This window comes from Streptomyces sp. NPDC101194 (assembly GCF_044767885.1).
Classification (GTDB): Bacteria; Actinomycetota; Actinomycetes; order Streptomycetales; family Streptomycetaceae; genus Streptomyces.
In genome coordinates, this window is record NZ_JBIWOS010000001.1 from 57,672 (window position 1) to 115,342 (window position 57,671).

The window sequence follows — 57,671 nt, forward strand, 5'->3', positions numbered from 1 at the left end:
GCCGTCCGCGGGTTCGGGCCCGTCGGGCTCGACGGGCAGGCCGCGCCGGCCGCGGTGCTCGACGCACGCGATCGGGAGCACGGCGACGGATCCGGCCGCGGCGAGGGTCTGGACCGCGTACATCCGCTCCCCGTGCCGCCCCGGTCCGAAGACCAGCTTCTCGCCCTCGTGAAGAGCGCGGCGCACGGCGCGGTTCCAGGAGACCGGTGCGATGTCCAGGAGCACGGGATGCCCGGCGAGGGTGAGCCGCTTCTCGGGCAGCGCGCGGAGCAGCTCCAGTGACCGGGACGGCCGGGGGCGGCCCCGGAACGGCCGCCGGTGATGACCGAACAGCAGCAGTTCGGGATCACCACAGGCCTCCAGCCGGTCGGCGACGGCCCGCAGGGCGCCCGGCAGCAGGACGAAGTTGCCCTCCAGGAAAAGGAGATAGTCGCCGACGGCCCGCTCGGCCCCGGCGTTGCGCCGCCCGTCCTGGCCGGCCCCCGGCGGCAGATGGACGGCCTGCACCCGGTGGTCCCGTGCGGCGAACTCGTCGAACAGCAGCCCCGATCCGTCCGGCGCGCCGTCGTCGACCCCGATCACCTCGATGTCCGTGAACGACTGGGTGAGCACCGATTCCAGGCACTCCCGCAGCTGCCCTCGGGCGCGACGGACGGGGATGACGACACTCAGCCGGGTCATGCGGGCTCTTTCTCGGATTCGGTTCTCGGGGTGGGCAGGGGAACGGAAGTGGGGCGGTCAGGGAAGGTTGGTGGGCCGTGTCCCTGCGAGACCGAGGCCCGTGGAGGCCTGCCGGTCCCCGGGGAGCGCGGCGCGGGCGGGGGCCGGGACCGGGACCTGAGCAGGGTCGCCCGCCGCCGGTGCGGGCCGCCGCAGCGCCGGAGGGACCACCGGCGGATGCGCGGTCGTCTCGCCCAGGAACACCCGGCGCACCACCCGCTCCGCCGCGTACCCGTCGTCGTACGGACAGAAGCGTTCCCGGAACGCCTCGCGCCGCTCGGCGGAGCGGGTGCCGCACCAGTGGCCGGTCGTGAAGACGTCCAGCAGTTCGGCCTCGCTGTACGCGATCGCGCCGGGCGGGCAGGAGTGCAGGTCGAAGTAGGTGCCGCGGGCCGCTTCGTACGCCTCGCGGTCGCCGCAGTGGATGACGACGGGCCGGTCCAGATTGGCGTAGTCGAACATCAGCGACGAGTAGTCCGTGATCAGCGCGTCGGAGGCGAGCGCGAGGGCCTCGACGGACGGGTGGCCGCTGACGTCGACGACCCGCGGATGCGGCTCGCGGATCGGCTGGGCCCCGTACGAGTAGTGGGCGCGCGCCAGGATCACGAAGCCCGGACCGAGGTCCCGCGCCACGCGGGCCAGGTCGAGCACGGAGTGCTGATCGCGCCGGTAGTCGCGGTGCGTGGGCGCGTACAGCAGGGCCAGGGTGCCCTCGGGGACGCCGATCGACTCGCGCAGCCGCGCCACGTCGTCGGCGGTGGCCCGCTGGTAGATGTCATTGCGCGGACAGCCGTACTCCAGTGTCGCGCAGCTCGCGGAGGCCGACGGATACGCCTTCTCCCAGACGAGGGTGGAGTGCCGGTTCGCGGAGAGGGAGAAGTCCCACTTGTCGACGTTGGCGAGCAACTGCCCGAAATCGGTCCCGCGGGCCGCCGCCGGACGGTTCTGCAGGTCCAGGCCCATGGTCTTGAGCGGGGTGCCGTGGTGGGTCTGGAGCAGCACCTGGCCGCGCCGCTTGACCAGCCGCCGGTCGAAGTTGACGTTGTTCACCAGATAGCCGGAGCGGGCCAGCGCCCGCCAGTAGCCGTACGTCCCGGGGGTGATGCTGCGCGTCCCGGTGGGCACGGTGTGCGCGTCCTCGGGACGGCAGATCCAGGCGGTCCGCAGACCGGGCACCAGCTCGCGGGCCTTCGCCTCGATCGCCGCGGGGCTGCAGGCGTAGCCGCGGTGCCAGTACGCGGCGAACACCGCCAGGTCCCTCTGGACGGGCAGCCGCAACTGGACGCGGTAGTACGCCTGGAGGGCGGCGGCCCGCAGTACCCGGCGCACGGCCGCGGTGACCCTCCGCAGCCTTCTGTGCAGCAGCTGCGCCGCCCACAGCGCGCGGTAGGTACGGCGCGCGCCCAGCCGGATCAGGCCGTGGCGCAGCCGGGCGCGGTGCGGCGCGGGGGCGCCGGGGGTGCGGTAGCGGCCGCAGTGCGCGCGGGCACGGCGGAAGAATTCGGCGTGGCTGCCGCGCGGCAGCCTGCCCCGGGTGGTGAACAGCGTGCAGAAGTGGTCGAGCATCCTGCGGTGGATCACCGGCCGCCAGGGTGCGAGCCGGGGGCGGCAGTCGATGAACGCGAAGACCCGGTCGTACTGTTCGAAGATGTCGAAGTGCTTGCGACTGGTGGTGGCCAGGATGTTGCCCTGGCGCCGCTGCCGGTAGCCGACGCACACCCGGTCGAGCACCGCGATCGAGCGGGCGGCCATCAGCACCGGGTAGGTCCAGGGCGTGTCCTCGTAGTAACCGGCGGGGAAGGCGAACTTCTCGGCCTCGACGAACTCGCGGCGGTACGCCTTGTTCCAGACGACCATCAGGACCTTCAGTAGCCCCGGCCGGTCGGCGAGCGTGAAGGTGGTGGGGCCGGTCTGGGAGAGGTGCTCGGCGAAGGTGTTGCGCACGCTCTCGCCGGTCCAGTACGTACGGGCGTAGTCGTAGACCAGGACGTCGGGTTCCCCGGTCTCCTCGATCCGGTCGGCGACGGCCCGCAGGGCGCCGGGGGCGAGGGTGTCGTCGCCGTCCAGGAAGAGCAGGTAGTCGCCGGTGGCCTGCGCGATCCCGGCGTTCCGGGCCCGGCCCAGGCCCACGTTCTCCGGCAGGTGCAGGGCCCGCACCCGGTCGTCGCGGGCCGCGAACTCGTCGATGACGGCGCCACAGGCATCGGGTGAGCAGTCGTCCACCGCGAGGAGCTCGAAGTCCTCGAACGACTGGGTCAGCACCGAGTCCAGGCTCTCGTGCAGATACGCCTGAACCCGGTACGCGGGCACGATGACACTGAACCGGGGCACAACACATCCATGGGTCGTTCGCAGCGCGGGCGGGCGGTCCGCAAACGGCCGATGGAGTGACGGAGTTACGTCAAAACGTGGCAAACCTGTGAAAGTGCAGGTGGGGTGGCCCTGTTGCGGTGAACAGGACCACCCCGTGTTGACGTACGACTGTGCGGCGTACTACTTCACCGCACCCGCCATCACGCCGGAGACGAACTGGCGCTGGAAGGCGAAGAAGACCGCCAGCGGAATCACCATCGACACGAAGGCGCCGGGCGCCAGCACGTCGATGTTGTTGCCGAACTGCCGCACCTGCTGCTGCAGGGCCACGGTGATCGGCGGGGAGCCGGAGTCCGCGAAGATCAGCGCGACCAGCATGTCGTTCCACACCCAGAGGAACTGGAAGATTCCCAGAGAGGCGATCGCCGGGCCGCCGAGCGGCATCACGACCCGGGTGAAGAGCCGGATCTCGCCCGCTCCGTCGAGCCGGGCCGCCTCCAGCAGTTCCCTCGGGATCTCCGCGAAGAAGTTCCGCAGCAGGAAGATCGCGAAGGGCAGGCCGAAGGCCGTGTGGAAGACGACCACGCCGAAGGTCGTCTCGAAGATCCCGACCGCGCCGAAGAGCTTGGACACCGGGACCAGAGCCACCTGGACCGGCACCACCAACAGCGCCACGACCACCAGGAACCACCAGTCGCGACCGGGGAAGTCCATCCAGGCGAAGGCGTATCCGGCCAGTGAACCGATCACGACGACCAGGACGGTCGCCGGGACGGTGATCATGACCGTGCTGAGGAGGGAGTGGGTGATGGTCGAATTGTCCAGCAGCCGGGAGTAGTTGTCGAGGGTGAGCTGGGAGGGGGCCGTGAAGATCTTCCACCAGCCGCTCGACGCGATGTCGTCCGCGCCGCGCAGCGAGGAGAGCAGCAGCCCGACGGTCGGCATCAGCCAGAACAGGCCCACCAGGACGAGGAAGACCCGCATCGCACCGCCGCCGGCGCGGGCGGCGATGCGTGCTCCGAGGGACCGCTCGGCCTTCACCGGTGCGGTACCGGCCGTCGTGCTCGCGGTCGTGGCCGAGGCTGTCGTCATCGGCGCCCCTCCTTCCGGATCCGGCGGATGTTGACGTACATCACCGGGAGTACCAGCAGCAGCAGGAGTACGGCGATGGCGCTGCCGATCCCGAGGTCGGCGTCCGTGCCGAACGACGAGCGGTAGAGCTGGAGCGCCAGCACGTTCGCGTCGGCCAGCGAGGAGCCCGGGGAGATGATGAAGACCAGGTCGAAGACCTTCAGGACGTTGATCATCAGCGTGACCAGTACCACCGAGAGGACGGGCGCGAGCATCGGCACCGTGATCCGGCGGAACACCTGCCACTCGTTCGCGCCGTCCACCCGGGCCGCTTCGAGGAGTTCACGCGGCAGGCCGGCCAGGCCCGCGGCGATCAGCACCATCGCGAAGCCGGCCCACATCCAGACGTAGGAGCCGATGATCGCCGGTGTGACGAGCGTCGGGCCGAGCCACTCGACCCCGTTGTACGGCTCCTTGAAGTTCGATGCGGGCAACCGGAGCAGGGCGCCGTCGGCCGAGGCGGGCAGGGTGAACGTACCGTCCGCGCCCGCGGTCGCCGAGGCGACCACCTTGCCGTCCACGACCGCTTCGACCTCGATGCCCTTGAGCCCCAGCTCCTTGGCGTCGATGACGTTCGGTCTGCCGCCGCCGCCCTTGGTGAAGTCCAGCCACGCGGTACCGGTGATCTTCCCGGACTCCGTCGCGGCGGCCTTCGCCGGCTTCGCGTCCGCCGGCATCTTCGCCGGTGCCACACCGACCAGCGGCAGTTGGACCGGCTGTCCGGCCCGCACCGGGGCCTTGGTGACGAACGAGCCGCCGCCGCCCGCCTTGAGCGGATGGACGGGCAGCGGATGCGCCTTCGGATAGCTCGCCGACTCGGCGAACGTGTCGTGTACACCCACCCATACGGCGTTGGCGACCCCGCGTTCCGGGGCCTGGTCGTACACCAGCCGGAAGATGATGCCGGCGGCGAGCATGGAGATCGCCATCGGCATGAAGACGATCAGTTTGAACGCCGTGCCCCAGCGGATCCGTTCCGTCAGCACCGCGAAGATCAGCCCGAGGGCCGTGGAGACCGTCGGCGCGAACACGACCCAGATGGCGTTGTTCTTGATCGCCGTGCGGATGGTGTCGTCGGTGAACAGCGCCTTGTAGTTGTCGAATCCGGCGAAGCCCGTACCCGCTTGGTCGAAGAACGACCGGTACACGGAGTACACGATCGGATAGACCACGAGCGCGCCGAGCAGCACCAGCGCGGGCGCCAGGAAGAGCGCGGCGATGATCCGGCGGGTGCCGGTCACACTCCTGCGTCCGCGTCCAGGGCCACCGGCCGGCGCATCGGACGGCTTCCTGGGCGCGGGTACCGACGGCTGTCCGGACGGATGCTTGTCGGCGGGGGGCACCGCGTCGGCGCCCCCCGCTGCGGCTGTCGTCATCCCGTCAGCTCTTGTACGCCTTGGCCGCGTCGGACTCCAGCTTCGCTTGGGTCCCCGCGATGTCCTTCGGGTTCTTCAGGAAGTCCTGGAGGGTCTTCCACTCGCCCTTCCCGGGCGTCCCGCCGAAGGACTGCGGGGCCTGGTCGGACATGTCGAACCGGACCGCGTCACCCGCCGAGATCAACGCCTTCGCCATCGTGCGCTGCACCTCGTTCGGATACGCGGCGGCGTCCAGGGACTTGTTCGGCGAGATGAACCCGCCCTGCTCGGCCATGATCTTCGCCGCGTCGGTCGAGGCCAGCCAGGTCAGCAGGGCCTGGGCGCCCTTGCCGTCCTTCAGGGCCACCGCCGCGTCGCCGCCCGTCACGACGGGGGACTCGGCTCCGACCGCCGGGAACGGGAACACCTTGGCGTCCGTCCCGATCTTCGCCTTCGTCTGCGCGATGTTGACGGCCACGAAGTCGCCCTCGTAGACCATGGCGGCCTTCGGCTGATCGCCGCCGGTGAAGGTCTGGGTGACCGAGGCCGGGAACTCCGTCTGCAGCGCGCCGTCGGCGCCGCCCGCGATCAGCGACGGCTTGCCGAAGAGCTGCGCGAGCGTGCTCAGCGCGTCCTTGACGGAGGGGTCCGTCCACTTGATCTTGTGCTGGGCCAGCTGGTCGTACTTCTCCGGGCCCGCCTGGGAGAGATAGATGTTCTCGAACCAGTCGGTGAGGGTCCAGCCGTCCGCGCCGCCGACCGAGACCGGGGTGACACCCGAGGCGGAGACCGTCTCCGCCGTCGCCAGGAAGTCCTTCCAGGTCTTCGGCTCGGACGCGCCCGCGTTCTCGAACGCCTTGGCGTTGTACCAGATCAGGGACTTGTTGGCGGCCTTGAAGTAGACGCCGTACTGGGTGCCGTCCACCGCGCCGAGGTCCTGCCAGACCTTCGAGTAGTTCTTGTCCAGCTGGGCCTTGGCCTCGGGGCCGACCGGCTTGGCCCACTTCTTCTGCGCGGCCTGCTGGATCGCGCCGACCTGCGGGATCATCGCGACGTCCGGCGGCTGACCTCCCGCGATCTTCGTACCGAGGAAGTTGACGATCGGGTCCTGCGCCGGAACGAACGTGACCGTCGCCCCCGTGCGGTTCTCGAACTCCTTGAGGACCTTGACGAAGTTGGCCTGCTCGGCTCCGGTCCAGACCGCCGCGACCGAGAGCTTCTCGCCGTCCAGCTTCGGCAGGGCGACGCTCGACGAGCCCCCCTTGCCGTTCCCGGAGCTCTTTTCCGGCTTGCCCTTTCCGTTGCCGCCGTCGTCGCTGCAACCGGTGAGGGCCAGTGCGCCGATGGCGCTGAACACCACGGCGGCCCTGCTGATCCGAAGGGTTGTGCGCATAGCTTCCCCGTCTCTCACATCGTCGTGTGCGCACAGTCCTACGCCCGGTGCACGGGTGCCGCAATACCGTTCCCTGCGTCAACTCCTTGATCGTAATGGGCTCGTGACGTGATGTCAGTGCATGTCCGGACCAGGCACACCTCAGGAGCGGACGGGCCCGAACGGGGCTATCGGCTCCGCGCCGACGGACCGGGCGGCCCGCTCCAGCGCGCTGGCGAGCAGCGCCAGGTCCGTCGGGCCGTTGCCCAGCTCCCGGACCGGCCGCCGGGTGGGCGGATCGCCCATCCGCTCCCACTCCAGCGGCACGACGGTGGGGCGCAGCGTCGCCGTACGCGGAATGCGTCCCGTCACCCGGCCGCCCTGGAACGGCGTCACCCGCCCGTCCGGATGACCGAGGCGCCCACGGCCGGGTGCCGGGTCCTCGGGCGAGGGCGGGACGACCGGCGCGTCCAGCACGATGCGCAGCCGGGCCCCGTGGGTCAGGTCCGTGTCCTCCGTACGGTCCGGGCGGGCGGATGTCGCGACCAGGTGGACGCCGAGCCGGCCGCCCTCCCGGGCCACGGCTTCCAGAGCCCGCACGACCGAACCGGCGGCCGGCCGGCCGGGACTGCCGAGCGCCGGTGCGACCAGCGCGTCGAAGTCGTCGACCAGGACGACGAGCCGGGGCAGCGGGGAAGGCCCGGGTGCCGCGGGCCGCGCTGCCGCGGGCCGCAGCCGGAGCGTCCCGCTCATCGGCGAGTCCACGTCGCCCCGCTGCTCGGCGGCCGTCGGCGGCCGCTGACCGACCGTCCGCTGCGCCACGGCGTGCCGGTGGTGCCACTCGGTGAAGTCGTACGAGCCGAGGAGCTCGGCCCGCCGCTTCAGCTCACCGCCCAGCGCCTGCGCGAACTCGCGCATCCGTACCGGATCGGAGGCCACGAGGTGGGTGAACGCGTGCGGGAGTTCGGCGCACGGGCCGAGGCTCTCGCCGCGCTCGCCCCCGGCGCCGTCGACCAGCAGTATGCCCAGCAGGTCGGGGCGGGCGGCCGCGGCCAGCGAGGCGGCGACGGCCCGCAACAGCTCCGTACGACCGCTGCCGGGCGGCCCCTCGATGAGGAGATGGGGGCCCTCCTGCGCGAGATCCACACCGACCGGGCCCCGGGGACCGGCCCCGAGCACCACGAACGGCCGCCCGGCGGCCACCGGGGCGGTGCCTTCGGCGGGGGCGGCGGGGGTGCCCGTGCCGGCGTCCGCGGTCACGGCGGTGCGTCCGGCCGCCGCCGCGCCCTCGGCGGTCCGCGCCGCGATCCGGGGCGTGTCGCCGCCGCGCGGTCCGCTCACACGGTTCGGGGTGCGCTCGCCCCCGGCGGAACGGAGGCCGTCGGCCCCCGGGGCATCTCCACCGCCACGGAACTCCGGCCCGGCAACGGCGCGGGAGCCCGGGACGTCCCCGGGCGGGCCGCCGTAGTGCCCGCCGCTGACCCGGGGGGCGGCGGTGCCGGGGTACGGGGCGCGCCCCGGGCCACGGGTGTCGTGGGCGTCGTCGCGCGCCAGGCCGTGGCCCGGTACGCCGACGTGGGTGACGGTCTCGCTGCCGGGATACGGGGTACGGCCCGAACCGGGGACGTATCCGCCCGCACCGTCCGGTGCCGAGCGCTGGGCGCCCACGCGGGGGGTCGCGCCCCGCGAGTGCTCCGTACGGCCCGCACCGCGGGCGTCCGCGTCCGTTCCGCCACCGGCCGCGCCTCCCGGCCCGCCCGTCCAGCGACCCGAACCGCGGACCGTGGCGCCGGGCTGGTCGTCCGCGGTGGAGGCCCAGCGGGCCATCAGGGAGGCCGGGGTGGCACGCGCCAGGCCCAGCTCGTCCAGCAGCCGGGCGGTCGGCGGGAGCGCGGCCGACGCGGGCCGGCCGTGGGACGTGGCCGAGCCCTCCGTGCGCAGCGGGGCCAGCGCCCGGCCGAACCGCTCGGCCCAGTGCGCCGACACCGCGTCCACCGCGGCGACCGTGCCGCGGCCCGCGGCCCGGCCGTCCGCGGTGCGCAGCAGTCGCAGGGCCGTCGCCACATCGCCGCTCAGCATCGCCACCGCCCCGCACTCGCGGAACGCGATCGAGGCGTGGCAGGCGGCCTCGTACGTCGCCGCGACCGGCGAGGTGGGTGTGGCGGCAGGGGTCTCCGCCAGACAGATCAGATGGATCCCGGCGGCCGAGCCCGCGGCGGCCAGCCGGGCGGTGGTCTCGCGCAGCGCCGCCGAGCCGGGGTCGCCGTCGACGATCACCACGGTGTAGGGCCCGGTGTACTGCCCGGCGGCCTCGGCGACCGTGCTCCGGTCGAGGCTCGCCCAGCCGGGTCCGAGCGGCCCCTCGTCCAGTCGGCGCACCAGCTCCGTCGTACGGGCGACGGCCTGTTCGCGGTCGTACGCGAGGAGCAGCCGGCAGTCCTGGCCGTGCATCGGCCGCAGATGGGGCAGCCAGCCCAGCCAGGCCCACTCGCGCCTGCGCTCGTCCGCGCCGCGCGCGCGGTCCGTGCTGATCAGCACGATCTCCAGATCGGCGGGGGAGTGCAGTGCGGCGAGCTGCGCCACCGTCGAACGGGCGAGTCCGGCCAGCCGCGTGCGCGGCCCGGCGAGCCCGAGGGAACCGGCCTCCCGCAGCCCCACGGTCACCGGTACGGCGGGCAGACCGGCCCGGTCCGTGGTGCCCAGGCGCACCACGAGGGCCTCCGGGTGCGCGGTGCCGCGCTCCCAGAGCCGGGGGCCGGGGCCGAGCGCGGTGAGCAGTACGGCCGCGGGGTCGGGCCAGCTGCTGGACGCGGCGGACCCCGGTGGCGCCAGGGGGCCGGTGGACGGATACGGCCCTGCCTCCCCCGTGCCGTCGGGTGTCGCCTCGTGGACCGGCTCGCCCTTGTTGCCCGCGAGTCTGCGCGCCCAGGCGCCTATCCCGCCCCGCCGGGGCGATTCCTCGCCCGCGGACCGGGGGGAAGGCTCGGCGGGTGACCGGCGGCGGGCGTCGGCGTGCCCGTCGTCGCCGTTCCCGTACGCGTGAGGGTCGTCGGCCCCTTCCCGGGGGGTGGGTCCGGAGCCGGGGGAGGCGGCCCGGGCGTACGCATGACCGGAGCCGTGCGCCTCGGGGTCGCCATCGGCGGCGGCCGCGCCCGCCGTGCCGGACACCCGCAGATGCCCCTCGCCGTCCGGCGCCGTCGCCAGCGTCGGCGTACGGGCGCCGGAGGTCAGCCGGAGCGTGGACTCACCGAGCCGCAGCAGCGCGCCGGGATCCAGGCGGACCGGGCGGTCGCGGACCTCCGTGCCGTCGAGCAGGGTGCCGTTGGTGGAACCCAGGTCCGCGACCGAGACCAGGCCGTCCGCGGAGACCGTCACCGCGCAGTGCAGCCGGGACACGTCGGGGTCGTCGAGCGGGACGTCCGCGTCGGCGGAGCGGCCGATCCGGATCCGGCCGCCGTGCAGCAGGTGGACGCCGCCCGCGTCGGGCCCCGCGACCACGTGCAGCTGCGCCGGGACGGCGTCGTCCGCCACCTCGTCCTCGCCCGGGACCTGGAGCGAGAGCACCGCTCCGTCGACCAGTGGGGGCTCGCCCAGCGCGCATCGTTGTGCGTCCAGCCGCTCACGCCCGGCGAACAGCACCACCGCACCGCTGCCGAGCGAGCCGTCGGGCCCGGAGACCGCCGCCGCCAGGGGGGACGCCACCGTGGCGAGCGCCGTCCCCGACGGGGCGGTGACCAGCACGTCGCAGGCGCGCGCCGGGGTCTGGCCGCTGCGCGGCGCGAGGACGGTCAGCCGGATCTGCATCGCCGTCAGCGGTCCCTTCTGCGCGGGGCGCCGGGCAGGGGAAAAGCCCTGTGATTCCCCCCACCCGACACGGACGCGTCGTCCGGTACAGGTTCGTCACGTGCCGCAGGGCTCCCGACCCCACAGTCCCGTGCTGAAGGCATCCTCGCACCTGCCACTGACAACACGCCCGGGGGTCACCGCTAAGTGATCTTGAAACGTCTGCTGTGCGCCCATAAGTGCCTGCTTGGAAGGCTCTCCGGGACGGAACCGTTCCGGGAGAGTGTCCGAAACGATTCGTCGTACAGGTGTGCGGCAACCATCGGCCCGATGTGGGCGTCTTGTTCCCCGATGGGTCCTCATACCTCCCCCGGAGGCATCCGGGCCCGGCGGGCGCAACCGGCGGTGAGCGGCGGGCGGACCGGCGCGACCCCGCCGGCCGCCCCACGCCAGGGCCCGCCGACGGACCGCCGTCCGTCGCGCGGGCCGGGCGCCGCACGGCAGCCCTCCGGGCGGCGACGGCAGTTTGACGACAGGCCCTAGAGTGGGCCGGAACTCCCGGGCCGATCCGGGAGCACCGCAAGCACCACGATCAGCAGGGAGCGCATGACGTGCGGCCGGTAGGCAGCAAGTACCTGCTCGAGGAGCCGCTGGGACGCGGCGCCACGGGCACCGTCTGGCGTGCCCGCCAGCGGGAGACCGCAGGCGCCGAGGCGGCTGTGGCCGGCCAGCCCGGCGAGACCGTGGCGATCAAGGTCCTGAAGGAGGAGCTCGCCAACGACGCGGACGTCGTGATGCGATTCCTGCGCGAGCGTTCCGTGCTGCTCCGGCTCACCCACGAGAACATCGTGCGCACCCGCGACCTGGTCGTGGAGGGTGATCTCCTCGCCCTCGTCATGGATCTGGTCGACGGCCCCGACCTGCACCGCTACCTCCGCGAGAACGGCCCGCTCACCCCGGTCGCCGCCGCACTGCTCACCGCCCAGATCGCGGACGCGCTCGCCGCCAGCCATGCCGACGGCGTCGTCCACCGCGACCTGAAGCCCGCCAACGTCCTGCTCGACGAGCGCGACGGCGGGATGCGCCCGATGCTCACCGACTTCGGCATCGCCCGACTGGCCGACTCCCCGGGGCTCACCCGGACCCATGAATTCGTCGGCACGCCCGCCTACGTGGCGCCCGAGTCCGCCGAGGGCCGCCCGCAGACCTCCGCCGTCGACATCTACGGCGCCGGCATCCTGCTGTACGAGCTGGTCACCGGCCGCCCGCCGTTCTCCGGCGGCACCGCCCTCGAAGTCCTGCACCAGCACCTCAGCGAGGAGCCCCGCCGCCCCACCACGGTCCCGGCACCGCTCTGGACGGTCATGGAGCGCTGCCTGAGCAAGGACCCGGACCAGCGGCCCAGCGCCGAGAACCTGGCCCGCGCGCTGCGCACCGTCGCGGCCGGCATCGGGGTGCACGCCAGTGCCGCCCAGATCGCGGCGGCCGACGGCGTGGGTGCCCTGCTCGCACCCGACCCGGCGCCCGCGGCCGTTCCGCAGACGCCCGGTGCGGCCGACCCGACGCAGGTGCTGCCGAGCAACGCGGGCTCGTACGATCCGAACGCCGCGACCAGCGTCATGCAGCACGCCCCCGGTCAGGGCCCGGGCGGGCACGCCGACCCGACCTCGGTCATGCCGCCCGTACCGCCGCGCCCGGACGGCGCTCCGCAGTCCGAGGACCCGCACCCCTGGCAGTCCCAGCTCCAGGCGGCCCGTGACCGCAACGAGCAGACACAGGTCCAGCCCCTCGACCCGAACCAGGACCCGCTGCGCCGCCGCCCCCAGCGGCCGCAGCCGCAGCAACGACAGCAGCCGCAGCAGTACCAGCAGCAGCCGCAGCGGCAGTACCCCCAGCCCCAGCGGCAGCAGTATCAGCCGCAGCACCAGCCTCAACAGCAGTACCAGCGGCAGCAGTACGCGCCCCCGCAACAGCCGCCGCCCCCGCAGCCTGCCCCGAGGCAGCCCCGCGAGCCCAGGCAGCGCAGTGCCAACCCGATGAGGATCCCCGGACTCGGCTGCCTCAAGGGCTGCCTGTTCACGCTGGTCCTGCTCTTCGTCGCGGGCTGGCTGATCTGGGAACTGACCCCGCTGCAGGACTGGATCGGCCAGGGCAAGAGCTACTGGCAGGCGATCACCGGTGCCGTCTCCACCGTGACCGACTGGGTCTCGAAACTGGGTGGCAGCGGCGGCTCCTGAGCAGTCGACGCATCATCAACTCTGTAGCCAAATCGACTTCTGCGGGCCAGTTTCCATCTCATTTCGCCCGCAGAAGTGAGGGTTGGCGCCATCCCGGGCACTCAACACCCCGATCGACGCGTAACTTTGTCGACCGGGGGTCATGAGCGACGGTCCATCGCCAGCCGCTGAGGGAGCAGTCTTGGCACGGAATATCGGCAGCCGGTACACCGCCCACCAGATCCTGGGGCGCGGCAGCGCCGGCACGGTGTGGCTCGGCGAGGGGCCCGAGGGCCCGGTGGCCATCAAGCTGCTCCGCGAGGACCTCGCGTCCGACCAGGAGCTCGTGGGCCGCTTCGTCCAGGAGCGCACCGCGCTGCTCGGCCTGGACCACCCCCATGTCGTCGCCGTCCGCGACCTCGTGGTGGACGGCAATGATCTGGCACTGGTCATGAACCTGGTCCGCGGCACGGACCTGCGCAGCCGCCTCGACCGTGAACGCCGCCTCGCCCCCGAGGCCGCCGTCGCGATCATCGCGGACGTCGCCGACGGCCTGGCCGCCGCGCACGCCGCCGGGGTGGTCCACCGCGACGTCAAGCCGGAGAACATCCTGCTCGACATGGAGGGCCCGCTCGGCCCCGGCGGCTCGCACCCCGCGCTGCTCACCGACTTCGGCGTGGCCAAACTGATCGACACCCCGCGCCGCACCAAGGCCAGCAAGATCATCGGCACGCCGGACTATCTGGCCCCCGAGATAGTCGAGGGCCTCCCGCCCCGCGCCGCTGTGGACATCTATGCCCTCGCCACGGTCCTGTACGAACTGCTCGCAGGCTTCACGCCCTTCGGCGGCGGACACCCCGGCGCGGTCCTGCGCCGCCACGTCACGGAGACCGTCGTCCCGCTCCCGGGCATCCCCGAGGAGCTCTGGCAGCTCCTGGTCCAGTGCCTGGCCAAGGCCCCGGCCTCCCGGCTGCGCGCCTCCGAGCTGGCGGCCCGGCTGCGCGAGCAGCTCCCGCAGCTGGCAGGCATCCCGCCGCTCGACGTGGACGAGCCGGACGCCGAACCGGAGCCCCGGGCATACGACGAGCAGCAGTACACCCCCGTGCCCGAGGAGCCCCGCCGCCGCGGCGCGGTACCGCTGGTTCCCGGATCGTCCACGGACTCCAACCGGGACACCCACACGAGCATGCGTGTCCCGGCCCCCGACGAACTCTCCGGCGGTCCCCGGGGTACGGCCAGGGCCCCGCGCGCTCCGGGCAGGCCCCGCCCCGGTTCGGCCCGCAACAAGTCCGCGGCGGTCCGCAAGCGCCGTCTGACGCTGGGCGCCGCGGCGCTGGTGCTGGTGGTCGCCCTCGGCGTCGGCGGCTGGCTGGCACTGGGCGACGACGGCGCGGACGCACCCGCACAGGACACGAAGAGCTCGGCGCCGGGAACACCCTGACCGGGGTGCCCCCCCACGGGGCACCCCGACGGCTTCCCGGGCCGGGCGGCTCCCTCGGCAGCCCTCCGGCGGCAGGGTGCGCGGAGGCCCCGCGCACCCGGTCACCGAGTCGTGATCATGCGGCCCGAGGAATGTCCGCGCCGACAGCCGTTACGCTGGACCCGTGGCAGTCGTCGATATTTCCGAAGAGCTGAAGTCCCTCTCCTCGACCATGGGGTCGATCGAGGCCGTCCTGGACCTGGATGCGCTGAGGGCGGACATCGCCGCGCTCGAGGAGCAGGCGGCCGCTCCCTCCCTCTGGGACGACCCGGAGGCGGCGCAGAAAATCACCAGCAAGCTTTCGCACCTCCAGGCCGAGGTCCGCAAGACCGAGGCCCTCCGCGGCCGGATCGACGACCTCGAGGTCCTGTTCGAGCTCGCCCAGGACGAGGGCGACGCCGATGCCCTCGCCGAGGCCGAGTCCGAGCTGGAGTCGGTCAGGAAGGCGCTGGACGAGATGGAGGTCCGTACGCTCCTCTCCGGCGAGTACGACGCCCGCGAGGCCCTGGTCAACATCCGGGCCGAGGCCGGTGGCGTCGATGCCGCCGACTTCGCCGAGAAGCTCCAGCGCATGTACATCCGCTGGGCCGAGCGGCACGGCTACAAGACCGAGGTCTACGAGACGTCGTACGCGGAAGAGGCCGGCATCAAGTCGACCACCTTCGCCGTCCAGGTGCCGTACGCCTATGGAACGCTCTCCGTCGAGCAGGGCACCCACCGGCTCGTCCGGATCTCGCCCTTCGACAACCAGGGCCGTCGCCAGACGTCCTTCGCGGGTGTCGAGGTGCTGCCCGTGGTCGAGCAGACCGACCACATCGAGATCGACGAGTCCGAGCTCCGCGTCGACGTGTACCGCTCGTCGGGTCCGGGCGGTCAGGGCGTCAACACCACGGACTCCGCGGTGCGCCTGACCCACCTCCCGACCGGCATCGTCGTCTCCTGCCAGAACGAGCGCTCGCAGATCCAGAACAAGGCGTCCGCGATGAACGTCCTCCAGGCGAAGCTCCTTGAGCGCCGCCGCCAGGAGGAGCAGGCCAAGATGGACGCCCTCAAGGGCGACGGCGGCAACTCCTGGGGCAACCAGATGCGCTCGTACGTCCTGCACCCGTACCAGATGGTCAAGGACCTGCGGACGGAGTTCGAGATGGGCAACCCGGAAGCGGTCTTCAACGGCGAGATCGACGGCTTCCTGGAGGCGGGCATCCGCTGGCGCAAGCAGCGGGAGAAGTAGGCGGGCGGCAGAGGCCGGTTCCTGTTCTCTGCTCCTCGGTTCTGTTTCTTACGGCGGTGCCGGAATCCCCACGGGTTCCGGCACCGCCGTTCTCGTCGGGGGCGGTACGGAGCGGCTCCGAAAGGGAGTTGGGCCTCCGAGTTGCGCAGGCGCCGTGGCGAGTGCGTCACAGTCGTGATGCTGAATGAAGGTCAACTACGAGCAAACCGGTTCACATTGCCCGGAACGGCCTTGACGTAGTCCTTAACTCTGGACAGGGTGCTAGGGCAGCATGCGTATGTCTGGGACGGGTGTGAACGGGGGCGGGCGGCATGGCCACGACTCGATGTGGCGCCGTTCGGAGCGAACCCCGCAGAGCCGGGGCCCGCATATGGCTGCTCCACTGACGAGAACAGCTACTGGGGGTAGCAGCAGATGACCAAGAAGACGCGAGTACGCGTCGCGCGGATAGCCGCTGGTGCGGTGATCGCCGCGGGCGCCTCGCTCACCGCTGCCGGTGTGGCATCGGCCGTCGGTGTCGATGTCAACGTTGCCGGGCTGTCGGCCAACGCTCACGTCGACGAATCCGGTCTGGGGATCGACGCCGGTCTCAACGGGCCGTCGGGCGAGTCCCAGGGTGGCACCGAGGGCGGCGACCCGGGCGGTGTCGACCAGGGCGGCACCACAGAGGGTGGCGACCAGGGTGGCGCGGGCGACCAGGGTGGCGCGGGCGACCAGGGTGGTGCCGGTAACCAGGGTGGCGCGGGCGACCAGGGTGGCGCGGGCGACCAGGGTGGTGCCGGTGACCAGGGTGGCGCGGGCAATCAGGGTGGCGCGGGCGACCAGGGTGGCGCGGGCAATCAGGGTGGTGCCGGTAACCAGGGTGGTGCCGGTAACCAGGGTGGCGCGGGCGACCAGGGTGGCGCGGGCGACCAGGGTGGTGCCGGTAACCAGGGCGGCGCCGGTAACCAGGGTGGCGCGGGCGACCAGGGTGGTGCCGGTAACCAGGGCGGCGCGGGCAACCAGGGTGGTGCCGGTAACCAGGGCGGCGCCGGTAACCAGGGTGGCGCGGGCAACCAGGGCGGCACCTCGGACAACGGTGCTACCACCGGTAACGCCTCCTCCGGCACCACCGGTGGTGACGCCAACACCTGCACCGTCGACCTCGACGGTGCGAAGTGCGCGGACAACACCACTCCCGACTCGGCGGGCAACCAGCCGGTCGAGCAGGGCAAGGGCAAGGACGAGCTCGCCGAGACCGGTGCCGCCGAGACCACGTTCCTGCTGGTCGGCGCCGCGACGATGATTGCCGGAGGCATCGGCTTCCGGATCCTGCCGCGCCTGATGAACGGCCGTACGGTCGCCTAAGGGCCAGATGCGCACAGAGGGGCCCGGGACGCCTGTCGGCATCCCGGGCCCCTCCGCGTACATGTACACGCTTTCGCAGGCGGACGGACGGTCTCGACTGCGCGGTCCGGTGCTACACGGTCTGGTGCGCCAGCAGTGCCAGCGCCCCCAGCAGCACCACGAGCAGGGCCACCAGCGTCACAGGGCTCAGGCCCGCGAAGGCGCCCTGTTCCTGCTGCAGCCGCTCACGGCTGGCCCGGCACACGGGGCAACGGCCCTCGTTCACGGGCGCCGCGCAGTTTGCGCACACCAGTCGGTCATAGGTCATGCGCTTTCCTCCTCCCGCGCGGCGGAGCCGCATACGCCTTCACTCCGCACAACGCTCATGGAAACGCATCCGTTCCCCCTACCACTGTGCCAGCTCGCGCGGATTTCGGCGCGGCCCGCCGGACATCGCCCGATCTGTAGTGCTTCGGCCCTGCTGCCGACCAGTGTCGTTCCGCCATAAAACGCCCATCCCCGGACGCGCGCCTGCACGCCTCAGTCCGCTTCGCGTATGGTCACGCACACCTACTCCCGGCCGACCGTGGTGCATCCGTGATCCGATTCGACAACGTCTCCAAGACCTACCCGAAGCAGAGCCGTCCCGCTCTACGGGATGTGTCTCTCGATATCGAGAAGGGCGAGTTCGTCTTCCTGGTGGGCTCCTCCGGCTCCGGCAAGTCCACCTTCATGCGACTCATCCTCCGTGAAGAGCGCGCCAGTCAGGGCATGGTCCATGTTCTGGGCAAGGACCTCGCGCGCATGTCCAACTGGAAGGTGCCGCACATGCGCCGCCAGTTGGGCACGGTGTTCCAGGACTTCCGACTCCTCCCCAACAAGACCGTCGCGGAGAACGTCGCGTTCGCGCAGGAGGTCATCGGCAAGCCGCGCGGTGAGATCCGCAAGGCGGTGCCGCAGGTTCTCGACCTGGTCGGCCTCGGTGGCAAGGAGGACCGGATGCCCGGCGAGCTCTCCGGTGGTGAGCAGCAGCGAGTGGCGATCGCGCGAGCGTTCGTGAACCGCCCCATGCTGCTGATCGCGGACGAGCCGACCGGCAACCTCGACCCGCAGACCTCCGTGGGCATCATGAAGCTGCTGGACCGGATCAACCGGACCGGTACCACCGTGATCATGGCGACCCACGACCAGAACATCGTCGACCAGATGCGCAAGCGCGTCATCGAGCTGGAGCAGGGCCGTCTCGTACGCGACCAGGCCCGCGGCGTCTACGGCTACCAGCACTGAGCATCGAGCACTGAAAGGACGCCATGCGCGCCCAGTTCGTCCTGTCGGAGATCGGCGTCGGCCTCCGTCGCAACCTCACGATGACCTTCGCCGTCGTCGTCTCCGTCGCCCTCTCGCTCGCCCTGTTCGGCGGCGCGCTGCTCATGCGCGAGCAGGTCAGCACGATGAAGGACTACTGGTACGACAAGGTCAACGTCTCGATCTTCCTCTGCAGCAAGAGCGATGTGACCTCCACGCCCAAGTGCGCCAAGGGTGCCGTCACCACGGAGCAGAAGAAGGAGATCGAGGCCGATCTCCACAAGATGGACGCGGTCGAGACGGTCACGTACGAGTCGGCCGACCAGGCGTACAAGCACTACCAGCAGCAGTTCGGCGACTCGCCCATGGCGAGCAACATCACGCCGGACCAGATGCAGGAGTCGTTCCGGGTCAAGCTCCACGACCCGAAGAAGTACAAGGTCGTCGCCACCGCCTTCGCCGGCCGCGACGGGGTGCAGTCCGTCCAGGACCAGAGATCCATCCTGGACAACCTCTTCCAGCTGATGAACGGCATGAACGTGGCCGCCCTCTTCGTCATGGCGCTGATGCTGGTCATCGCGCTGATGCTGATCGTCAACACCGTCCGGGTGTCCGCGTTCAGCCGACGGCGTGAAACCGGCATCATGCGGCTCGTCGGTGCCTCCGGCTTCTACATCCAGATGCCGTTCATCATGGAGGCCGCGTTCGCCGGACTCATCGGCGGCGTGCTCGCCTGCGTGATGCTGCTGGCCGGCCGGTACTTCCTGATCGACGGCGGTCTGGCGCTGCAGAGCAAGCTCAATCTGATCCACTTCATCGGCTGGGACGCGGTCTTCACCAAGCTGCCCCTGGTCCTGGCGATCGGCCTGCTGATGCCCGCCGTTGCCGCTCTCTTCGCGCTCCGCAAGTACCTGAAGGTGTGACAAGCGCCCCTGCGGCGCACGGTCAACCGGCCGTGCGCCGCAGGGGCGTTGTCCTAGACTCGACGCCATGTCGGGTCCCACGCAGTGTTTCGGGCCCCGCGGTGTGCGCCGCGGGGCGGCCCTGACCTTGGTCTTCGCGAGCGTGCTGGCCACCGCCGCGGCCACCGGCTCCCTGCCGCGCGGCGGCCCGAAGTCCTCGGAGCCGGTGACCCGTTCCGTCGCCGCCACCCTCGACGGCGACGAGGTGGCCGCCGCCGCGGCGCGGGCCGTGGCCGACGGCAAGTCCGGCAAGGAGGCGGCCGAGGAAGCCGTCAGCCGCAGCGGCGACCGCTGGGGCGCGGTCTACGACGAGCGGCAGTACGAGGAGTTCGAGCAGGCCCTCGACGGTTCGTACACCGGCGTCGGGATCTCCGCCAGGCGCTCCGCCGACGGACTGGTCGAGGTGGCCCGGGTCCAGCCCGGCGGCCCCGCCGAGCGGGCCGGCATCGAGCCGGGAGACCTGCTCCGTACCGTCGACGGCCGTCGGGTCGACGAGCGCCCCGTCTCCGAGGTCGTCGCCCTGCTGCGCGGAGACCGTACGGAGGCGGGCGTCGGCACCACCGTCGCCCTGGGCGTCCAGCGGGGTGCCGTGCTGCGGACCGAGACCTTGCGGCGGGCCGAACTCACCACCGAGGCGGTCACCGTGCGGCGGATCGGACCGGACCGTTCCGATTCCTCCGCAGCTGTACTGATCGAGGTCGACTCGTTCACCAGGGGCTCGGGCGCGAAGATCCGCGACGCGGTCCGGGACGCACCGGCGCGCGCCGGGGTCCTCCTCGATCTCCGAGGCAACTCCGGCGGCCTGGTGACCGAGGCCGTCACCGCCGCCTCCGCGTTCCTGGACGGCGGCCTGGTCGCCACGTACGACGTGCACGGCGAGCAGCGCGCGCTCTATGCGCAGCCGGGCGGCGACACCGTCCGCCCCCTCGTCGTCCTCGTCGACGGCGGCACGATGAGCGCGGCCGAGCTCCTCACCGGCGCGCTCCAGGACCGGGGCCGCGCCGTCACCGTCGGATCGCGCACCTTCGGCAAGGGTTCGGTGCAGATGCCCAGCAAGCTCCCGGGCGGTTCGGTGGCCGAGCTGACCGTGGGCCACTACCGCACCCCGGCGGGGCGAGGGGTCGACGGCCGAGGCATCACCCCCGACCTCGCGGTCGGCTCCGGGGCCGAGCGGCGGGCCGAGACGGTATTGAGTGGCCTCGGGGGTGGGTCGTAGTGCGAAAATGGCCGCACTATGGCTAAGGAAAAGGACACGGGGCGCAAGCTCATCGCGCAGAACAAGAAGGCGCGGCACGACTACCACATCCTCGACACCTACGAGTGCGGTCTCGTGCTCATGGGCACCGAGGTCAAGTCGCTGCGGCTGGGCCGGGCCTCCCTGGTGGACGGCTTCGTCCAGATCGACGGGGGCGAGGCATGGCTGCACAACATCCACGTCCCGGAGTACGTGCAGGGGACCTGGACCAACCACTCGGCCAAGCGGAAGCGCAAGCTGCTGATGCACCGGGCCGAGATCGACAAGCTGGAGTCGAAGTCGGGCGAGACGGGCCACACGATCGTGCCGCTCGCGCTGTACTTCAAGGACGGCCGGGTCAAGGTCGAGATCGCTCTGGCCAAGGGAAAGAAGGAGTACGACAAGCGGCAGACCCTGCGTGAGAAGCAGGACCTGCGGGAGACCAACCGTGCGATCTCCGCAGCGCGCCGGCGCCAGCGGAGCGCGTAGGCGCGTTCCTGCGGGGTGCGTGGGCGGGTCCGGGAGGCGTGCGGACGGGCCCGGCAGGAATAGGCTGGCATCGTCGTGCGTCGGTCACGTACGATGGCACTGCACTCCACAGCGGGTGCACACATTGAAAACACAACATGGGGATGATCGGTTTCGACAGCGGATGTCGAAGCAGGGGAAGCGTGTCGAGGAAGCGGCAATGATCTCGTAAACCATATGTCGCAACCAATAATCGCCAACACCAAGCGCGATTCCTTCGCCCTCGCTGCCTAAGTAGCGACTTGCGAAGTGTCAGCCCGGGGGTGATCCCGACCCGGATCCTGGCATCATCAAGGGATCTAAACTTCTGAGCCCGGTCACGGGGCCCAGAAGGAAATCAAACAGTGACTGGGCCTGTCGGTAGCTTGTTCGCGTGACTACCGGGGCCGAGAAAAGCACAGCGAACTGCACACGGAGAAGCCCTGATTCTGCACCGTTGGACGCGGGTTCGATTCCCGCCATCTCCACAATTCCCATGTGAACGAGGACCCCGTTGCCCACCGGCAACGGGGTCCTCGCCCTTGTGCCCGGGATTTTGCCGCCCGGCATCAGCTCCGGGGGGCACGGACCCCGGCCCCCGCGACGACGAGCGCCAGCCCCGCCGCGCACATCGGTACGGCATAGCCGGTCACCTGCCCCGTGTGCTCCACCATCCAGCCGCCGGTCGCCGATCCCACGGCGATCCCGCCCAGCAGCGCGGTCACGGCCAGGGTCATGCCCTCGTTCAACTGACCCTCGGGAGTGAGGCGTTGCACCAGCGTCATCCCGGTGACCATGGTGGGGGCGGTAGCGGCGCCGGCCAGCAGCAGCGCGCCCGCGAGCGCGAGCAGCGAATCGGTCGAGGAGGCGGCGAGCAGCGGCAGGGACATCAGCGCCGTCATGCCCGCCAGGCAGCCCAGCAGCCGGCGCCGGATGTCCGCGGCAGGGCGCAGTGATCCGTACCACAGCCCCGCCACACATGATCCGGCCGCCTGGAGGGCCAGAATCGCGCCCCCGGCGTGGGCGATCGTGACGACCTCCATCGCGCCGAAGACCGCTCCGGTGGCCAGGAAGGCGGCGAGCAGGGCCGGCATGCCGGAGGCGCGGAACGGGGAGCCCGCGTGGGTGCGGGGCGCCACCGGCGGTTCGGTGGCGCGCTGGGCGGCGAAGATCAGCACACCGGTCATCAGCAGGATCGCCCCGACGAGTGTTCCTGCCTCCGGGAAGAGTGCCGCACACAGCACGGCGGCGAGGGCCGGGCCGAGCATGAAGCAGAGTTCGTCGACGGCCTGTTCGAAGGAGTTCGCGGTGTGCAGGGCGGCCGGGTCGCTCCGGTGCAGATGGGCCCAGCGGGCCCGGGACATCCCGCCGGTGTTGGGGGTGGTGGCGGTCGCGGCGTAGGAGGCGAAGAGCGTCCAGACCGGGGCGCCGTAGTGCACGCAGAGCAGCAGGGCGATCGATCCGAGAGCGGCGATCGCGGTGGCGGGCACGGCGACCCTGGCCTGCCCGTACCGGTCGACGAGCCGGGCCGTCCAGGGGGCGACCACCGCCGTCGCGGCGAGGCCGGTCGAGGTGACGGCACCGGCCAGGGCGTAGGAGCCGCGCGAACCGGCGATCATGATCACCGCGCTGACGCTGAACATGCCCATGGGCACCCGGGCGAGAAGGTTGCCCGCGGTGAACGCACGCGCACCCGGGGTGGCGAGCAGCCTGCGGTACGGATTGGTGGACGCGGGCCGGTCTGGGGCGGTCGCCCGCGGCGCGATGACCAGCAGATCTCCGGAGACGGCGAGCAGGGGGGCGGTGGACGGGGTTCTCTCGTACGGCATGGCTCAACCCTCGGGGCGCGCGGCCCGCACGGTCCAACACCTTCTCCGCACCGATTGACGCACTTGTGTTGTAAATTCTCGGTGTGGCTTCCTCCGCTGCCGATCCGGGCGCCCCCCATACCGACCCCCGGCTGCTCCGCGCCTTCGTCGCCGTGGCCGAGGAACTGCATTTCACCCGCGCCGCGGCCCGGCTCTACCTCGCCCAGCAGGCGCTGAGCCGGGACATCCGCCGACTGGAACGCGAACTGGGCGCGGAGCTGTTCGTACGGACCACCCGACAGGTCTCCCTCACCGCCGACGGCGAACGACTCCTCCCGTACGCCCGCCGGGTGCTGGAGGCACACGCCGATCTTGCCGCGGCCTTCGCCGACCCCGCGGCCCGGCCGCTCTTCGTCGACCTCAACACCGACGGCATGACGGCCGCCCGGGTCCTCGCCCGCGCACGGGAACTGGCTCCGCGGTGCGAGCTGATGGCGCGCTTCGAGAGTGGGCTCGCCTGGGCCGCGGGGGAGATCCTCGCCGGCCGGCTCGACGTCTCCTTCGGCCGGGCCGCCGGACTCGACCCCGCGGTCCGGGCCCGGCTCGGCGTCCAGCCGGTGAGATACGAGCCGATGGCCGTGCTGCTCCCCGTCGATCACCGTCTCGCCGCGCACGAGGCCGTCGCGCTGGACGACCTGGCCGGTGAGACCGTGTACGCGGGCGCCGGGAACCCGCGCACCACGGAGTGGACGGACCTCGCCCGGCTGCTCTTCGCCGAGTGGGGCATCGAACTGGCACCGCCCGTACCGCTCGCGATCGGCGTGGCCGAATTCCAGCGGGTCACGGCCAAGTCGGGGTACCCGGTGCTGTGCATGGTCGACTTCCCGCCGTTGCCGGGCACCGTGATGCGTCCGCTGGTCCGGCCCGTACCGATCTCCCCTCTCCTGCTGGTCTGGCGCAAGGGGCTGCGTCACCCCGGCCTCGACGCCCTGCGCGAAGCCGCGGTCCGGCTGGGTTCCGAGGAGGGCTGGATGGTGCGTCCCGGTGGGAGCTGGCTGCCGGAACCCGACGCGTCGCTCATGGCGGGGCCCGCCTGATCCGGGCGTCCGGAAGGGCGGATCACGGAAGCGGCCCGGGCGACGGAGGGACGGTATACCTTCGCCGGATCCCACCCGACCGGTCCTCCCACCCGCCGTTCCCCGGCTCGGCCGCGCCGCGTGCGGGCGAGGTGCGATCATGACCGTTCGACGTCATGCGACGTAACGGGCGGGAAATGCGGGTGAACCAGGTCTGTCACGCACCGTTGGCAGGCTCGGCCCTCGGCATCATCGGGCAGCAGCGGGACGAGAGCCGGGTAGACCACATGCACCAGGACGAACAGCACGGGCCACTCACGGGCTTCACCGTCGGGGTCACCGCCGCACGGCGCGCGGAGGAGTTCGGCGCGCTGCTGGAGCGACGGGGAGCGGCCGTCGTGTACGCGCCCGCCCTGCGGATCGTGCCGCTCGCCGACGACGGTGAGCTCCTCGCCGCCACCCGCCACATCGTCGACTCCGCCCCCGACGTGGTCGTCGCCACCACCGCGGTCGGCTTCCGGGGCTGGATCGAGGCCGCCGACGGCTGGGGTCTCGGCGGCCGGCTGCTGGAGACCCTGGGCGGCGCCGAACTGCTGGCCCGCGGCCCCAAGGTCAAGGGCGCCGTCCGGGCCGCCGGGCTGACCGAGGCGTGGTCCCCCGCCTCCGAGTCCCTGACGGAGGTGCTGGACCGGCTCCTCGACGAGGGGGTGGCAGGCCGCCGCATCGCTCTCCAACTGCACGGCGAGCCCCTTCCCGGCTTCGTCGGACCCCTCCGCGAGGCGGGGGCCGAGGTCGTCGCCGTACCCGTCTACCGCTGGGTGGACCCCGAGGACATCGCCCCGCTCGACCGGATGATCGACATCACCCTGGCACGGGGCCTGGACGCCCTGACCTTCACCAGCGCCCCCGCCGCCGCCTCGCTGCTCGGCCGGGCGGAGAAGCGCGGGCTGCTCCCGGAACTCCTGGGCGCGCTGCGGGACGACGTTCTCGTGGCCTGCGTCGGGCCGGTCACCGCCGTGCCGCTGCGGGCCCGCGGGATCGGCACCGTCCAGCCGGAGCGGTTCAGACTGGCGCCGCTCGTCCAGCTGCTGTGCCATGAACTCCCCGCCAAAGTACGTGCGTTGCCGATCGCCGGACACCGGGTGGAGATCCGCGGTCACGCCGTGATCGTCGACGGCGCACCGCGCCCGGTGCCGCCCGCCGGAATGGCCCTGCTCCATGCCCTGGCCCGCCGGCCGGGCTGGGTGGTGGCCCGCGCCGATCTGCTGCGCGCACTGCCCGGCAGCGGCACCGACGAACACGCGGTGGAGACGGCCATGGCGAGGCTGCGTACGGCGCTGGGCGAGCCCCGACTCATCCAGACGGTCGTCAAACGCGGCTACCGGCTGGCGCTGGACCCGGTGGAGGACAGTGAGTACACGGGTTCCTGAGGGCGGCTCGGACGCGTCCGAGCCGTCAGGAACAGGGCACGAAGGAGCAGGGCGAGAGCAGCCGTGCACAGGACGGCCCGGACGGCGTTCCAGGCCGCCCAGGCACCCTCGAACCTCTCACGCACGGCCGCGGGGTCGGCGATCCGCGCCGGATTCCCGGCGTGCGCGAGGGCGTTGTTCAGCGGGACGTTGACGCCCGAGGTCAGCAGGAAGGCGACGGCGTACACGGCGAGGGCGGCGAAGACCCACAGGCGCGGACCGGGGGACCGGCGCTGCTGCCAGGCGGCGACCGCCGTCAGGATCAGCGCCCCGAAGAATCCGGCGAAGAAGACCGGATTCTCGATGACGTCGTTGATGTTCTGCATGACCTCGATGAAGGTCCGGTCGTCGCTGCGCCCGAGGGCCGGCATGACCGCGCAGGAGAACACGTAGAACGTGCCCGCGACCAGTCCGGTGGCGACGGCGGCACCACCGAGCACGAGGTGCTGCGGGGTGCGGGAGGGGCGCATGGGCCGAGTGGTTGTCATGTCTCCGAGTGAAGCGGCGCGGACGGTCCCGCTCCATCGCTCAGGCGCGCAGCTCCATACGCGGGCGTCCAGGAGCGCACGGCGCCCGGGCGGCCCGCCGTCGCAGCTGCGGCTCGCCGCGACGCCGCCCGCCGTCGCCGGCGGGGCCGCCGGGTGGAACCCGGCCGTTGTCGGTGCGGCTTGCTAGAACGGTCGCAGGCACGGAACGACGACCGGAGGGGGCCCTGTGGGTACCTGGGGCAGTGGGAATTTCGACGACGACACGGCGGCGGATCATCTGTCGGGCATCACCGGGCGGCTCGTCTCGGAGATCGAGGAGGCCATGGCCGGCGACCCGGTCGGCCTGGAGCCGGACGAGTACTGGGGCGTCGCCGTGCCGTGCAACGTCGAGCTGCTGTGTCTGATCGCCGAGCGGCATTACGTCGGCGCCACGGTGCCCGGGGCGGCGGTGGTCGAGCGCTGGAAGAAGACCTTCATGGACGTGTGGGAGCGGACCGTCGACGGTCTCGAACCCGAACCGGAGTACAAGGAGAAGCGGCGGGCGGAGCTGATCCGCACCTTCGACCGGCTGAGGGCCCTCTCGTGATCCCCGGCGGGCGTACGGTCCTTTCCGTGCGGGAGGCGGCCCGACCGTGTGCCGAGACAGGGCGGAGGCGGCGTGATGCGCCCGGGATAGCGTGACGGGATGATCGACGACATCCACCGGCTCGACGCGGACATACGGCTCCGTCCCGCCACCCCGGCCGACGCCGCCTCCCTCGCTCTGTCCCTGACCCGCAGCCGCGCGTACATGAGCCGCTGGGAGCCCGAGCGGCCCGACACCTTCTACACCGAGCAGGGGCAGCGGGAACGGCTGGCCGGAATGCTCGCGGACCGTGACGCGGGGCGGGCGATGCCGTGGGTGCTCGCCGACGAACAGGACCGTGCGGTGGGCGGGTTCAACCTCACCGGCATCGTGCTCGGGCCGTTCCGCAGCGGAGTTCTCGGCTACTGGGTCGATGTCGAGCACGCGGGCCGCGGCCTGGCCACGGCCGCCGTGCAGCGGGTCTGCGAGGTGGCCGGGGACGATCTGCGGCTGCACCGGGTCGAGGCCGGGACGGTGCTGGACAACGAGGCCTCGCAGCGGGTGCTCGCCAAGTGCGGCTTCGAGCAGTACGGCATGGCCCCGCGCTATCTGCACATCAACGGCGAGTGGCGTGACCACCGGCTGTTCCAGCGGATTCTGTACGACGGTCCGTCGCTGACGGGGTGACGGCCCCGCACGGGCCGACCGGCGCCGGTGATCCCGGACGGCGCGCCGAGTGATGTCCTCGAACGGCGGACGGGCCGACCACCGCCGAGATCCCGGAGGGGCATCGTTCCGCCGGGCGTGCGCGGGAGCGGAGTCCGCCCGGCGACGGGACGGGACGGCTACCGGACGTGTCCGGTGCGCAGCCGCACATGCCGGTGCCCGTCCAGCGGCCACGGCGGCCGCGCCGGAAGAACCTCCGCGAGGCCGTAACCGCTCTTCTCGGCGACCCGGCAGGACGCGTCGTTGCCCACCTGGTGGAGCAGGTCCAGCCGCACGAGCCCGTCCCCGGCGAACGCCTCGAACGCCCAGTCGGTGAGCGCCCCGAGAGCCCGCGGAGCGACCCCGCGGCCGCGCGCCCGTGCCGCCGTCCAGTAGCCGACCTCCCCGCCGGCGGAGCCCGGTGCCGGGTACTTGAGCACCACATTGCCGACCGGCTCGTCGTCGAGATCGCGATCGATCACCGCGAAACTGAAGCGGCTGCCGGATTCCCGGCCCTCCCGCTCCACCCGCAGCCAGCGCCGCGCCTCCGCCTCGTCCGTGACCGGCACGAGCAGCTTGGCGCGCATCACGGGATCGCGGTGCGCCTCGATCAGGGCCGGCATGTCCTCGGGCAGCCAGGGCCGGAGCAGGAGCGGCCCGGCCTCCGGAGTGGCGGTACGGGGATCGTTGTCCATCGGGACACCGTAGGGCCCCGCCGGTGCCGGTCCGTGCGGCAGCAGGGGTTCCGGGGTGGCCGCCCGAGGGGCACCCTGGGGGAGACCCCGATCGGAGACCCCGAGGCGGTGACCTACGCATGGCGGCGGGCAAGAGCTCGTACGACTGGCGGTTCGACTCCGGGCGCCCGTGCCTGGACCTGGTGGCAACAGGGATCGGCACCTCCGGCGCCTGCGAACTGCTCGACGGCGCCGAGCGGCTCGCCGACTGGCTGGTGGCCACGGGACTCGTGCCGAGCGGCACCCACCTCGGCGCGGTGGACGACACCTGGGTGGTGCGCTTCCGGCAGTTGAGGGCCGGCGTGGAACACCTGCTGACCGCCGAGCTCGCCGGCCGCAGGGCCGAGAGCGCCCTGGCACGGGTCAACGCGCTCGCCGCGGCCGCCCCTCCGGGACTGCGGGCTGTACGTGGCGGGAGCGGCACGCTGGTACGGGCCCTGAGCGCCGATCCCGAATGCGGGGCGCTGCTGGCCGCCGTGGCCCGCGACGTCGTGGAGCTGTTGACCGACCCGGTGGCCCGAGCCGGACTGCGCCGCTGCGAGGCCGACAACTGCCACCGGCTCTACCTGGACACCTCACGGGGCCGCCGACGCCGTTGGTGCTCCAGCGAGGTGTGCGGAAACCGGGAGCGGGTGGCCCGCCACCGGCGCAGAGCGGCCGCGGTGGCGGTCATGGACGCGGGTGTGTCCGGGGGCGCGGGCACGGAGCCCGGCACTCCCGCGATCCCGGACGCGGGGGCCGATGCCTGATCGAAATCCCCGCGAGCCATTTCGATACGCGCGGCAGGTGCGCGGCGGGCCCCCCTTCGCATAGGGTTGACGGCTGCCCAATGCACGTCAGAAGGGGGCCTCGGTGGCCGCGCAGGATGCCGCTGTCGATTCGTTGCGGGACCGGGAAATCGGTGTCGAGCAGGAACATCTCGACCGTGTCTACGACCGTCTCGAAGAGAAGATCCACGAGGCGGAATTTCTCATGGACGACGCCGTCAAGCGCGGCCAGGTCGGTACCCCGGGCGCGCTCGCGGAACGCGACGCCCAGGTGTTCCGGGCCGGAATCCACCTCAACCGGTTGAACAGCGAGTTCGAGGACTTCCTCTTCGGAAGGATCGATCTGCTGCTCGGCAAGGACGGCGAACGCGGCCCGGACGGCGCGTACACCTCCGTCGAGCCGGCCGACGACGCCGTACGCGAGGACCATTCCGCCGACATCGCCGAGACGCTGCACATCGGCCGCATCGGCGTCCTCGACTCCGACTACGCGCCGCTGGTCATCGACTGGCGCGCACCGGCCGCCGCGCCGTTCTACCGGTCGACGCCGAAGGAGCCGGGCAGGGTGGTGCGCCGCCGGGTCATCCGTTCCAAGGGCCGCAGGGTCCTCGGGGTCGAGGACGACCTGATGCGCCCCGAGCTCACCGCGTACCTGGGCGGCGACAAGCTTCCCGTCATCGGCGACGGCGCCCTGATGGCGGCGCTCGGCCAGGCCCGCAGCCACACGATGCGGGACATCGTCTCCTCCATCCAGGCGGAGCAGGACCTGGTGATCCGGGCGCCCGCCGCCTCCGTCACCGAGGTCTCGGGCGGTCCGGGCACCGGCAAGACCGCCGTCGCCCTGCACCGTGCCGCCTACCTCCTCTACCAGGACCGGCGGCGGTACGCGGGCGGCATCCTCGTCGTCTCACCGACCCCGCTCCTGGTCGCGTACACCGAGGGCGTGCTGCCCTCGCTGGGCGAGGAGGGGCAGGTCGCGATCCGCGCGGTCGGCTCGCTCTCCGACGAGGCGGCCGGCGTCGAGGGCGCCACCACCTACGACGAACCCGCCGTCGCCCGGATCAAGGGCTCCTCCCGGATGCTCCAGGTGTTGCGCAAGGCGGCGCGCGGGGCACTGGAACAGCCCGGCACCCCTCGCAGGGCCCCGGAGCAGGAAGGCCGGCTGTCCTTCGGTGACGAAGCCGACGGAGCCGACCCGGCCCCGGGCACCCCGACCCGGCTGCGGGTCGTCGCGTTCGGCGCCCGTGTCGAACTGAACGCGGACGAACTGCACCGCATCCGGCAGTCCGTGCTCGGCGGCACCGCCCCGGTCAATCTGCTCCGCCCGCGCGCCCGCAGAATGCTCCTGGACGCCCTGTGGAACAAGTCCTCCGGCCGGGGCCGCTACACCGACCCCGAACTGGCCGCGGAACTGCGCTCCTCCTTCGACGAGGACGTCTCCACCGAGACCCCCTTCCTCGACTTCCTGAACGCCTGGTGGCCCGAACTCACCCCGCGCGGGGTGCTCGCCGCGATGGCGGACGAGAAGCGGCTCGGCCGCTGGGCGCGCCGGGTCCTCAACCAGGGCGAGGTGCGCCGCTTCGCACGCTCGCTGAAGCGGCTCGACGGCGAGGGGAACGGACCGCTCTCCGTGCACGACGTCGCCATCCTCGACGAGCTGCAGACGCTGCTGGGCACCCCGCACCGGCCGAAGAAGAAGCGCGACCTCGACCCGCTGGACCAGCTCTCCGGTCTGGAGGAGCTGATGCCGCAGCGCGAGGAGACCCAGCGCGAACGGGCCGAGCGGCTGGCCGCGGAGCGTACGGAGTACGCGCACGTCATCGTCGACGAGGCGCAGGACCTCACGCCCATGCAGTGGCGCATGGTCGGCCGCCGCGGCCGGCACGCCACCTGGACGATCGTCGGAGACCCGGCGCAGTCCTCCTGGTCCGACCCGGACGAGGCCGCCCGCGCGCGCGACGAGGCGCTCGGCAACCGCCCGCGCCGCCGCTTCACCCTCACGGTCAACTACCGCAACCCGGCGGAGATCGCCGAGCTGGCCTCGAAGGTCCTGGCGCTGGCGATGCCCGGCATGGAGTCCCCGGCCGCGGTCCGCTCCACGGGCGTGAAGCCGCGCTTCGAGACCGTACGGGACGGCGATCTGGCCGCCTCGGTGCGCGAGGAGGCACGGCGGCTGCTGGCCGAGGTGGACGGCACGGTGGGTGTGGTCGTCGCGATGAACCGCCGGGCCCAGGCCCGCGACTGGCTCGCCGAGCTCGGCGACCGGGTGGTGGCGCTGGGCAGCCTGGAGGCGAAGGGCCTGGAGTACGACGCCACGGTGGTCGTCTCGCCCGCGGAGATCGCGGACGAGTCCCCGGCCGGCCTGCGGGTGCTGTACGTGGCGCTGACGCGTGCGACGCAGCAGCTCACGGTGGTCTCCGGGAAGCGTGACCTGCCGGACGAGGACGGTGTCCCGGACCTGCTGAGGGACTGACGAGGGCGTCGTCCCGGCCCCGGACCCGGATGAGGTTCCGGGGAAGGCCGTCGTCCCGCGCCCGGCGAGCGACCGGGCGAGCGGGCGCCGGCGCCGCCGGGCGGGCGGATTTTCGAATCGACCCGTACTCCGGGAATCACTTCTGCGGGGTCTTTGTTAGCCTGGTGTCGGCACCGGCTCGATCCAAGCCCCCGGGCCCAACCTTCGTCGCTTCGAGCGACCACTTGCCGCGAGGCGAGCATGGCGGGTCGGTGCCGCTCGACCAAGAAGACAGACCCGCGTCACCTTCCGGTGGCGCGGGTCTGTTCTTGTTTGTGGACCCGGCCGGGTCCATGGAGGCGGCCGGGTCGGAAGTCATTGGGGGTTCCGCTGAAGCGGTCATCTCTCGTATGGTGGAAACTACTTTCCGAAGAGTGGCAGTCATTACCGGCTACCGGCCAGTAGGTGCGACGATCGGGGAGCGTGTCCGAGGCGAGCGCCCCGGCCGCGCGGCAAAGAAGCTAAGGAAAGCGAAGGACTCGGCCATGGCAACGGCGCCCAGCGTCTCGTACTCGATGACGGTCAGGCTGGAGGTGCCCGCGAGCGGCACAGCGGTCTCCCAGCTCACCACGGCCGTGGAGTCCTCCGGCGGTTCGGTCACCGGCCTCGACGTGACCGCCTCCGGCCACGAGAAGCTGCGGATCGACGTCACCATCGCCGCCACCTCGACCGCGCACGCGGACGAGATCGTGGAGAACCTGCGCGGCATCGAGGGTGTCGTGCTGGGGAAGGTCTCCGACCGTACGTTCCTGATGCACCTCGGCGGCAAGATCGAGATGGCGTCCAAGCACCCCATCCGCAACCGCGACGACCTCTCGATGATCTACACCCCGGGTGTGGCCCGGGTCTGCATGGCGATCGCCGAGAATCCCGAGGACGCCCGCCGCCTCACCATCAAGCGCAACTCCGTCGCAGTTGTGACGGACGGTTCCGCGGTGCTCGGCCTCGGCAACATCGGTCCGATGGCCGCCCTCCCGGTGATGGAGGGCAAGGCGGCCCTGTTCAAGCGCTTCGCCGGCATCGACGCCTGGCCGATCTGCCTGGACACCCAGGACACCGACGCCATCGTCGAGATCGTCAAGGCGATGGCCCCCGGCTTCGCGGGCATCAACCTGGAGGACATCTCCGCACCCCGCTGCTTCGAGATCGAGGCGCGGCTGCGCGAGGCCCTGGACATCCCCGTCTTCCACGACGACCAGCACGGCACCGCGATCGTGGTCCTGGCCGCGCTGACCAACGCGCTGCGCGTGGTGGGCAAGGGAATCGGGGACGTACGCGTCGTCATGTCCGGCGCCGGAGCGGCCGGTACGGCCATCCTGAAGCTCCTCATCGCCGCCGGCGTCAAGCACGCCGTCGTCGCCGACATCCACGGTGTGGTGCACGCCGGCCGCGAGGATCTGGTCTCCGCCGACGCCGATTCGCCGCTGCGCTGGATCGCCGACAACACCAACCCCGAGTCCGTCACGGGCACCCTCAAGCAGGCCGTCGTGGGCGCCGACGTCTTCATCGGCGTCTCCGCCCCGAACGTCCTGGACGGAGCCGATGTCGCCGCCATGGCCGACGGTGCGATCGTGTTCGCGCTCGCGAACCCCGACCCCGAGGTGGATCCGGCAATCGCTCGCCAGACGGCGGCAGTTGTCGCCACCGGCCGCTCCGACTTCCCGAACCAGATCAACAACGTGCTGGTCTTCCCGGGTGTCTTCCGCGGTCTGCTGGACGCCCAGTCCCGTACCGTCAACACCGAGATGATGCTCGCCGCCGCGCGTGCCCTCGCCGACGTCGTCGCGGAGGACGAGGTGAACGCGAACTACATCATCCCGTCGGTCTTCAACGACAAGGTCGCCGGAGCGGTCGCCGGTGCGGTCCGGGACGCCGCGAAGGCGGCGGGCGGTACCGTGACGGGCGCGGGGGAGCTCGGCTGACGCCGGCCGTCCGCGGAACCCGCCGCGCCCCCTGGCGGCGTCCGGCCGCGACCTCGGCGCCCCACGTCGGCCCCACGTACGGCGCGTCGCGGGTCGCGGCGCCCCAAACGCCCCTTTAGGGTGGGCGGGCGGCGCGTCCCGCAGAGCCCCGCATCCGCTGCGGACCGCTTTCGGGGAGTCGACGGAACGTCACCACGATGAGGCAGTGGTGCTTTTCGTGTGACTCCGGAGGGTGCCGGATTGGCTTTCCCGCCGCAGGTGGGGGCAGGATGCGTAATCGGGCGCGAGGGTCTGACGACAGACCCGGGTCCGGGGACTGTCCGAGGGCCCTGGCAGCATCGGCTTCGATCTCACGCCTCACAGGCAAGAAGAACACGGGAGTAACAACATGAACCGCAGTGAGCTGGTGGCCGCCCTGGCCGACCGCGCCGAGGTGACTCGCAAGGACGCCGACGCCGTGCTGGCCGCGCTCGCCGAGACCGTCGGTGAGATCGTCGCCAAGGGCGACGAGAAGGTCACCATCCCCGGCTTCCTGACCTTCGAGCGCACCCACCGTGCCGCTCGCACCGCTCGTAACCCGCAGACCGGCGACCCGATCAACATCCCGGCCGGCTACAGCGTGAAGGTCTCCGCGGGCTCCAAGCTCAAGGAAGCCGCCAAGGGCAAGTAAGCCCCACAGGCGCGACGAAGGGCGGTCACCCGACCAGGGTGGCCGCCCTTCCGTGTACCGGCCCGAGAGGGCCCTTTCCGGGCCTCTGTCGCCAACGTGGACCCGGAGGGACGAACCAGGACCCTCCGTGGAACGGGAAACGGGGGTCCGGGGCAGTGCCCCGAACCCCCGTCAGCAGCCGTCGGCCGCCGGGTCTCAGACCAGCGCCCCGCCGGGCAGCTCCACCTTCGCGCCCAGCTTCTCCAGCTTCTCCATGAAGTTCTCGTAGCCGCGGTTGATCAGGTCGATGCCGTGCACCCGCGAGGTGCCCTGCGCCGCCAGCGCGGCGATCAGGTACGAGAAACCGCCGCGCAGGTCCGGGATGACCAGATCCGCGCCCTGCAGCCTCGTCGGCCCGGACACGACCGCGGAGTGCAGGAAGTTGCGCTGGCCGAAGCGGCAGTCGGAGCCGCCCAGGCACTCGCGGTAGAGCTGGATGTGCGCGCCCATCTGGTTGAGCGCCGAGGTGAAACCGAGCCGGGACTCGTACACCGTCTCGTGGACGATGGACAGGCCCGAGGCCTGCGTCAGGGCCACGACCAGCGGCTGCTGCCAGTCGGTCTGGAAACCGGGGTGCACGTCCGTCTCCAGGGCGATGGCGTTCAGCGCGCTGCCCGGGTGCCAGAAACGGATGCCCTCGTCGTCGATCTCGAACGCGCCGCCGACCCGGCGGAAGGTGTTCAGGAACGTCATCATCGAGCGCTGCTGTGCGCCCCGTACGTAGATGTTGCCCTCGGTGGCCAGCGCCGCGGACGCCCAGGAGGCCGCCTCCAGGCGGTCCGGGATCGCGCGGTGCGTATAGCCGTCCAGCCGGTCGACCCCGGTGATCCGGATCGTCCGGTCGGTGTCCATCGAGATGATCGCGCCCATCTTCTGCAGTACGCAGATGAGGTCCTCGATCTCGGGCTCCACGGCCGCGTTGGACAGTTCGGTGACGCCCTCGGCGAGCACGGCCGTCAGCAGCACCTGCTCGGTGGAGCCCACCGACGGGTACGGCAGTCGGATCTTCGTGCCGCGCAGTCGCTGCGGGGCCTCCAGGTACTGGCCGTCCGCGCGCTTCTCGATGGTCGCGCCGAACTGCCGCAGCACGTCGAAGTGGAAGTCGATCGGCCGACCGCCGATGTCGCAGCCGCCGAGCCCCGGGATGAACGCGTGGCCCAGCCGGTGCAGCAGCGGGCCGCAGAACAGGATCGGGATGCGCGACGAGCCCGCGTGGGCGTCGATGTCGGCGACGTTGGCGCTCTCGACATGGGTCGGGTCAAGGATCAGTTCGCCCGGTTCGTCACCCGGCCGGACCGTCACGCCGTGCAACTGCAACAGTCCGCGCACCACCCGCACATCGCGGATGTCGGGCACATTGCGCAGCCGGCTGGGCCCGCTGCCGAGCAGCGCGGCGACCATTGCCTTCGGCACCAGGTTCTTGGCGCCTCTGACGCGGATCTCGCCCTCCAGCGGGGTTCCGCCGTGGACAAGCAGGACATCGTCTGTGCCGGTCATGAATCTCGCGTTCCGGAGTGGTCGGGCAGGGGGCCAAACGAAAGGGTAATGGCCCGCGTACCCCCTTCCGTAAGAGGTCGGGGGGTGTACGAACGTCATGAATCCGCCACAACACGCTCTGCTTCCCAACTCTTGCGGAGGGTTACCGTCCGCAACGCGCCCGGGGCTGTGCGCTCTCCGTGCCTCCATGCGCCCTGAGCTGCGCTCGGGCCCGTTCGGTGACCGGGCGGCCCACTTGGCCCCCGCGAGGGGCGAAGATGCGGGATCATTTCTGCCATGACCGAGGTGTCCTCGCTCACAGGGCGACTGCTCGTGGCAACACCCGCGCTCGCGGACCCGAATTTCGACCGCGCGGTGGTGCTGCTCCTCGACCACGACGAGGAGGGCTCGCTCGGCGTGGTCCTGAACCGCCCGACCCCGGTCGGCGTCGGCGACATCCTCACGTCCTGGGCCGGTCTGACGGGAGAGCCGGACGTGGTCTTCCAGGGCGGCCCGGTCTCGCTCGACTCGGCGCTCGGGGTGGCGGTCATCCCCGGCGACGAGGGCTCCTCGCCGCGCTCCCGTCCCCGTCCGAACAGCGGGGACCCCCTGGGCTTCCGCCGGGTGTACGGGGCGATCGGCCTGGTCGACCTGGAGGCGCCGCCGGAGCTGCTGGCAGCGGCGCTCGGCTCGCTGCGCATCTTCGCCGGATACGCCGGCTGGGGTCCCGGGCAGCTGGAGACGGAGCTGACCGAGGGGGCCTGGTACGTCGTCGAGTCCGAGCCCGGAGATGTCTCCTCCCCGCGCCCGGAACACCTCTGGCGGGCGGTCCTGCGCCGTCAGCGCAGCGAACTGGCGATGATCGCCACCTACCCGGACGACCCGTCGCTGAACTGAAGCTCCGGGCTTTCAGTACCCTTGGCGGTTATGAGCACTCTTGAGCCCGAGCGCGGGGCAGGTACGGGGACCCTCGTAGAGCCGACGCCACAGGTGTCGAACGGCGACGGCGACCACGAGCGCTACGCCCATTACGTCCAGAAGGACAAGATCATGGCGAGTGCCCTGGAGGGCACCCCCGTGGTCGCACTGTGCGGGAAGGTCTGGGTGCCGGGGCGCGACCCCAAGAAGTATCCGGTCTGTCCCATGTGCAAGGAGATCTACGAGTCCATGGGCGCCGGTGGCGACAAGGACAAGGGCAAGGGCGGCAAGGACAAGAAGTAGTCCTTGGGCCGTTCGGCCGCCACTGCTTCGGGCCCCCGGGGTGCGCGTTGACGCGCACCCCGGGGGCCCTTCGCGTTGCACGGGCTGCTTCCCCGGGTCACAGAGTGGTTGAGACCACTTGTCGGCGTCCGCACGCGCACCTACTCTCCTGCCAGTTGTGCAGAACGAAACGAGCGTTGCGCATGTTGCAACGCCTATCGGTAGGGGTTCCGGATGAAGCTGTCTGCCCGAATTGCCGCCCCGGCCGCGGCGCTTGTGCTGGCGGGTCTCACCGCCACCGCCTGTGCGCCGCAGACCTCCGACACCGGAGCCAAGGGGGACGAGAAGACCGGCACGCTGCGTGTCTGGCTGTTCCAGGAGGTCGGCAACAAGCCCAAGGAGCGGGTCGTCGACGCGGCGGTCGCCGACTTCGAGAAGGCGCACAAGGGCGCGAAGGTCGAAGTCGAGTACATCCCGGTCGAGACCCGCGCCCAGCGGATCAAGGCGGCGTTCAACGACCCGAAGAGCGCCCCGGACCTCATCGAGTACGGCAACACGGACACCGCCGGATACGTCAAGGACGGCGGACTCGCCGACGTCGGTGCGGAGTTCGCCGCCTGGGACGAGGCCAAGGACACCGATCCGACCGCCGAGCAGTCCGTCACGGTCGGCGGCAAGATCTACGGGGCCCCGTTCTTCGTCGGCGTCCGCGCGCTGTACTACCGCACCGACGTCTTCAAGGACTTGGGGATCGAGGCCCCCAAGTCCCAGGCCGAGCTGATCTCCACCGCGAAGAAGATCCACAAGAAGAAGCCGGATCTGTACGGACTGGCGGTCGGTGGCGCGTACACGTACGGTGCGATGCCGTTCATCTGGGCCCATGGCGGTGAGCTGGCCGACGACGACGGTGGCACGTACAAGGCGGCCATCAACAGCGACAAGGCCCGCAAGGGCATCGAGGCGTACACCTCGCTCTTCGGTGACGACAACTGTCCGGCCGCCAAGTGCGCGTCCATGGGCGGCAACGCCACCGTCACCGCGTTCGCCTCCGGCAAGGCCGCCATGGCGATCGGCGGCGACTTCAGCCACGCGGCCGTCGAGGCGGGCGCGGTGAAGGGCGCGTACGCGGTGGTGCCGCTGCCGGGTGTCGCGGAGGGCTCCATCGCCCCGGCGTTCGCGGGCGGGAACAACATCGGTGTGCTGAAGAGCAGTGCGCACCGCAGCCTCGCCGTGGACCTGATGAAGTCCCTGACCGGCAAGGAGACCCAGGCGAAGATGTTCGACGCGATGGGCTTCCTGCCGACCTACACGGATGTGCGGGCGACGGTCGCGAAGAAGCAGCCGTTCGTCGAGCCGTTCGTCAGGACGCTCGGCGCGGGCGCGAAGTTCGTCCCGGCCTCGCCGGGCTGGGGCCAGATCGACTCCTCGCTGGTCCTGCCGACGATGTTCCAGGAGATCGTCAGCGGCCGCAAGGACGTGGCGAAGGCCTCGGACGACGCGGCGAAGAAGATGGACGCCGCGTTCGCCGACGCGGGCTGACGATGACCGCGAACAGTACGGCGTACAAAGCGCCCAGCACGTCCGGGACGGGCGCCTCCACCCGCACGCCCCGGCGCCGCCGCTCCGCCCCGTCCGCGCGCCGGCCCGGCTGGACCCCCTGGCTCTACCTCCTGCCCGCGCTCGTGCTCCTCGGCGGGCTGCTCGTCTACCCGATCTACCAACTCGGCCTGATCTCCTTCCTGGAGTACACCCAGGCCCAGGTCAGCGGTGGTGAACCAGCCACCTTCCAGGGGTTCGGGAACTACGCGACGCTCTTCGGGGACGGCCAGTTCTGGCAGGTGCTCCTGGCGACCGTGGTCTTCGCCGCCGCCTGCGTGCTGGCGACCCTGCTGGTCGGCTGCGCGCTCGCCGTCCTGCTGACCCGGATCCGGGCCGTGCCGCGGCTCGCGCTGATGCTGGCCGCGCTCGGCGCCTGGGCGACCCCCGCGATCACCGGTTCCACCGTCTGGGTGTTTCTCTTCGACCCGGACTTCGGCCCGGTCAACCGGGTGCTGGGGCTCGGCGACTTCTCCTGGACGTACGGGCGCTACAGCGCCTTCGCCCTGGTGCTCCTCGAAGTGTTGTGGTGCTCGTTCCCGTTCGTGATGGTGACCGTGTACGCGGGCATCCGGGCGATCCCCGCCGAGGTGCTCGAAGCGGCCGCGCTGGACGGCGCCTCGCAGTGGCGGATCTGGCGCTCGGTCATGGCCCCGATGCTGCGGCCGATTCTCGTCGTCGTCACCATCCAGTCGATCATCTGGGACTTCAAGGTCTTCACCCAGATCTACGTCATGACCAACGGCGGCGGTATCGCCGGCCAGAACCTGGTGCTCAACGTGTACGCGTACCAGAAGGCGTTCGCGTCCTCGCAGTACAGCCTCGGCTCGGCGATCGGCGTCGTGATGCTGGTGATCCTGCTGGCCGTCACGCTCGTCCATCTGCGGCTGACGCGGCGCCAGGGGGAGGAACTGTGAGCGCACGGAGCATGCTGAGCATCCGCCGGCCGGGCCGGCTGGCCGCCGAGGCCGCGGCCCTCCTGATCGCCGCCGCGGTCGCCTTCCCGCTGTACTGGATGGTGCTCTCCGCCCTCAAACCGGCCGGCGAGATCCAGTCCACCGATCCCCGCCCATGGACGCTGTCACCGTCCCTGGACTCGTTCCGCCGGGTCTTCGAACAGCACGACTTCGGGCGGTACTTCCTCAACAGCCTGATCGTCGCCGGGACGGTCGTCATCGCCTCCGCGCTGATCGCCTTCCTGGCGGCGACGGCCGTGACCCGGTTCAGATTCCGCTTCCGCACCACGCTGCTGATCATGTTCCTGGTCGCGCAGATGGTGCCGGTCGAGGCGCTGACCATCCCGCTGTTCTTCCTGATGCGGGACTTCGGCCAGCTGAACACGCTCGGCTCGCTGATCCTGCCGCACCTCGCCTTCTCGCTGCCGTTCGCGATCTGGATGCTGCGCGGCTTCGTCAAGGCCGTCCCGGACGCGCTGGAGGAGGCCGCCTGGATCGACGGTGCCAGCCGCGCCCGCTTCCTGTGGCAGATCCTCTTCCCGCTGGTCTTCCCGGGGCTGGTGGCGACCAGTGTCTTCTCGTTCATCTCCACCTGGAACGACTTTCTGTTCGCGAAGTCGTTCATCATCAGCGACACCTCCCAGTCGACGCTCCCGATGGCGCTGCTGGTCTTCTTCAAGCCCGATGAGAACGACTGGGGAGGGATCATGGCAGCCTCGACGGTGATGACCATTCCCGTGCTGGTCTTCTTCGTACTCGTACAGCGCCGCCTGGTCTCGGGACTCGGCGGAGCGGTAAAGGACTGACGCCATGGCCATGGAACTGATCCCGGCGCTCATCCCGGCACCCGTGCACGCCGGTGACGCGGCTGATTCCGGTGACGCGGCGGGGCGGGACGGATTCCCGCTGGACCCGCTCACCACCATCACGGCGGCCCCCGGTACCGAGGACACCGAGCGCTGGCTGCGCTCCACGCTCGGAGCCGCCTTCGGCCTGCCCCTCGCGCCGGGCGGCGAGGACGCCACGCACACCATCCGGCTGCGCATCGACCCGGCTCTGGACCCCGAGGGGTACCGGCTGTCCACCGGGCCCGGCGGCCGGTACGTCGAGATCACCGGAGGGAGCGCCGCCGGAGTCTTCTGGGGCGCGCAGACGCTCCGCCAGCTCCTGGGACCGGAAGCCTTCCGCCGCGCGCCGGTCGACCCCGGCACGCGGCGCGTCGTCCCCGTCACGGACATCGAGGACCGGCCCCGCTTCCCGTGGCGCGGCATGATGCTCGACGTGGCACGGCACTTCCTGCCCAAGGACGACGTCCTGCGCTACCTCGACCTCCTCGCCGCCCACAAGCTGAACGTCTTCCACTTCCACCTCACCGACGACCAGGGCTGGCGCATCGAGATCAAGCGCTACCCGAGGCTCACCGAGGTCGGCTCCTGGCGGGCCCGCACCAAGCACGGCCACCGGGCCTCCGAGCTGTGGGACGAGACCCCGCACGGCGGCCACTACACCCAGGACGACATCCGCGAGATCGTGGCGTACGCGGCCGAGCGGCATATCCGGGTCGTCCCCGAGATCGACATCCCGGGCCACTCGCAGGCCGCCATCGCCGCGTATCCCGAACTGGGCAACACCGACGTCATCGACACCACCACCCTCTCCGTCTGGGACACCTGGGGCATCAACGCGAACGTACTCGCCCCCACCGACAACACCCTGCGCTTCTTCGAGGGCGTGCTCGAAGAGGTCCTGGACCTCTTCCCCGCCGCCACCTCGCCGTTCATCCACATCGGCGGCGACGAGTGCCGCAAGGACCAGTGGAAGGAGTCCCCGGCCGCCCAGGCCCGGATCGACGAACTCGGCCTGGCCAACGAGGACGAGCTGCAGTCCTGGGTGATCCGGCACTTCGACACCTGGCTCACCGCGCGCGGACGCCGCCTGATCGGCTGGGACGAGATCCTCGAAGGCGGCCTCCCGACGGGCGCCGCCGTGTCGTCCTGGCGGGGGTACGGCGGCGGCATCACGGCCGCCGAGGCCGGCCACGACGTCGTGATGTGCCCGGAGCAGCACGTGTACCTGGACCACCGTCAGGACGGCGGCCCGGACGAACCGATGCCCATCGGGTTCGTCCGCACCCTGGAGGACGTCTACCGGTTCGAACCCGTGCCCGCGGGCCTCTCCGAGGATGCGGCCCGTCACATTCTCGGCACCCAGGCCAATGTGTGGACCGAGGTCATGCAGAACCGGGCCCGCGTCGACTACCAGGTCTTCCCGCGCCTTGCCGCGTTCGCGGAGGTCGCCTGGTCGCCCCTGCCCGCCCCCGCCGACCGGGACTACGCCGACTTCGAACGCCGGATGACCACGCACTACGCCCGCTTGGACGCCCTCGGCGTCGATTACCGGCCACCGACCGGCCCGTTGCCCCGGCAGCAGCGCCCCGGTGTCCTCGGGCGCCCTCTGGAGGGACCGCCCCCGAACGTGTGATCCCGCCGCGCTCCGGGACCGGCCGTCACGCTCCGAGGGGGGCGTGACGGCCGGCGCACGTCACCCGGTACGCGTGCCACGGACACTCCGTCACGGGTACGTCCGACCGTAAGAACCCTCAGCCCTGTGCGCCCCACCGGTCCGCGCCCCGGGCGGAACGCGCCCCGTCGGAACGGAGCCGGGCGAGTGCGAACGACCCGTGCGGGGCTCGCCGGGAAGCGGCGATTCGCACTCCACACGGAAGTGGGGCGAATCGGGATCATCCCCCAGGTCGCGGACGGATATGCCCTTCGTGGACCCTCGCGTCGGTCCGATCGGAAGATGTGCCAGAGTTGCCACGTCCAGGCTTTGAGCACGTACCGTACGGCGATACAAGCCGGACAGCCGGGACACCGGGAAGGGGCAGCTGGGTTGACCACGCACGCACCGCAGGCGACGCATTCGGTGACGCTGCCGGCCTCGCTCGACGAGGCCGTGGCGGCACTCGGCGCCATGCCCGCCGCCGTTCCTGTGGCAGGCGGGACAGACCTGATGTCGGCCGTCAACAAGGGGCTGCTGCGCCCCTCGGGACTGGTCGGCCTGGGCCGGATCAGTGAGCTGCGCGGCTGGCACTACCAGGACGGCCACGCCCTGCTCGGTGCCGGACTCACCCACGCACGCATGGGGCGGCCCGACTTCGCCGCCCTCATCCCCGCTCTGGCCGCGTCCGCGCGCGCCGCGGGCCCGCCCCAGATCCGCAACGCCGGAACGCTCGGCGGGAACATCGCCACCGCCGCCCCGACCGGTGACGCCCTGCCGGTGCTCGCCGCTCTGGAGGCCGAACTCGTCATCGTGGGCCCGGGAGGCGCCCGCCGCGAGATCCCGGTCTCGCATCTGCTGGCCGGCCGCGACATGCTCGAACCCGCCGAACTGATCGGCTTCGTCCGCGTGCCGCTGCTGCACGCCCCCCAGGTCTTCCTGAAGGCCACCGGCCGCACCGGCCCCGGCCGCGCCACGGCGTCCGTCGCGATCGTCCTCGACCCGGCCCGGCGCGGGGTGCGCTGCGCGGTCGGCGCCATCGCGCCGATGCCGCTGCGCCCGCTGGAGGCCGAACACTGGATCGCCTCACTGATCGACTGGGACGGCGAACGGGGCCTGGCCCCCGACGCGCTGGCCGCCTTCGGCGAGTACGTCGCCGCGGCCTGCATCCCGGACCAGGCACCGCCTGCCGACGGGGGAGAGGCGCCACCGCTGCCCCCCGCCGTACTGCATCTGCGGCGTACCGTCGCCGCGCTGGCCCGACGCGCGCTGGGGAGGGCACTGTCGTGAGCAACGAGGAACACAACGAACAGCACGGGCAGCGGGAGCAGCCGCAGCACGGGGGCTGGCAGCCGACGCCGCAGGGCGGCGAGTACGACGCCGAGGCGACCGCCTTCGTCCACCTGCCGCCGGAGGACCTGGCGAACATCCCGCTGGCCGCGCCCGGCCAGGGCTACGTACCGCCGATGATCGTGCCGCTGACACCCGCGGCCGGACTCGACCCGGCGGCCACCGGCAGCTGGGTCGTACAGGGACAGGGCGGGCAGGAGCGGGGTACGGGAGCGGAGCAGCCCGAACCCGACACGGTGCACTGGCCGGACCCGAACCAGCAGCCGCAGTACGGGTACGGGTACCCGCAGCAGGAGCAGTACCCGGGACCGTCGGTCGCGACCGGCCAGTGGAACTTCACCGAGTCCGCGCAGGTCGCCGAATCCATGGAGTTCGGCGGGCACCCCGAGCATGCGGCCCATGTCGACCACACCGGCCACGGCGGTCATGCCGACCACGGTGGTGTGGTCGGCCATGGTGACCACGGCAGTCACGGTGGTCACGGCAGTCACGGCAGTCACGGCAGTCACGGTGGTCCGGTCGGCCACGGTGACCACGGTGGTCCGGTCGGCCACGGCGGGTCGGTCGACCACGGCGGGTCGGTCGGCCACGGCGGGTCGGTCGGCCACGGCGGTTCGGCTGGTCACATCAACCACGTCGACCACACCGGCCAGTCCGGACCGGCCGATCACACGGGCCAGGCGGGCCACACCGGTCAGTGGACGATTCCGGTCGCCGACGGCGACCTCCCGGAGGAGTCCGGCGAGTTCGCGGCCTCGGCCCTGGCCTCCCAGTGGTACGCGGACCGGACTCCTCCGGCCACGTTGCCGGGCGGTGCTCCCGCACCGTGGGCGACACAGCAGCCGGTCGCGGAGCCCGGGGCCGAGGTCGGGCCCGAGAGCGCGATGGAGCCGGCCCCCGGCGCGGACATCGAGCCGCAGCACGCACCGGAAGCCGATTCCGCACCCGATGCGCAGCTTTCCGCGACGCCCTCCACGACATCCCCGGAGACCGCGCCCGCACCCCCTCCCGCGACGCACGCAGCGCCTTCTGCCGCGTCCTCAGTGGCGCCTTCCGTGGCGTACGAGGAGTCCTCGCAGGTCTCCGAGACGGCACCGGAGACACCGGTCACCGCCGTACCGGACGGCCCCGCACCCGTCGCCGGAGGCACCCCCGCTTTCGGAGTGGACCTCACGCAGGTCCCCGCCGCCGACGCCGCACCGACGGCCGTCAGCCTGCCCGAGCAGCGCCCGGCCGAGCCGTCGACCGACACGGCAGCCGACCCCGAACCGGGTACGACGGACGCCGCGGACCCCGACACGCCCCTCCGGGGCACCCCGGGAGAGGCGCCGCTGCCCGAGGCCGCGCCGCTCGAAGCGCAGAGCTCCGAAGCCCGCCCCGTCGAAGCGCAATCCCCCGAAGAGCAGACCTCCGAAACCCGAACCCGCGAGGCCGAGCCCCTCGAAGCCGAACCGGCCGAAGCCCAGCCGCTCGAAGCCCAGCCGCTCGACGTCCCCAGTGAGCATCCCGCCACCTCCTACGTCCTGCGCGTGAACGGCGCCGACCGCCCCGTCACCGACGCCTGGATCGGCGAGTCGCTGCTCTACGTGCTGCGCGAGCGCCTCGGCCTCGCCGGCGCCAAGGACGGCTGCTCGCAGGGCGAGTGCGGTGCCTGCAACGTCCAGGTGGACGGCCGTCTGGTCGCCTCCTGCCTGGTCCCGGCGGCGACCACGGCCGGGAGCGAGGTCCGTACGGTCGAAGGCCTGGCCGTGGACGGTGAGCCGTCCGACGTCCAGCGCGCCCTCGCCAAGTGCGGTGCCGTCCAGTGCGGTTTCTGCATCCCCGGCATGGCCATGACCATCCACGACCTCCTGGAGGGCAACCACGCCCCCAGCGAACTGGAGACGCGTCAGGCACTCTGCGGCAACCTCTGCCGCTGCTCCGGCTACCGGGGCGTCCTCGACGCCGTGAACGAGGTCATCGCAGGCCGTGAGGCCGGCGCCGAACCCGCCTCGTCGGACTCTTCGTCCCCGGAGTCCGACGAGGCCCGCATCCCGCATCAGGCCGCCGCCGGCGCCGGTGGTGTCCAGCCGCACTCGCAGGACGGAGGCATGGCGTGAGCAACGACGCAGCCACCGCTGCCAACGCGACCAGCACACGGATCACCGCCCCATCGGTCGAGGGTCCCGACACCGAGCCGGTCGCACTCGGCCTCGGTGTCTCCCTGCCGCCCGCCGACGCGCGCGCCAAGACCGAGGGCACCTTCCCCTACGCCGCCGACCTCTGGGCCGAGGGCCTGCTCTGGGCGGCCGTCCTCCGCTCCCCGCACCCGCACGCCCGCGTCCTGTCCATCGACACCTCGGGCGCCGCCGAGATGCCGGGGGTACGGGCCGTCATCACGCACGCGGACGTCCCGGGGGAGGGCGCGTACGGACGCAGGGTCGTCGACCGCCCGGTCTTCGCCTCCGACCTGGTCCGCCACCACGGTGAGCCGATCGCCGCGGTCGCCGCCGACCACCCCGACACGGCCCGGCTCGCCGCCGCGGCCATCGCCGTCGAGTACGAGGTCCTCGAACCGGTCACCGACCCGGAGAAGGCGTTCGAGGCCGAACCGCTCCACCCCGACGGCAACCTGATCCGCCACATCCCCCTGCGCTACGGCGACCCGGAGGTGACCGGCGAGGTCATCGTCGAGGGCCTGTACCGCATCGGCCGTCAGGACCCGGCCCCGATCGGCGCCGAGGCCGGACTCGCCGTGCCCCGGCCCGACGGCGGTGTGGAGATCTACACGGCCTCCACCGACCCGCACACCGACCGCGATCTCGCCGCCGCCTGCTTCGGTCTGGAACCGGACCGGGTGAAGCTCGTCGTCACCGGTGTCCCCGGCGCGACCGGCGACCGCGAGGACCCGGGCTTCCAGCTCCCGCTGGGCCTGCTGGCCCTGCGTACCGGCTGCCCGGTCAAACTGGCCGCCACCCGCGAGGAGTCCTTCCTCGGCCACGCCCACCGCCACCCGACACTCCTGCGCTACCGCCACCACGCGGACGCCGAGGGCCGGCTGGTGAAGGTCGAGGCGCAGATCCTGCTCGACGCGGGCGCGTACGCCGACGCCTCGTCCGAGTCGCTGGCCGCGGCGGTCGCGTTCGCCTGTGGCCCGTACGTCGTCCCGCACGCCTTCATCGAGGGCTGGGCGGTCCGCACGAACAACCCGCCGTCCGGCCATGTGCGCGGCGAGGGCGCGATGCAGGTCTGCGCGGCCTACGAGGGCCAGATGGACAAGCTGGCCGCCAAACTCGGCATCGACCCGGCCGAGCTCCGCCTGCGCAACGCCCTGTCCACCGGCGACATCCTCCCCACCGGCCAGACGGTGACCTGTCCGGCACCGGTGTCCGAACTCCTCGCCTCCGTACGCGACTTCCCTCTCCCCGCCCTGCCCAAGGACTCCCCGGAGGACGACTGGCTGCTCCCCGGCGGCCCGGAGGGCGCGGGCGAGCCCGGTGCGGTGCGCCGGGGCGTCGGCTATGCGCTCGGCATGGTCCACATGCTCGGAGCGGAGGGCGCCGACGAGGTCTCCACGGCCACCGTCAGGGTTCACGACGGGGTCGCCACGGTCATCTGCGCCGCGGTGGAGACGGGGCAGGGCTTCTCGACCCTCGCCCGCCAGGTGGTCCAGGAGACCCTGGGCATCGAAGAGGTCCATGTGGCGTCCGTCGACACCGACCAGCCCCCGGCGGGCCCCGCCACGCACGGCCGCCACACCTGGGTCTCGGCCGGAGCGGTGGAACGCGCCGCCAAGATGGTCCGTACACAGCTTCTCCAGCCCCTGGCCCACAAGTTCGGCATGTCCACGGAACTGCTGCAGATCGCCGGCGGCAAGATCACCTCCTACGACGGGGTGCTGTCCACGACCGTCACGGAAGCGATGGACGGCAAGGAACTCTGGGCCACCGCCCAGTGCCGCCCCCACCCGACCGAGCCTCTGGACGAGTCCGGCCAGGGCGACGCCTTCGTCGGCCTCGCCTTCTGCGCGATCCGCGCGGTGGTGGACGTGGACATCGAACTCGGTTCGGTCCGGGTCGTGGAGATGGCGGTCGCCCAGGACGTCGGCCGGGTCCTCAACCCGTCCCAACTGGCGACCCGTATCGAGGCGGGCATCACCCAGGGCATCGGCGCCGCGCTCACCGAGAACCTCCGCACGGCCCGCGGCCTGATCCGCCACCCCGACCTCACCGGCTACGCCCTGCCGACGGCCCTGGACGCACCGGACATTCGCATCGTCAAACTCATCGAAGAACGCGACGTGGTGGCCCCCTTCGGCGCCAAGCCGGCTTCCGCAGTACCGGTGGTGACCTCCCCCGCTGCGGTGGCCTCAGCAGTACGAGCCGCCACCGGCCGCCCGATCAACCGCCTCCCCATCAGGCCCCAGGCGGCAGTGGCGGCGCCCAAGTCCTGAGCTCTGCACGGGTGGCGTGATCCGATGCGATCCGGGTTGCAGGTGCAACCCGGAGATGCACACTGTCACCGCTGCTGGCTAAGGTGAACCCCGAGGCTGAAGTCGAAGCGTCAATCGGCTGTTGCTAAACGGGGGAGGTTGCTGTGGGACAGAGTGATCCGGGGGCGGAGTCTTCGGCGTATTCGTTGGGCGTGCTGGGTGGCATGGGAGCCATCGGCGCGGTGGCCCAGAACGCCGTGGGCGAACTGGTCACCGAACTCTCGTCGTTCACCAAGTTCCGCGACCGCATCGATGAGCTCCTGCGCGACCTCAAGGCGTCTCCGGCCGGGCCGGGGAAGGTCGGCGAAGACACGATGGGGCGCGAGCGATTCGGCGGCGGCAAGGGCGAGTGGTCGGAGGCGGATGGCCTCCACGGCGCGTACTCCAAGGTCGTCACGGAGCTGGAAGGGCTTTCCCAACTCCTGTCCGACTCCATCGAGGGCATGAGCATCGCGGTTCTCGCTTCCCACAAGGGCTACGAGAACGTCGACTTGGACGTCCGCGACCGCATGAGTGCGATCCAGCGCAGCACGATCGCCCACCACGAGGCCGCACAGGTTGCGGCGGACGCTGCGGCGAAGAACGCACACAAGCCTCCGGCCAAGTCGGAGGAGCCGGGGGACACGTCTGACAGCCGTGCCTATTGATGCCGGTGGGGATGTTCTCTGCATGCGAAGGACAGGGACGAGGACGGGGAGAGGGACGGCGTCATGGGTACGGATTTCGACAAGAAGACCCACGAGGAGATGCTGAAGTGGCTGGACCAGGCCAACAGCGGTGAGATCCAGGGGGCTGCTGATCGTCTGAAGAGCGCGGCGTCGGAGATTCGTAAGATCGCCGAGGAGCTGAAAGTTCGCCCGCAGCTGGTTGAGTGGAAGGGCGAGGGGGCCAAGGCATTCCATACATGGAGCGCGGATCTGGCCAACGCAACACTGCGCCTGGGGGATTACAGCGAGGACACCTCGAAGTTGCTCAGTGAGGCGTCGAACGCGATTGCGTTGGCGAAGGCATCGATTCCTCGGACGGAGGCGAGCGCACAGGCGAATTTGGAGGCGGCTCTCGCTGCAAGGAACGATCCTGATGCGTCGGCGGTGGCGAAGAAGTCTGCAGAGACGTTGATTGCGTCGAGGGAGAAGAACCGCGAAGAGGCGGCTGCGCGGATGCGTAGCCTGTCGCAGACGTATACGCACTCGTTGGAGCAGATGACATCTCTGGACAAGCCGGTGTTCCCGGCCATGCCGGAGGTGATCGCGCCAAAGGACGAGCGAAAGCGTGCTGGCGAGGAAAGCGGGAGCGTCTACCGCGAATCCGGAGGTAGCTCGGCTGCGGGCGGTACGGCGTATGTCACTGGGCAAGGACAGGGCGTTGACGCAGCAGGCGGTGTGACCGGGCCCTCGGGACGGGTGGGTAATACCCCGCACCTCGTGCCGCCTTCGGTCTCGACACCGGTGGACATGGGGATAGATGGAGTCACCGCACTGCCAGACACTCCACCCTCCCGGGTCGCAAATCCAGTGGGGCCGCCGACCGGCCCCAGGTCCGACACTGTTCTCCCGCCGACAGTGGGGACTGTGCCTCCTGTCCCTAACATCAGTCCCGCCGTACCGCGCAGGACCAGCGGAGGGGGAAAGACAATTGGGATGCCACATCCGCCAGCATCTGCCCCAGGCGGGAGCCCGCTTGGCCCGGGACCCGTGGGCCGTTCCCCCGGACCGAACGGGATCACCGGCGGCCGTGTTGTGCCCCCGGGCTCCGGGCGTTCTGCGGTTGGTATTCCGCGTGGGTTGGTCATGGGCAGCGAGAACGCCCATGGTTCGACGCCCATGGGACGCGCCCCGGGCATGGGCGGTGGGATCGGTCCCGGCGCCTCACCGAACGCAGCGGGCGGTGGCCGTCGGCTGGCCGGTGAGGCGGGCGGCGTGGTTGGGGGACGCCAGCAGCAGGGCCGTGCGGGTGTGCGACCGTTCACGCCTGGGGGGTCAGGTTTGCCGATAGGACGGGGGGGTGGCTCTCGGGCGCATACGGAAGGGCGTGACGAGGGCAGCGAACGTCCGGACTACCTGGTCGAGGACGATGAGACTTGGCAGCAGGGTGGCCGACGGATCGTCCCGCCGGTCGTCGACTGATCAATAGAGCACTCACGAAGGATTCGGATGCGCATCGAAAGCGGGAGACTCACCCGACGGCGAACCATGATGTCAGCCGCATTGGGCCTGCTACTGGTGTGTGGCGCTACTGTGCCTGCGGCTGCCGACTCCATTCGTTCCAAGCAGTGGCACCTTGATGCCATGAAGGCCGACGAGATGTGGAAGACGAGTACGGGCAAGGGCGTCATTGTTGCCGTGCTCGATAGCGGTGTGGATCCGTCGAATCCCGACCTTGTTGGCCAGGTCCTTGAGGGAAAGGACCTGGCGCCGGGCGTCGCGGGCGACGAGCACACCGACTACGACGGACACGGCACGAGCATGGCCGGACTGATCGCGGGGACGGGTCGGAGCGGCGGAGGAGATGGCGCGTTCGGGCTCGCACCCGGAGCCAAGATTCTTCCAGTGCGCATTCCTGAGGGTGGAGCCGGAGCGACCCAGACGGAAGCAGACGAGGAGTTCAACAGGATCACCCCTGTGGCGATTCGGTACGCAGTTGACCGAGGCGCAAAGGTCATCAACATCTCCCTGGGCGCACACGCCGGATCCCAGCAGCTCACGGATGCGGTGAAGTACGCGCTCGACAACGGATCGTTGATCTTTGCTGCCGCCGGCAACAGCGGTAATGGGTCCAACATGCTTGAATACCCCGTCGGAACGCCCGGGGTTGTTGGTATCGGTGCCATCGACCAGGACGGGAAGAAGACCGACGAGTCCCAGTACGGGCCGCAGATCGATTTCACGGCCCCGGGCATCCACATGGTCCACGCCTGCATGGGCGGAACACAGTTGTGTAAAACGAGCGGAACCAGTGACGCCACCGCGATCGCCTCCGCTTCCGCTGCCCTCATCTGGTCCAAGCACCCTGACTGGACCAATAACCAGGTCCTCCGCGTCATGTTGAACACGGCCGGTGGTCCGACCAGCGGTGCCAAGCGGAATGACTACGTGGGTTACGGCTCTGTCCGTCCCCGTATTGTGCTGAAGAACCCAGGCGACCCCGGCCCGGCCGACGTGTACCCGCTCCCCGATCTTGCGGCGGCCGAGAAGCCCAGTGCTTCCTCCGAGCCTTCCAAGGCGACCGGAAGTTCAAAGGACAACGACACGCCCGCCACAGCAGCCCCCACATCCGACGACAACAGCAGCAACACCGGCCTCTGGATCGGCATCGGAATCGGCGCAGTCGCGCTCATCGGCGCAGTGGCCGCCGCCCTGACCATCCGCTCCCGCCGCCGCAAGTCTGCAGCCGCAGCCGCACCGGCTGCCTACCCGTTCCAGCCTTCGCACCTCAACCCGTACCAGCAACCCCAGCCCCAGCATCAGGCCGCGCATCCGACCTTCGGGCCCGCTCCGACCGATCCCCCCGGCTCCAACTCGTACAGCGGCAGGCCTCCATACGGTGAAGGGCCGAGGAACTGACCAGGAGTTGAAGAACGACAAAGCCGGCCAGCAGTCAGACGGGGACGTCATTGCCGGCGGTCGCTCTGCTCACGCAGACTTCCGACTGGTCGACGTGCAGTCTTCCTCTGGCAGGCCAGACCGGTTGGCTGGTTGGTGGCCGCCCACAGCAGCCCGGACACTGGAGCGCTCGCCCCTTCACCCCAGCGGGACCGGTTCGGTGCCGGGGCTGAAGGTGCGGGTTCCAGCGGACCGGCAGGACAGTCGAGGGCGTTCGCTGCACAGCATCAGTGTGATGCCCGTCGCGACGAGTGCGAAGGGCAGCCGAATTACCGAAGCCGTGCCGCCTGCGTTTACGAACCAATCTTCGTATCTGTACCGGCCTTCCTGGCCGGAGTATTAGTTCACACCCCCGGCAACCTTTAGGCCCCTTCCTGCAGCTTCTTGTGGTTCCAACTTGCCGCACAGCGGACCTCCGTACGTCCGGCCGAGCAGCTGAGTTCGCATCCATACCCCCTTTCTCGTGTCCCTGTGCTGCGCCGGGGAGTTGGGGTGGGCTGGTAGGTTCCGTTTCGGCAAGGTCACTGACGGTGACCCGGCGTTTTTGACTTCCTCGCGAAGGCGTAGACATAACCAAGCGTGAGAAGCAACCCTAGTATGCCAATCCCGATAAATGGAAGAAGCTCATGAACTCCCGCCCCATCGGCAATTAGGGAAACCGTTCCCACGGCACCCGCCAAGGTCCCCAGGATCCCCATAATGAAGATTCTGTGATTCCCGAGAAGGCCATCGAGAAAGAATTGTTGGCTTCGCCCCGACGTGCCTTCCCTTCTGTTTTGTGAACGCCTCACTTCCAATGAATTCTCCCTGGATCTCCGGGTGTCGTGATATTTGCGTCCATCTGCTCCCCATTCAACTGCTGTCAGGTCAATTCCTCGATGACCCCAGGGTCGAGTACGTACAGTAGCCGAAGAGCCGTTCACCCACCGGCCCGTCATCTGTGATTTTTCACTTGCTACTTGGCTTGAAATTGCTAGGGCAGTGAGGTGGGTCGGTCCTAGTTTCCGTGCCGACACGGTCGGTTGCGTTGCGTGTTGTGCGGTACGTGGGGGCGTCCTCGTGAATCGTGTCAGATGGGTTGTGAGGGCGGGATCGAGCCGCTGTTACTGGAGAAGGAGAGGAAGTTCCGATATGTGGGCCGTACCGAAGAAGTCTGGGCGGCGCTGCTCGGGCCCCGGATTCGGGCCAAGGACCCCGACAGTCTCACCGCCTTCACGGAAGTCGGCAGCATCGGCAACGTGTTCCTCAGCGCGGGACTCAGCCGTGCCGAGAACTCTGCGATGACCCATCCGACAGGGACACCCGGCCGTCCTGACGGACCGAAGGTGGAGGAGCTGACACCGCGGGAACAGACGGCCTTCTGGCCGTCCCGAGAGAGTCGTTGATCGCAGGGCGCCCGGTCTCCAGTCCCCCGAGCCGGTCCCTTGACCGCTGCCGGCCGCGGCCTCCGCGTATCCGGCCCTGCCTCTACGATCAAGGCATGGCGAAGCGCAAGGTGCAGCAGAAGGCCAAGAAGATCCTGGGTGCGGAACCGTTGGCCCTGGTGTGGTGCACCATCCCCCGGGCCATACCGAAGCCGCCCAAGGACGTGCACCGGGCAGCGGGCAAGGGACGGCTGAAAGGGCGCCACCACTGGCTGGTGTACGTGGGCGCGGTGGTGTTCTGTGTCGTCATCATCCCGATCTATCTGATCGACATGCTGGGGAAGCAGATCGACAGGCTGCTCCAGGGGCGGGCGCGGCGCAGTGAGCCCGGCCGGAGAAGGGAGACGCCGAACGAAGACCGCGGGCCCGGGGACGGTGTCTTCGACGGGGACTGGAACCTGGCGGCAGGTCAGTTGCTGCTGCGCTGGTTCTCGCAGTCGCCCACTCCGCGACGGCTGGTCCTGTTGGACCGGGACCGTATCTGTGTCGCGGCCTCGCCGCGCCGCCGTCTTGCGGCAACGAAGGCCAACGACTTCGGGATCGTGGCGGAATTCAGGGCCGACGAGGCGCGCATCGAGGCGGAGGCGGGGCAGCCGAGAGGCTTCGCCACGTTCCGTATCCGTTTCGCGGACGGTTCCTGGTTGGAGCTCGGCAATCTGGCCGAGCCTGAGGACGCCGACCACTTCCTGAGGACGGCGGCGGCCGGGGCCACAGGCTGAGCTCGGCCGCGGAGCCCTCGCGGGCACGTCGAGCGGGCTGCGTCGATGGAACAGACCGTGGTGCCGGGATGACGTGCGTGGTGAGACCGGTACGACTTCTGCGATGTGTGCCTCGGGTGTCGGCACTCGCGGCCTGAGGGACCGACAGTGAGCAGGGGCAGGGGCAGGGGCAGGGGCAGGGGCAGGAGCAGGGGCAGGGGCAGGGGCAGGGGCAGGGGCAGGAGCACGGGGAGGGCGGGGGAGGACCAGGATGGCCGGAGGCCGAGCAGGCGAGGGTGGCATCGTCCGTCTTCATCCCTCCTCCGGCGCCAACTGCGCCATCACCAACCCGTACAGCAGCTCCACGTCCACGAACTCCCCTTTCCGCGGCGCGCCGCACCGCCAGCTCAGCGGATAGGTATTGCCGTCCGGTGCGGGGATGCCCACGTACTGGTCCCGGGCGGTCGGGCCGAAGCACCTCGCTCCCGGCGGCCAGTCGTACTCCTTGCTCGATCCGGGCGGGATCAGGAAGTACGTCCACCGAGAGCCCGCGACCTCCCGTACGACCGGGCCCGGTTCGCCTTCGGTGAGCGTTCCGAGGTGCTGAAACACTGCCTCGCCCCGAACGCCTCGTAGCCGGATGGCGTCGAAGTGGATGCCGGCCAGGTGGAGTTGCAGCCCGGCGGCGGGTACCCATTCGGGGAGTCTCTTGCTCGTCATGACACCAAGGATTCCGGCGACTGCGTAGCGTGACCAGGAGGACGCGGTCCACATCGACGGGATGTGGTGAGGGTGGTGGTGGCTGTGGGGACGAGTGGTGAGCCGTCGCAGGTGCGGCGGCTCGTGGGTGAACTGATCCGTATCCATCGGGTGCGAGCCGGGCTCACACAGAAGGATGCGGCGGACAAGGTGTTGATCTCGGAGTCGCTGATGGGGGCGGTCGAGCGGGCGGAGCGCATTCCGACGCTGGAACTGCTCGCCGACGCGGACCGGGTCTTCGTTGCCGGGGGTGCGCTGAAGGCGTGCATCGAGCTGATCGACGCGGAGAAGTACCCGGCGAAGTTCCTGGACTGGGCACGGTTGGAACGGCAGGCGCGGGTCATCAGCGCGTACGAGACGATGCTGATCCCGGGGCTGCTCCAGACGGAGGCATACGCGTACGCCCTGTACCGGGCACGCAAACCCGCGTACACCGAGGACGAGATCGTCCGGCACGTCGAGGCGCGACTGGAACGGCAGGCGGTGCTGATGCGCACGCCTCCGCCGTACGTCGGGTTCGTCATCGAGGAGTCGATCCTGGACCGGACGCTCGGCGGCGCTGAGGTGTTGAAGGAGCAGTTGTTGCATCTGCTGGAGTGCATGCGGCGGATGAACCACCTCACGGTGCAGGTGATGCCGTCGGATCAGCACACGCATGCGGGGTTGAACGGGCCGATGCAGTTGATGTGCACGGCGGAAGGCCGCAATCTGGTCTTCGCGGAGAGCCAGGGCGGCGATAGGTTGATCTCCAGGCCGGAGCAGGTGGGTGACATGTTCGACCTCTTCGGCATCCTGCGGGCCCAGGCGCTCAACCCCTGGAAGTCGGCGGAGATCATCGAGACGAAGGCGAGACAACTGTGACCACCGGGCCCCAGCTCTCCTGGTTCAAGTCCAGCTACAGCAACAATGAGGGCGGCGCCTGCGTCGAAGTCGCCTACGACTGGCGCACGTCCAGCTACAGCGGCAACGAGGGCGGCGCGTGCGTGGAGGTGGCCACCTGCCCCCGCGCCGTGCACGTCCGCGACTCCAAGGTCACCGACGGGCCCAGCTTCGCCGTCGCCCCCGCTGCCTGGACCGCCTTCCTGGCGGGTGCTGTTGCGGGATGACCGCGATCGAGTTGCGAGTCGCTGATCCCGGTCCCGCCGTCGTGCTCATCACCGGCGTGATGGCCTCCGGGAAGTCCACTGTTGCCCAGGCCCTCGCCGAGCGGCTGCCGCGGGCGGTGCACGTGCGGGGGGACGTCTTCCGGCGGATGGTGGTGTCCGGGCGGGCCGAGATGGTGCCGGGGGCGTACGAGGAGGCTGCCGCACAACTCAGGCTCCGTTACCGGTTGTCGGCGATGACGGCCGACACGTACGCGGACGAGGGCTGGACCGCCGTGGTGCAGGACGTGGTGCTCGGGGAGGAGCTGTCCGCGTACGTCGATCTCGTGCGGACCCGACCGCTGTACGTCGTCGTGCTCGCTCCCGACCCGCGGGCCGTTGCCGAGCGGGAGGCCGGGCGGAGCAAGAACGGCTACGGGGCCGGATGGACGGTCGAGTCGCTGGACCGGGTGCTGCGGGAGGAGACGCCGCGGATCGGGCTCTGGCTGGACACGACCGGGCGGAGCGCGGAGCAGACGGTCGACGTGGTCCTCGCGGAGCTCGGCCGGGCGCGGGTGGTGGGAGCGGCGGAGAGCTGAAGCAACTGGAGGGTTGATGCATTCGGACTTAATGTCTTATTTAACAACAGTTCCTCTATGGTTGGTGCGGTAAAGCACCACTAGGAGGAGTCAGCCGCATGAGCAATCTGTTCGTCATCGCCTACGACGATCTCGCCACCGCCGACCAGGTCCGCGACAAGCTGCTGTCCATGAACCGCGAGCACCTCATCGACCTGGAGGACGTCGTCGTCGTCGAACGGCGTGAGAAGGACGGCAAGATCAAGCTGCATCAGGCCGTCAACCACGTGGGTAACGGTGCAGCGGGCGGCGCGCTGTGGGGGAGCGTCATCGGGTTGCTCTTCCTCGTGCCGTTCCTCGGTGCCGCGGTGGGCGCCGCAGCCGGCGCCGCCGGAGGGTCCGTCGTGGACACTGGTGTCAACGACGACTTCATGAAGGAACTGAGCGCCAATCTCCGGCCCGGCGCCGCCGCCGTCTTCGTGCTCGTCAGGAAGTCTGCCCGCGACAAGGTCATCCCCGAGATCGTCAAGTTCGGCGGTCAGCTTGTGCAGACCTCGCTCAGCAAGGAGGACGAGACACACCTGCGGGAGATGGTGAAGGAAGCGCTCAAGGAAGAGACGACGATCGCCTCCTGATCTCCGGACCATACGAGAGAAGGCGACTGTCCACGCCGCGCGCAGGGTGGTCGCCTTTCGTGTATGGGGGACCCGGTGCGGATCAGGGTTCCCCGCGGAAGTACGCCGTCCTTGTCGAACTCGGCGAATCCAAGCCGGTACCCGAGGGCGTCGTCGACCGCCGCGAAGCGCTGAAGGAATTCATCAGCGGTTTCGTACCGTCCGCGCTCAAGGAGGCCGAGGGCTGTTCCTGAAAAACGCCGACCCCGCCCGGCGTGACAGAGGACGCGTGCAGGGCGGGCGTGCTGCGTTCGCATGGAGGCCGTGACCGGATTCGAACTGGTGTTACTCGAGTTGCAGTCGAGCCCCTGAACCGCTGGGGCACTCGGCCGTGTGTTCCTCGTTGTGGTTCGACCGTAGGGCCGGGTGTTCGCGCTGCTCAAGGGTGCGGGGCGGGCCGCAAGGCGACTGCCATACCGCGTTCACGATCGGGGTCTGTCGCCGTCCGCGCGGCATGTCGCGGTCCTGCGGCTGCCCTGGAGTCACGAGACGCCGGTACAAGGTACCGACACATCCGCTGGCGCACGCATACACCCCGCCGGCCACGATTGCGGCGGCACCCCGGCTACTCCTCGTCGTCCTCGTCGCAGTCGCCCAGCACGTCGGAGAGGTGCTGGGCGATGGGGTTGCCCAGCTCGTCTTCGGTGGAGAACAGTTCGTGCACGGCGCCCATCGGATAGATGGCCTCATATGTGTCTCCTCCAGGCATCCCTACGCAGGGGTGGTCGTTGACCCCTGACGGATCCGCCTCCCCGAACAGGGAAGGAAGTTCGGAGCCCTTCGCTGCGAACGGCTCGAACGTCCACACCACACCCTGAGTGCGGCAAACCACTTCCCCGAAGTACCAGCATGCCCCTTGAAGGAATGCGTCGCGTCGTGCTGCGAGGCTCTCCGCGTCGCTGTCGTACTGACTGCGGATGAGTTTTTCCAGCGCGTCCAGGGACTGGGGGAGAAGTCCCATGCCTCGGGGGTGCTGGTGTTCTCGGCCCATTGGCCGAAGTTCTGAGTGCGTTCGGCCAGCCACGCCAGCAGGCCGGGGTGGGTCTGCGGGTCGATGCCATGGTCTGTGTGATCAATCAGGCCGCCCACTGTAGAGAGCCTCTCGGGCGGTAGGCGCGAACTGGCCGTGCCCTCAGGCCAGTTGACGCACCGCTCCTTGACAATCCGAACGGCCTCCGCTTCCCCCGTGGGGCCATTCCGGTTGCAACTCGCCTACGGCTGGGGATGTTCGTGGCGCACAGCGACGTGCGGAGCCGCCTTCATTTCGAGGGTGGCGGTCCGTGTGGGGGTGCGGTGAGGAACCAATGAACGTTAGACATGGCTGCCCTTGGTTTCCATTTCATCCGGTTACGCCAGAAAAGGGAGTAACTCCCGGGGTGCATCGACTGAGGCTGAGCGGCTAGCTTGAGTGTTGGCGAGAATGGCTTCGACGGCATCCAGGAATGGGTTACGGGGGAATTCGTGACGTTCGACGCAGAGTGAGCGGCGCTTCGTGCAGAATCAACGCAACGGGTCGATATGCGGCTCAACGGGGTCGAGGGTGGCGCTGGTGGTCAAGCCGGACCCATCAACGCCGATCTGGCGGTCAATCAAGACCACTTGGGTGCCATTGGGCA

47 protein-coding genes, 1 tRNA gene and 1 other RNA gene (2 of these 49 cut by a window edge) are annotated in these 57,671 nt (G+C 70.6%); 35 read left to right on the top strand and 14 right to left on the bottom strand.

From position 1 onward, the window contains the following. From ACIRP2_RS00220 to ACIRP2_RS00245, 6 genes are all read right to left on the bottom strand, one after another. Positions 1–681 carry the 5' portion of a CDP-glycerol glycerophosphotransferase family protein gene (locus tag ACIRP2_RS00220; RefSeq protein ID WP_404244954.1) on the bottom strand. Its footprint begins 1,494 nt before the window's first position, so the window shows 681 of its 2,175 coding nt (coding positions 1–681); its start codon is at positions 679–681; its stop codon lies off the left edge, out of view. 57 nt (positions 682–738) lie between these two features. Continuing rightward, entirely contained in the window at positions 739–3,051 is a 2,313-nt protein-coding gene (locus ACIRP2_RS00225) for a CDP-glycerol glycerophosphotransferase family protein (RefSeq protein ID WP_404244956.1), read from the bottom strand. A gap of 162 nt (positions 3,052–3,213) precedes the next feature. Next, on the bottom strand, positions 3,214–4,125 hold the full coding sequence (locus tag ACIRP2_RS00230) for a carbohydrate ABC transporter permease (RefSeq protein ID WP_404244958.1): 912 nt from the start codon (positions 4,123–4,125) through the stop codon (positions 3,214–3,216). Further along, entirely contained in the window at positions 4,122–5,540 is a 1,419-nt protein-coding gene (locus ACIRP2_RS00235) for a carbohydrate ABC transporter permease (RefSeq protein WP_404244960.1), read from the bottom strand. The genes ACIRP2_RS00230 and ACIRP2_RS00235 overlap by 4 nt, the downstream gene beginning before the upstream one ends. A 4-nt stretch (positions 5,541–5,544) precedes the next feature. Next, positions 5,545–6,912, bottom strand: a complete 1,368-nt coding sequence (locus tag ACIRP2_RS00240) for an ABC transporter substrate-binding protein (protein WP_404244962.1) — start codon at positions 6,910–6,912, stop codon at positions 5,545–5,547. A gap of 141 nt (positions 6,913–7,053) precedes the next feature. Next, on the bottom strand, positions 7,054–10,695 hold the full coding sequence (locus tag ACIRP2_RS00245) for an FHA domain-containing protein (protein WP_404244964.1): 3,642 nt from the start codon (positions 10,693–10,695) through the stop codon (positions 7,054–7,056). Positions 10,696–11,285: 590 nt separating this feature from the next. Here ACIRP2_RS00245 and ACIRP2_RS00250 point away from each other — a divergent pair. The 4 genes from ACIRP2_RS00250 to ACIRP2_RS00265 all read left to right on the top strand — a co-directional run bounded on the left by ACIRP2_RS00250 (position 11,286) and on the right by ACIRP2_RS00265 (position 16,948). After that, complete coding sequence (locus ACIRP2_RS00250; protein ID WP_404244966.1) at positions 11,286–12,911, top strand: protein kinase; 1,626 nt, start codon at positions 11,286–11,288, stop codon at positions 12,909–12,911. Positions 12,912–13,092: 181 nt separating this feature from the next. After that, positions 13,093–14,331, top strand: coding sequence for a serine/threonine-protein kinase (locus ACIRP2_RS00255; RefSeq protein ID WP_404244968.1), 1,239 nt, complete (start codon positions 13,093–13,095; stop codon positions 14,329–14,331). Between the two features lie 163 nt (positions 14,332–14,494). Continuing rightward, positions 14,495–15,601, top strand: coding sequence for a peptide chain release factor 2 (prfB, locus tag ACIRP2_RS00260; RefSeq protein WP_072489181.1), 1,107 nt, complete (start codon positions 14,495–14,497; stop codon positions 15,599–15,601). Between the two features lie 414 nt (positions 15,602–16,015). Continuing rightward, complete coding sequence (locus ACIRP2_RS00265; RefSeq protein WP_404244970.1) at positions 16,016–16,948, top strand: hypothetical protein; 933 nt, start codon at positions 16,016–16,018, stop codon at positions 16,946–16,948. Between the two features lie 112 nt (positions 16,949–17,060). Here ACIRP2_RS00265 and ACIRP2_RS00270 read toward each other — a convergent pair whose 3' ends face one another. Next, complete coding sequence (locus ACIRP2_RS00270; protein ID WP_404244972.1) at positions 17,061–17,255, bottom strand: hypothetical protein; 195 nt, start codon at positions 17,253–17,255, stop codon at positions 17,061–17,063. Between the two features lie 269 nt (positions 17,256–17,524). Between ACIRP2_RS00270 and ftsE the strand changes: the two genes are divergently transcribed. The 5 genes from ftsE to ssrA all read left to right on the top strand — a co-directional run bounded on the left by ftsE (position 17,525) and on the right by ssrA (position 21,426). Continuing rightward, entirely contained in the window at positions 17,525–18,214 is a 690-nt protein-coding gene (gene ftsE / locus ACIRP2_RS00275; RefSeq protein WP_024489199.1) for a cell division ATP-binding protein FtsE, read from the top strand. 23 nt (positions 18,215–18,237) lie between these two features. Next, complete coding sequence (ftsX, locus tag ACIRP2_RS00280) at positions 18,238–19,155, top strand: permease-like cell division protein FtsX (protein WP_404244975.1); 918 nt, start codon at positions 18,238–18,240, stop codon at positions 19,153–19,155. Positions 19,156–19,222: 67 nt separating this feature from the next. After that, positions 19,223–20,410, top strand: a complete 1,188-nt coding sequence (locus ACIRP2_RS00285) for a S41 family peptidase (RefSeq protein ID WP_404244977.1) — start codon at positions 19,223–19,225, stop codon at positions 20,408–20,410. A gap of 18 nt (positions 20,411–20,428) precedes the next feature. Beyond that, positions 20,429–20,917, top strand: a complete 489-nt coding sequence (smpB, locus tag ACIRP2_RS00290; RefSeq protein WP_351073540.1) for an SsrA-binding protein SmpB — start codon at positions 20,429–20,431, stop codon at positions 20,915–20,917. A gap of 139 nt (positions 20,918–21,056) precedes the next feature. Then, positions 21,057–21,426, top strand: a transfer-messenger RNA (tmRNA) gene (ssrA, locus tag ACIRP2_RS00295). A gap of 78 nt (positions 21,427–21,504) precedes the next feature. Here ssrA and ACIRP2_RS00300 read toward each other — a convergent pair. Beyond that, positions 21,505–22,764 carry an MFS transporter gene (locus ACIRP2_RS00300; protein WP_404244980.1) on the bottom strand — a complete coding sequence of 420 codons (1,260 nt, stop codon included), beginning with the start codon at positions 22,762–22,764 and terminating at the stop codon, positions 21,505–21,507. A gap of 83 nt (positions 22,765–22,847) precedes the next feature. On the opposite strand from ACIRP2_RS00300, the gene ACIRP2_RS00305 reads away from it, so the two are divergent. Both ACIRP2_RS00305 and ACIRP2_RS00310 read left to right on the top strand, forming a co-directional pair. Then, the gene (locus tag ACIRP2_RS00305; protein ID WP_404244982.1) at positions 22,848–23,840 is read left to right on the top strand and encodes a LysR family transcriptional regulator; all 993 of its coding nucleotides are present in this window, start codon (positions 22,848–22,850) and stop codon (positions 23,838–23,840) included. A gap of 266 nt (positions 23,841–24,106) precedes the next feature. Further along, positions 24,107–25,249: a uroporphyrinogen-III synthase gene (locus tag ACIRP2_RS00310; protein WP_404247107.1), complete on the top strand. Its 1,143-nt coding sequence runs from the start codon at positions 24,107–24,109 to the stop codon at positions 25,247–25,249. Here ACIRP2_RS00310 and ACIRP2_RS00315 read toward each other — a convergent pair. Next, entirely contained in the window at positions 25,198–25,776 is a 579-nt protein-coding gene (locus tag ACIRP2_RS00315; RefSeq protein ID WP_404244984.1) for a DUF1772 domain-containing protein, read from the bottom strand. The two genes, ACIRP2_RS00310 and ACIRP2_RS00315, sit on opposite strands and share 52 nt — an antisense overlap. A gap of 226 nt (positions 25,777–26,002) precedes the next feature. Between ACIRP2_RS00315 and ACIRP2_RS00320 the strand changes: the two genes are divergently transcribed. Beyond that, positions 26,003–26,362, top strand: coding sequence for a DUF4259 domain-containing protein (locus ACIRP2_RS00320; RefSeq protein ID WP_404244986.1), 360 nt, complete (start codon positions 26,003–26,005; stop codon positions 26,360–26,362). A gap of 99 nt (positions 26,363–26,461) precedes the next feature. After that, positions 26,462–27,028 (top strand): GNAT family N-acetyltransferase, encoded by a 567-nt coding sequence (locus tag ACIRP2_RS00325; RefSeq protein ID WP_404244988.1) that lies wholly within the window; start codon positions 26,462–26,464, stop codon positions 27,026–27,028. A gap of 158 nt (positions 27,029–27,186) precedes the next feature. Here ACIRP2_RS00325 and ACIRP2_RS00330 read toward each other — a convergent pair whose 3' ends face one another. Next, the gene (locus tag ACIRP2_RS00330) at positions 27,187–27,741 is read right to left on the bottom strand and encodes a GNAT family N-acetyltransferase (RefSeq protein ID WP_404244991.1); all 555 of its coding nucleotides are present in this window, start codon (positions 27,739–27,741) and stop codon (positions 27,187–27,189) included. 119 nt (positions 27,742–27,860) lie between these two features. Between ACIRP2_RS00330 and ACIRP2_RS00335 the strand changes: the two genes are divergently transcribed. From ACIRP2_RS00335 to ACIRP2_RS00350, 4 genes are all read left to right on the top strand, one after another. Further along, on the top strand, positions 27,861–28,529 hold the full coding sequence (locus ACIRP2_RS00335; protein WP_404244993.1) for a CGNR zinc finger domain-containing protein: 669 nt from the start codon (positions 27,861–27,863) through the stop codon (positions 28,527–28,529). Between the two features lie 103 nt (positions 28,530–28,632). Next, the gene (locus ACIRP2_RS00340) at positions 28,633–31,020 is read left to right on the top strand and encodes a HelD family protein (protein ID WP_404244995.1); all 2,388 of its coding nucleotides are present in this window, start codon (positions 28,633–28,635) and stop codon (positions 31,018–31,020) included. 524 nt (positions 31,021–31,544) lie between these two features. Continuing rightward, positions 31,545–32,981 carry an NAD-dependent malic enzyme gene (locus ACIRP2_RS00345; RefSeq protein ID WP_351073522.1) on the top strand — a complete coding sequence of 479 codons (1,437 nt, stop codon included), beginning with the start codon at positions 31,545–31,547 and terminating at the stop codon, positions 32,979–32,981. 388 nt (positions 32,982–33,369) lie between these two features. Next, the gene (locus tag ACIRP2_RS00350; RefSeq protein WP_003968811.1) at positions 33,370–33,651 is read left to right on the top strand and encodes an HU family DNA-binding protein; all 282 of its coding nucleotides are present in this window, start codon (positions 33,370–33,372) and stop codon (positions 33,649–33,651) included. A 195-nt stretch (positions 33,652–33,846) separates the two neighbouring features. Here ACIRP2_RS00350 and murA read toward each other — a convergent pair whose 3' ends face one another. Continuing rightward, a complete protein-coding gene (murA, locus tag ACIRP2_RS00355; RefSeq protein WP_351073520.1) occupies positions 33,847–35,187 on the bottom strand; it encodes a UDP-N-acetylglucosamine 1-carboxyvinyltransferase in 1,341 nt (446 codons plus the stop codon). A gap of 276 nt (positions 35,188–35,463) precedes the next feature. Between murA and ACIRP2_RS00360 the strand changes: the two genes are divergently transcribed. From ACIRP2_RS00360 to ACIRP2_RS00405, 10 genes are all read left to right on the top strand, one after another. Next, the gene (locus tag ACIRP2_RS00360) at positions 35,464–36,063 is read left to right on the top strand and encodes a YqgE/AlgH family protein (RefSeq protein WP_404244999.1); all 600 of its coding nucleotides are present in this window, start codon (positions 35,464–35,466) and stop codon (positions 36,061–36,063) included. Positions 36,064–36,093: 30 nt separating this feature from the next. Further along, entirely contained in the window at positions 36,094–36,387 is a 294-nt protein-coding gene (locus ACIRP2_RS00365) for a DUF3039 domain-containing protein (protein WP_072484142.1), read from the top strand. Between the two features lie 213 nt (positions 36,388–36,600). Beyond that, complete coding sequence (locus ACIRP2_RS00370; RefSeq protein WP_404245001.1) at positions 36,601–37,905, top strand: extracellular solute-binding protein; 1,305 nt, start codon at positions 36,601–36,603, stop codon at positions 37,903–37,905. A 2-nt stretch (positions 37,906–37,907) separates the two neighbouring features. Continuing rightward, positions 37,908–38,879 (top strand): carbohydrate ABC transporter permease, encoded by a 972-nt coding sequence (locus ACIRP2_RS00375; protein WP_404245003.1) that lies wholly within the window; start codon positions 37,908–37,910, stop codon positions 38,877–38,879. Positions 38,880–38,890: 11 nt separating this feature from the next. Then, positions 38,891–39,724, top strand: a complete 834-nt coding sequence (locus ACIRP2_RS00380; protein ID WP_404247109.1) for a carbohydrate ABC transporter permease — start codon at positions 38,891–38,893, stop codon at positions 39,722–39,724. Between the two features lie 4 nt (positions 39,725–39,728). Continuing rightward, positions 39,729–41,399: a beta-N-acetylhexosaminidase gene (locus ACIRP2_RS00385; RefSeq protein ID WP_404245005.1), complete on the top strand. Its 1,671-nt coding sequence runs from the start codon at positions 39,729–39,731 to the stop codon at positions 41,397–41,399. 411 nt (positions 41,400–41,810) lie between these two features. Beyond that, on the top strand, positions 41,811–42,707 hold the full coding sequence (locus ACIRP2_RS00390; RefSeq protein WP_404245007.1) for an FAD binding domain-containing protein: 897 nt from the start codon (positions 41,811–41,813) through the stop codon (positions 42,705–42,707). Then, a complete protein-coding gene (locus tag ACIRP2_RS00395; RefSeq protein ID WP_404245010.1) occupies positions 42,704–44,866 on the top strand; it encodes a 2Fe-2S iron-sulfur cluster-binding protein in 2,163 nt (720 codons plus the stop codon). Before ACIRP2_RS00390 ends, ACIRP2_RS00395 begins: the two co-directional genes overlap by 4 nt. Continuing rightward, positions 44,863–47,199: a xanthine dehydrogenase family protein molybdopterin-binding subunit gene (locus ACIRP2_RS00400; protein WP_404245012.1), complete on the top strand. Its 2,337-nt coding sequence runs from the start codon at positions 44,863–44,865 to the stop codon at positions 47,197–47,199. The genes ACIRP2_RS00395 and ACIRP2_RS00400 overlap by 4 nt, the downstream gene beginning before the upstream one ends. Before the next feature lie 143 nt (positions 47,200–47,342). Beyond that, entirely contained in the window at positions 47,343–47,885 is a 543-nt protein-coding gene (locus tag ACIRP2_RS00405; protein WP_404245014.1) for a hypothetical protein, read from the top strand. A gap of 299 nt (positions 47,886–48,184) precedes the next feature. Here the strand turns inward: ACIRP2_RS00405 and ACIRP2_RS00410 are convergent, their stop codons facing one another. After that, the gene (locus ACIRP2_RS00410) at positions 48,185–48,475 is read right to left on the bottom strand and encodes a hypothetical protein (protein WP_404245016.1); all 291 of its coding nucleotides are present in this window, start codon (positions 48,473–48,475) and stop codon (positions 48,185–48,187) included. Positions 48,476–49,526: 1,051 nt separating this feature from the next. On the opposite strand from ACIRP2_RS00410, the gene mycP reads away from it, so the two are divergent. Then, positions 49,527–50,801 carry a type VII secretion-associated serine protease mycosin gene (gene mycP / locus ACIRP2_RS00415; RefSeq protein WP_404245018.1) on the top strand — a complete coding sequence of 425 codons (1,275 nt, stop codon included), beginning with the start codon at positions 49,527–49,529 and terminating at the stop codon, positions 50,799–50,801. Positions 50,802–52,320: 1,519 nt separating this feature from the next. After that, the gene (locus tag ACIRP2_RS00420; RefSeq protein WP_404245020.1) at positions 52,321–52,983 is read left to right on the top strand and encodes a hypothetical protein; all 663 of its coding nucleotides are present in this window, start codon (positions 52,321–52,323) and stop codon (positions 52,981–52,983) included. A 291-nt stretch (positions 52,984–53,274) separates the two neighbouring features. Here the strand turns inward: ACIRP2_RS00420 and ACIRP2_RS00425 are convergent, their stop codons facing one another. Then, positions 53,275–53,682, bottom strand: coding sequence for a hypothetical protein (locus ACIRP2_RS00425; RefSeq protein WP_404245022.1), 408 nt, complete (start codon positions 53,680–53,682; stop codon positions 53,275–53,277). Between the two features lie 123 nt (positions 53,683–53,805). Here ACIRP2_RS00425 and ACIRP2_RS00430 point away from each other — a divergent pair, with 123 nt between their 5' ends. The 5 genes from ACIRP2_RS00430 to ACIRP2_RS00450 all read left to right on the top strand — a co-directional run bounded on the left by ACIRP2_RS00430 (position 53,806) and on the right by ACIRP2_RS00450 (position 56,249). Next, positions 53,806–54,582, top strand: coding sequence for a Scr1 family TA system antitoxin-like transcriptional regulator (locus ACIRP2_RS00430; RefSeq protein WP_404245024.1), 777 nt, complete (start codon positions 53,806–53,808; stop codon positions 54,580–54,582). Then, entirely contained in the window at positions 54,579–54,827 is a 249-nt protein-coding gene (locus tag ACIRP2_RS00435; RefSeq protein WP_404245026.1) for a DUF397 domain-containing protein, read from the top strand. Before ACIRP2_RS00430 ends, ACIRP2_RS00435 begins: the two co-directional genes overlap by 4 nt. Continuing rightward, on the top strand, positions 54,824–55,402 hold the full coding sequence (locus ACIRP2_RS00440) for an AAA family ATPase (RefSeq protein WP_404245028.1): 579 nt from the start codon (positions 54,824–54,826) through the stop codon (positions 55,400–55,402). Before ACIRP2_RS00435 ends, ACIRP2_RS00440 begins: the two co-directional genes overlap by 4 nt. Positions 55,403–55,500: 98 nt before the next feature. Beyond that, positions 55,501–56,016 carry a DUF1269 domain-containing protein gene (locus ACIRP2_RS00445; protein ID WP_404245030.1) on the top strand — a complete coding sequence of 172 codons (516 nt, stop codon included), beginning with the start codon at positions 55,501–55,503 and terminating at the stop codon, positions 56,014–56,016. Positions 56,017–56,075: 59 nt separating this feature from the next. After that, positions 56,076–56,249: a hypothetical protein gene (locus tag ACIRP2_RS00450; RefSeq protein WP_404245032.1), complete on the top strand. Its 174-nt coding sequence runs from the start codon at positions 56,076–56,078 to the stop codon at positions 56,247–56,249. A gap of 62 nt (positions 56,250–56,311) precedes the next feature. Here the strand turns inward: ACIRP2_RS00450 and ACIRP2_RS00455 are convergent. Then, positions 56,312–56,386, bottom strand: a tRNA-Cys gene (locus ACIRP2_RS00455). Positions 56,387–57,573: 1,187 nt separating this feature from the next. Here ACIRP2_RS00455 and ACIRP2_RS00460 point away from each other — a divergent pair. Further along, positions 57,574–57,671 carry the 5' portion of a hypothetical protein gene (locus ACIRP2_RS00460; protein WP_404245034.1) on the top strand. Its footprint extends 280 nt past the window's final position, so 98 of the gene's 378 nt are visible here — the first part of the coding sequence; its start codon is at positions 57,574–57,576; its stop codon lies beyond the right edge, outside the window.

Coding starts and splice junctions, on each gene's coding strand:
- murA (WP_351073520.1), bottom strand. CDS start 35,187: ATGACCGGCACAGACGATGTCCTGCTTGTCCACGGCGGAACCCCGCTG.
- smpB (WP_351073540.1), top strand. CDS start 20,429: ATGGCTAAGGAAAAGGACACGGGGCGCAAGCTCATCGCGCAGAACAAG.
- ACIRP2_RS00300 (WP_404244980.1), bottom strand. CDS start 22,764: ATGCCGTACGAGAGAACCCCGTCCACCGCCCCCCTGCTCGCCGTCTCC.
- ACIRP2_RS00440 (WP_404245028.1), top strand. CDS start 54,824: ATGACCGCGATCGAGTTGCGAGTCGCTGATCCCGGTCCCGCCGTCGTG.
- ACIRP2_RS00335 (WP_404244993.1), top strand. CDS start 27,861: ATGGCGGCGGGCAAGAGCTCGTACGACTGGCGGTTCGACTCCGGGCGC.
- ACIRP2_RS00350 (WP_003968811.1), top strand. CDS start 33,370: ATGAACCGCAGTGAGCTGGTGGCCGCCCTGGCCGACCGCGCCGAGGTG.
- ACIRP2_RS00265 (WP_404244970.1), top strand. CDS start 16,016: ATGACCAAGAAGACGCGAGTACGCGTCGCGCGGATAGCCGCTGGTGCG.
- mycP (WP_404245018.1), top strand. CDS start 49,527: ATGAAGGCCGACGAGATGTGGAAGACGAGTACGGGCAAGGGCGTCATT.
- ftsX (WP_404244975.1), top strand. CDS start 18,238: ATGCGCGCCCAGTTCGTCCTGTCGGAGATCGGCGTCGGCCTCCGTCGC.
- ACIRP2_RS00385 (WP_404245005.1), top strand. CDS start 39,729: ATGGCCATGGAACTGATCCCGGCGCTCATCCCGGCACCCGTGCACGCC.
- ACIRP2_RS00330 (WP_404244991.1), bottom strand. CDS start 27,741: ATGGACAACGATCCCCGTACCGCCACTCCGGAGGCCGGGCCGCTCCTG.
- ACIRP2_RS00365 (WP_072484142.1), top strand. CDS start 36,094: ATGAGCACTCTTGAGCCCGAGCGCGGGGCAGGTACGGGGACCCTCGTA.
- ACIRP2_RS00230 (WP_404244958.1), bottom strand. CDS start 4,125: ATGACGACAGCCTCGGCCACGACCGCGAGCACGACGGCCGGTACCGCA.
- ACIRP2_RS00445 (WP_404245030.1), top strand. CDS start 55,501: ATGAGCAATCTGTTCGTCATCGCCTACGACGATCTCGCCACCGCCGAC.
- ACIRP2_RS00370 (WP_404245001.1), top strand. CDS start 36,601: ATGAAGCTGTCTGCCCGAATTGCCGCCCCGGCCGCGGCGCTTGTGCTG.
- ACIRP2_RS00315 (WP_404244984.1), bottom strand. CDS start 25,776: ATGACAACCACTCGGCCCATGCGCCCCTCCCGCACCCCGCAGCACCTC.
- ACIRP2_RS00375 (WP_404245003.1), top strand. CDS start 37,908: ATGACCGCGAACAGTACGGCGTACAAAGCGCCCAGCACGTCCGGGACG.
- ACIRP2_RS00380 (WP_404247109.1), top strand. CDS start 38,891: ATGCTGAGCATCCGCCGGCCGGGCCGGCTGGCCGCCGAGGCCGCGGCC.
- ACIRP2_RS00240 (WP_404244962.1), bottom strand. CDS start 6,912: ATGCGCACAACCCTTCGGATCAGCAGGGCCGCCGTGGTGTTCAGCGCC.
- ACIRP2_RS00310 (WP_404247107.1), top strand. CDS start 24,107: ATGCACCAGGACGAACAGCACGGGCCACTCACGGGCTTCACCGTCGGG.
- ACIRP2_RS00235 (WP_404244960.1), bottom strand. CDS start 5,540: ATGACGACAGCCGCAGCGGGGGGCGCCGACGCGGTGCCCCCCGCCGAC.
- ACIRP2_RS00245 (WP_404244964.1), bottom strand. CDS start 10,695: ATGCAGATCCGGCTGACCGTCCTCGCGCCGCGCAGCGGCCAGACCCCG.
- ACIRP2_RS00270 (WP_404244972.1), bottom strand. CDS start 17,255: ATGACCTATGACCGACTGGTGTGCGCAAACTGCGCGGCGCCCGTGAAC.
- ACIRP2_RS00420 (WP_404245020.1), top strand. CDS start 52,321: ATGGCGAAGCGCAAGGTGCAGCAGAAGGCCAAGAAGATCCTGGGTGCG.
- ACIRP2_RS00325 (WP_404244988.1), top strand. CDS start 26,462: ATGATCGACGACATCCACCGGCTCGACGCGGACATACGGCTCCGTCCC.
- ACIRP2_RS00410 (WP_404245016.1), bottom strand. CDS start 48,475: ATGGCCGGGAACACCGGCTTGTCCAGAGATGTCATCTGCTCCAACGAG.
- ACIRP2_RS00345 (WP_351073522.1), top strand. CDS start 31,545: ATGGCAACGGCGCCCAGCGTCTCGTACTCGATGACGGTCAGGCTGGAG.
- ACIRP2_RS00285 (WP_404244977.1), top strand. CDS start 19,223: ATGTCGGGTCCCACGCAGTGTTTCGGGCCCCGCGGTGTGCGCCGCGGG.
- ACIRP2_RS00360 (WP_404244999.1), top strand. CDS start 35,464: ATGACCGAGGTGTCCTCGCTCACAGGGCGACTGCTCGTGGCAACACCC.
- ACIRP2_RS00425 (WP_404245022.1), bottom strand. CDS start 53,682: ATGACGAGCAAGAGACTCCCCGAATGGGTACCCGCCGCCGGGCTGCAA.